This window comes from Desulfamplus magnetovallimortis (assembly GCF_900170035.1).
Classification (GTDB): Bacteria; Desulfobacterota; Desulfobacteria; order Desulfobacterales; family Desulfobacteraceae; genus Desulfamplus; species Desulfamplus magnetovallimortis.
Genome location: NZ_LT828555.1, coordinates 18,110 through 75,780, shown reverse-complemented (window position 1 = coordinate 75,780; position 57,671 = coordinate 18,110). Strand labels below are relative to the sequence as shown.

The window sequence follows — 57,671 nt, the reverse complement described above, 5'->3', positions numbered from 1 at the left end:
CCGTCAAAAGTTTCTTTATCAGTGTTTCATTGGCAAATTTTCTGAAATCCGCCATCTCTCTGGCAGATCTTTTTTTATAATTTTCAAACTCTGCTGAAATCCGCAATACACGATCTTTCTCTGCATTCAATGCTGCCGTGAGTTCCTCGGTTGAATGAATGGGAGAAGGGATCTCTTCTTCACTTAACGAGGCACACTCGTCAGAAAGAGATTGTTCCGTACCTGACTCAGCAATAGTTTCATTTTCCTGACACGCATCGCTATTGCCTGCAGGGGTCTCTTCTTTTTTCTCTGCCAAAGTCTCTTCAGACTGTTTATCTTTTATGGATTGTTCGTTTGCAGCCAATATTCTCTCCTGAAGCAATATCATTAAACTGTATAAAATTTAAAATTATGAAAAACATCCGATTTATTTTGCAAAGAAAAATAAGACCGTTTAAAGTCATGTCAAGCTAAAAATCAGGGGTATAATGTGGGGGGCGGGAAGTTGTTTTGCAGAATCAAAATGATTTTGGGAAACAAAACCTGACATCTTTCATGTGCCGGTTTACATTTTTCGGGATACCATATCTATTTTTCTGGACTCTTAAGCCAGAAAGTGTAAAGGGCTTTTGCAGAAACAAAAAAACCGGCTGGCCGGCAGATAATCAGAATATTGCATAACCGGGATCGATCCACGACACAGATGATATCACTTATCGCTGCTTCCTTCCGGACCTGACGAGGTTCATGACCTTCTGTTACGCGGCGACCGGTCAGAATATCCATACAAGGACTATCATGCCAGCACAGCCGGAAGTGATTCTTATACTTGAAGCAAGGTACCATTTCAAGAAAAATTTTGATTATTTGCAAAAAAACCATTAGAATACGGATTCCTGTTCACCAGGCAGCCAAATATTACCCCATAACTATAACTTGATGAACTGCTATTTAACTATAACGTGATGAACTGCTATTGAATTTCTTGGATCACAGGAGGATATGAATGGTTGTAAGCAGTGATTTTGAGGATCTTTTTGCAAATGAGAATCCCGAACATTTACAACATGACACCACTCACTCAAACGACAACGAAAAAAAACCGGATATCTGGAAGATTCTCGTTGTTGATGATGAAGCTGATATACATATGGTCACAAGACTTGCACTGAGTAATTTTGAGTTTGAAAACCATACCATTGAAATCCTGAGTGCCTACTCTGAAGCAGAAGCAAAAGAGATACTCCATCAACATCCTGATATTGCAATGGTTTTTATGGATGTAGTCATGGAGAGCCATGATTCCGGATTTCAACTTGTCAACTACATCCGTGACGACCTTGACAACCAGAATATCCGGATTGTCATAAGAACCGGCCAGCCAGGCAATGCCAAAGAACAGGAACTCTTCCGACGCTACAGAATTGATGACTATAAGATAAAGACAGAGCTCACATCTGAAAGACTGTTAAGCACAGCAGTTTCATGTCTTAAAACATATGACATGCTTATTAAAAAAGAATTCAGTCAGAACAAACTGGAACAGACATTGGAAGAGCAAAACGCTTTGCTCCAGAATGTTAATGCCAGGCTGATTGATGAAATAAGAAAAAGAGAAACAACAGAGCAAAAGCTAAAAAACAGTGAAAAAAAATTTCGTATGCTCTACGAAAATCTTGATGTCACTTTAAAATCCATTACAGACGGAGTTATAAGCACAGACAGGCATGACCGGATTATTCTGATGAACAAAATGGCTGAGACACTCACAGGCTGGGAAGTCAAAGATGCTTTAAATAGAGATCTGTACAAGGTTTTTAATATAACACGCAAGCCTGGCTCTTCTCTTGCAAAAGCTGAAATGGAATCAGAAGATCAGATATTGTTGACATCAAGGGAAGGCACCCAGAAAATAATTGAATTCAGCAGTTCTCCCATTAAAAATGATACAGGAGAAGCCAGCGGCAATGCAATTATTTTCAGGGATATAACTGAAAAGATACAGATGGGGGGACAGCTTGCCCGCGCCCAGAGAATGGAATCACTTGGTCTTCTTGCAGGTGGGATCGCCCATGATTTTAATAACATCCTTGCCTCCATACTCGGTTTTACAGAGCTTTTAATGTTTGATGCACCAAAAGGCTCCCGCATGGAAGAGTACCTGACTGAAATATTTACAGCAGGAAAAAGGGCAAAAGAGCTTGTAAAGCAAATACTTGCATTTGCCCGCCAGACAGGTGACACTCTTCAGCCGGTACAAATACACCTTATCGCCAAGGAGACCCTGAAGCTCATCAGATCCTCCATTCCAACAACAATTGCCATTCAATCCAATATTAAAAGCTCTGGCCTTGCAATGGCAAATCCCACGCAGATCCACCAGATTTTCATGAACCTTTTTACCAATGCAGCCCACGCAATGGACGAACATGGCGGCGTACTTACCGTTACCATGATGGATGAAAACATTGCTCCCGGCACAAAAGGAGCTCCAATCAAGCTCAAGCCAGGCCAGTATATAAAAATTACTGTGGAAGATACAGGCACAGGAATCCCCCCTGAAATCATTCACTCCATTTTTGAACCATATTTTACAACCAAACAGATCGGCGAAGGGACAGGCATGGGTCTTGCCCTTGTGCATGGGATTATAGAGAATTACAAAGGCAGTATAACTGTTGAAAGTGAAATGGGGAAAGGGACAGTTTTTACAGTTTATATTCCAGCAACAACTTTTGATTCAAAACAAAACACAGAATTATCTGAGAAGAAAACCTATTCTGGAAGTGGCAGAGTCCTTTTTGTGGATGATGAGGCAGCCATTGTCAAGGTGGGAAAACTTCTCCTTGAAAAAAACGGCTATCATGTATCTTCAACAACAAGCAGCTTAGATGCTTTGGAGATGTTTACAAAAAAACCAGATGCCTTTGATCTAATTATCACGGACATGACCATGCCCCATATGACAGGAGATGTTCTTGCTGAAAAAATCATGAAAATAAGACCAGAGCTTCCCATTATACTCTGCACGGGCTACAATAAAAGACTATCCAAGGAACAGGCATTTAAAATTGGTTTTAAGGAGTATATCAAAAAACCTTTTGACAAAGATATACTCCTTAAAACTGTTAAATCTGTACTTAACTCAAAAAACAAATAAAGGTATCAGGCAAATGTAGGAGCAATAACCCGTGCCTGACCTTTACAAAGGCAACAGCAGGGGATTGCCCATAAAAAAAATGGCCGTGAATTGAATCAAACCCGACTTATAATAAACCCCAATGTTTGCTGACGCATCACAACGAAACATGAAAGTCGTTGCATATCAGCATGTTATGGAGACTCTCTAACAAACGCCTTAAGTAAGGTGCTATCTGTCTCAATCAGACATCCTGAAGCTCTTTCAGCTTTTTTTCCAAAGGTTCAACCTTTTCAGGTTCGCCTTTCTCCTTAAATTTTTTCTTAAGCTCTTCTATCTGCTTTTCAAGTTTTGGGATGATATTATTCCTTATATTATCCTGGATCTCCTTTCCGGAATTTTTCATCTCCTGCCTCAATTCGTCAATTTTATCTTCAACTGCCCTGAAGGATTCACTTTCTGGAATACCTTTAAGATTATTGACAAAATTATCAAAACTGTTTTCAATTTTTTTAAACAAAGGAGTTACTCTGTCTAAGGAGACCATCGAAGCCGGTTTTTCAGCTTTGACAGCAACACCTCTCTCAAGTGGGGTGCCCCCTTTTTCTTCAAGTGTCATAACAATTGCCATTGAAGAGTCATTGAGTGGAGAGTTCACAATCTCGAACCTTGAAAATTCTGTCAAAGCAGCATCAAAATTCTTCTCCACATCAATTGATACAAGATATTCTCCCTGCTCTGTGTAAATAACTTCTGTTACTTTGCCAATGCTGTTTTTTTCAAAAATCAGAAAATCACCTTTTTTCAGTCCATCAATGGCAGGAAAAAGCAACTGATAATCCTTTACAATACACCCTGGAAAAAGCAGAAAAGAGAACACAAACAACATAACAACAATACTTTCAATAGATCGGAATGCCTTGAATTCATATGTAACCATTTTGATTTCTCCCTTAAATTTTTAATCCTGCAAGCCATGCCTTATGGTTTAGTACAAAATTGTACCTGCCAAGTTATGGCCGTTATATGTCCGCCAACTCGCCATGTCAACAACAGGCTGTAGAAGAATATTCAGTATAAGAGAAAAATTCAATAGAAGATAAGGGATGTTTCTTTTTTCGCTTTACACTTTCTTGGAAAATCTCCCCGTTTTTCGGTAGTGTCATAAAAGTGTTGATATCTTTTTGTGAAAGCCCTGCTGAATCAAGGTTTGTGAAGAGCTCATCAACATATTTGGGACACCACCCGTTTTTCGGAATTCTATGAAGTTGTAATTGGGTTTAATTAACTTACCCAAGCTCCCCATGGCAAGCCTGTAAGAGGTGGCTGGGGGTGAGATGAATGGGCAAGTTATTAAAAATAAATTCCTTATGAACCTTGATTTTCAAAAAAGCAGATTGGGAAGCCACATGACAACATCAGGATAGAGAAGAATAAATATAACAACAGCAAGCTGCATCAAGACAAACGGCAGAATTGATCTGTATATATCCCCCATTGAGACTTCAGGAGGGGCAACGCCCTTCATGTAAAACAGGGTAAAGCCAAATGGCGGTGTAAGATAATCCATCTGCACCTGGGTCATAAAAAGCACTCCAAACCAGACAGGATCATAGCCCAATTCAACAATAATGGGCAGAAATACAGGAACGGTGATCATAACCTGGGTTATCTCATCAAGAAAAAAGCCAAGCACGATAAGGGTTACCAGAATAAAGCCAAAAATAAGCACAGGATTGTTAAACCCGAGCAAAAGATCGGAGATAAGATCCTGGCCGCCGGTTCTGAAAAATATGCTGGTAAAACATGTAGCCCCAAAAAGGATCCACATGATCATACCGGTGATTCCCATTGTACGGACAGAAGCTTCACTTAGCATTTTCAAGGAAAGCCTTTTGTTGATTACAGCACTTATCAGAGCACCTGCAACGCCAACAGCAGCAGCTTCAGTCGGGGAGGCTATCCCCGCGAAAATTGTGCCAAGAACCACCATCACAATACCTATGGGAAGTATCAATCCTTTAGTAAGTAGAAGCAGTTCCCGAAAAGATACCCGCTCCTCTGGCGGCAGAGCCGGAGCATAAGCGGGCTGCAGAAAACTTCGGATTCCTATATATGCCAGAAAAACAGCAACAAGAATAAGTCCTGGCACAATGCCTCCAGCAAAAAGTTTTCCAATTGATACCCTGGCAACCATACCATAAACAATAAGGGAGATGCTCGGAGGGATAAGAAGCCCCAAAGCCCCACCTGCCAGAATCGGGCCAATGGCAATACTTTTATGATATCCCTGTTTTAGCATTATGGGCAGGGCGATAATCCCCATGGTTACAACAGCAGTGGTACTTACACCTGACATGGCGGCGATAATGGCGCAAATGAGAACCGTCCCCATGGATAAGCCACCCCTTACCGGCCCAAGTGCCTGATACATAAAAGCGTAAAGATCTTCTGCAACACCTGATTTTTCAAGAACACATGCCATGAAGACAAAAAGAGGCATTGCAATTAGAACCATGCTGGACATCATGCCGAAAATATTAGTTGCAATAAAAGGAAGAGTATGTGGTCCAAAGAAAATCAAAGCAGTAACAATTGAACTTCCGGCCAGGGTAAAAGCCATTGGAAATCCTGAAAGAAGACCAAAGCCCAAGCCCCCTGTTAGGGTTAAAATTGGCATTAACTCTGAAATTGTCATGACAGCTCCTTCCCTGTAATAGCAAAATTGAGGACTCTTATGTAGTGAGCAAGGCCCTGGGCAAGCATGAGAAATGCAGCAACCGGAACGGTCATCTTAACAGGCCAAAGAGGTGATGCCCATGGAGACGGCGAGACAGTCTGTTTCAGCTCAAAGGAGCGCATCGCAATGCTTGAACCATGCCATAGAAGCAAACCTATAAACATGAAAAAAATCGGATATGTTAATGCATCAATAATTGCTCTGCCCCTTGGAGAAAAACGGTTGTAAAAAATATCTATTTTAACATGTTCATTGTGCAGAAGAACATATGGCCCCGCAAGCACTGAATAGGCGCCAAAAAAATGGAGTGCAAGTTCATGACACCATATGGTGGGAGAGTTGAAAGCAAATCGCATGATGACATCATACAACAAAAAAAAGGCGAGGAAAAAGATGAAAACACTGATAAGTTTTCCACTCCACTCGCTCACGGAATCAATAATAAAAAGGAGACGCTTCATTCTATTTCCTTTTTGATAGTGTCCCAAATCTGTTGATCCGGAAGTTATTAAAAATCCAAAAACCTAACCCAGACAAAAAAAATCCTTACAGGAAGGGGGGGACAGAGTTCTAATCTATCCCCAAAGCAAATAAATGTAAAAATTTCTAATTTTGATGGTTAAATTACTTTTTATCCCAATAACCCTTCTCAACAGCCCATTTCTCAGTTATGGTAAAAATCTCTTTGAATGCTTCATCTTTCATATATTTTTCAGGCACAACCTCGCGTGCAGTTCCTGCAAGAATTCTTGCATCTTCCTCTGACCACTCAACGATTTCAATACCTTTACCTTTTACTAACTCCCAGGCTTTGGAGATATTAAGCTCAGCCTGAAAGATATTACGTGCGGTTCCGATTTCGCATGCTGCCTCCAGAATGGCTTTAAGATCGTCAGAAAGCCCTTCCCAGGTTTTCAGATTTACGATAAAGGCGTCAGATGCAGGGCCAACTGCTGTGGGATATTTGACCCAGTATTTGGTCACTTCATGGAATCCCATATCAACCATGTCAGCGGCATGGGAAAAGGTGATAGCATCCACACCACCGGTTGAAAGCATTGTGTAGATCTCGTCAGCCGGTGTCCATATGGTTCCAGCACCAAGTTTTGCCAACTGAAGTGCAATCAGTTCAGAAGATCTGAATTTAAGCCCATCTATATCCTTGACTCCATTAAGTGGTTTTTTGGAAATCATGAGATTATCAAGCAGCCAATAGACATTACCCACAAGATGAACACCGTGCTTTGCATATTCCTGTCTAAGAATTTTCATGATGCGTCCATCTTCATACTGCTCATAAAGTTCACGCATCTCAGCAACTGTCTTAGGAGCTGCCATGCAGTCACCATGTGTAAAGGCCACAGGAAGTTGTCCAGGAAAGTACCCGGGCCAGATAAAACAGGCCTGCAGTACGCCCATGCTGACTGCCTCAAGCTGTTCTGCCACAGGCACAATGGCTCCGGGAGCACTTGGCTTCATTATTATTCGTCCATCTGACATCTTTTTAACATACTCTGACATGTATGCTATGGAATCCCAGCTTATTCCCGAGGGCAGCCATGATGACGGCTGCCAGCGATAGGTCTTTGAAAATGCCGGAAAGGAAAAACATGCTATAAAACATGCAATTGACAGCACAATGACAAGAGTTCTTTTAATTTTGCTTTGAATCTTCATTTTATCCTCCTTTAAATGTTGATGCGATAGTACTCCAGATTAATAAACCCTCATGATTGCAAGGGTATGACAACTATGCATGAAAGTTGTTACATATTAACACATTACAGAAATTTTCCAATATATTTTCGGCATGTTTGATGACCACTTTACACTTTAAGAAGCCAGGCTCAGTTTTTCTGGGTCTTTCCCCAAAAAAGTTTAAAGTACTTTTGTGGAGATATGAAGGATGACATATTTTCAAGTGTTAATTTACCCAAGATAAGAATCTAAAACAGTCCGGTACGACGCTGGGCCATATGGTAAATCCTTGCTCCTGCCTCATAATAGAGTCCACGCATATCTCTCATGAAAACCTTTGCAGGTTCAGACACAGGCAAAGGGATATTGACGCTTGAAGGGTTCTTAATATATGCAGCAAGAAGCTTTCCAAATACACTTCCAGGCCCTATCCCACGGCCGTTATAACTTGTAACCGATACAAAATCAGGCCCGAGTATATGGAATCTCGGGATATGGTTGGGGGTCATGGCAATACGGCCATACCAACCATGCTCAAGAGGGACTTTCCCTATCTGGGGGAAAACCCGCTCAAGGGTTCTTTCTGCCCAGTTTTTATGAAGCGTATATCCCCAGCTATCCACCTGACCAACGCTTCCGAGAATCAGACGTCCCGCAAGGTCAAGGCGATAGGATGAAAGAACCAGGTTTGTATCCCAGGCACCCTGTTTCCCTGGAAGAACTGTCTTGCGTATATCTTCAGGCAATGGAGGAGTTGCAAATTGAAAATAGTTGAAGGGAATCAAATTATCTTCCATGTTCTTGAAAGCATGGTCAGCATAACCCTGCACAGCAAGTATGACGGCCTTTGCATGAACAGTTCCATCCGGAGTTTTGAGCTTCCAGCCACTTCGGTCACGATTAATGGAAACAACAGGGGAATCTGTATAGATATGAGCACCAGCATCACTTGCCGCCTTTGCAAGGCCGTAGGCATATGCAAGGGGCTGAACTGTTCCGGCTCTTTTGTCCAGAAGTGCACCATGATAGGCATTGCTTCCAAGAAGGGGAGCTGCCTTTTCCCTGTCAAGAAGTGTCACAGGTGCTCCACGTTCCTGCCACTGGGCTTCACGCTGTTCAAGAGCACGATATCCACCTTTGGAGTGGGCACAATGAAGTGTCCCTGTACGTACTGCTTCGCACTTGATATTGTGCTTTTCTATAAGATGAAAAACAAGATCCGGGGAAGCCCCGAGAACCTTAATCAGCTCTTCCCCCACATCACTTCCAAGCTTGTCAACAACTTCACTTGGCATAAGCCACAGTCCCGCATTAACAAGGCCCACATTTCGCCCTGCCCCTCCAAAGCCTATATGCTTTGCTTCAAGAAGAAGTGCATCTGCTCCTTTTTCTGCAAGATGAAGGGCAGCAGAAAGCCCTGTATATCCACCGCCTATGATGGCAACATCTGTCTTTTTTTCACCTTTAATTGATTCAAAAGATTTTAATTCCGCTGCTGTTATATCCCACAGCCCATGACTTAAGGCTCTGTTATCCATTTTCTCTTCTCCTTAAATATTTTATGGGTAGTGTCCCAAATCTGTTGATGACTTTTCTACAAACCCTTATCCAGTAAGGCCTTCAGAGGAAGAGATCAACACGTTTATGACACTACCATTTTATGAACATCCTAAAAGTTTCATTTTTATCTTTTTCTTCTACATAAATCCGCTAAAAGGTTTGCGAACAAGTGTGGTATGCACGTAATTTATCATTGTAAAAAAATCAAAAACCGGAAGGGATGTGGCTGCCTGCACAGCATGGGCATATGGTGGCAGATCACTGCATTCAAGAAGAATGCTGCCTGTATCGGGGTAGTTACTGACAAGCTTTCTTGCAACCTCAACCACTTCATCCTGGATTCTGTCAGAATCAAGAGTTCCCTTTTCCTTTAAAACAGCTTCCCTGAATTCCGTCTGGTTTTCCATGCCGGCAATGGCAAGGGGAATATCCCCTGAAACACCGGTTGCCTCAAAATGTCTGGGTTTAAGACATCCTGCATCTGCTGTTATTATTCCAACCATCTTTCCGGTAATTTGATATATAAAGGGAATCTGCAGAAGAGTTGAAAGAAAGACAGGAATTTCCACATGCTGTGCCACTTCTTGCTGAAAAAGCGCCATAAATCCACATGCACCTGTAATGGCCTTTACACCACATTTCTGAAGCCTCAGAGCTGCCTCAATAAAAGGGACTGCAAGAGCTGGGTCCTGCTGGTTCAGTAGGCGGTCAATGGATGCACCTTCAATCTTTTCGTACCGGACAGGGAAAGGGAATGTGGTTGCATTACCGACATTTCCAGGCACGCAGGGATAGGATGCATCCAGGATCAAAATGCCAACAGACTCACCATACCAGGCCTGCTCTGGTCTGGAGACAGAAAATATCGTCATTTTATCACCCATTATCTTAATAGGTTTATCAAAAAAATATCATGAATTGATTTTAAAAACTTCAATAATACTATTAGTGAAATATCATTGCAATGCCAATGGTAATATCAATGGTCTTTCAAGGTGTCAAGTTTTATTTTCAGGAATAATGAACGATTATGAAAATGATGAGGGGTATGTTATGTTCACGGAAAACGGTCATGGCTGACATTCAGCGACCCCCAAACATAGAAATTTGTATCGTTTTCCACGGTAAAAAGCCTTGAATTAATTCATAGCCTGGGTTAGTTAAGAACAATTTGGAAAATCTACTGTTCCAGATAATTAAATTGGCAGGCAGTGTAGGGGCAATCCCTTGTGGTTGCCCTTCAGAATTGATAATGCCAAAATATTTTTCTGGAAATCTATCTTTTGAAATTGAGACCATGCCCTGACAGGCGAAACCAATATTATACTCCGGTTGAGTGCGGAAATGAAAAATACGATTTACAAGACAATACGCGAGCGGATTCTATATTTAGAGTATAAACCCGGACAGATTTTGAACGAGAAAGTTCTTGCAGAAGAGTTTAAAGTGAGCAGATCTCCCATCAAGGAAGTTTTAAGCAGGCTGGAGTGGGATCAGTTTATAAGGGTTATTCCCCGCACAGGAAGCATGGTCACTGAAATTGAATTCAGTCGCATCATGAATGTGTATCAGGTAAGATTTGAGATTGAATCCTTTGAAACCAATCTTGCAAAGGAAAAGCTATCCTCCGCCCACGGCAATCAACTGAAAACCCTTTATAAAGATTGCGAAAGCCTGCTTGATAACAAAGACCCCAAAGCACTGACACAGATAGATATTGCCCTGAGAAACATCCTCCATGACGCTGCCGGAAATCCGGTGCTTGCAGATCTTTCAGATGGCCTTTATTCCCAGACATTCCGTGTCTGGTTCAGTGTACTTGCCCAAAGTGAATACAGGGATGAAGTGCTGGCGGTACTGACAGAGCTTAAAAAAATCATGGAATGTATAATTTCAGGGGACAAAAACGAGCTTGTCACAATAAGAAGAAATCAACTCTTAAACCATTTTGAGAGACTTCGCAGCAAATTCCTCGGCACAATAGGTGCTTCAACAGGTCAGTTTTTTTGAAAAAAGGCCTTGTTAAAACACCTCCCCCCACTGATGCTTTAGGTTCGGGGACAGATTATAAATGAGTCCCCTTCCTAACACTGCCCTCATCCTCACCATACTCTTCTCTTCCCCACAGCAGAACATGACATCCCTGATGCAAAAAATATTAATACGAAAAAGACCTAAAATTTTTATCTTTCCCCCCAAAAAAAGTTTTTTTCTTGATCCAGATCAAGTTTTTTATTTTCAGGATGATTTATATTAAGCACCATGATGTTCAAAAAAACTTTGAAGGTCTGCGATCTTTTTTAATAACACAAAAATATAAGGAGGCTTACCATGTTCTGTTTTCAATGTCAGGAGACAGCCAAAGGAACCGGCTGTACAGTTAAAGGCGTTTGCGGAAAAAACGACACAACTTCCAATCTTCAGGATCTGCTTATTTTCAATCTAAAGGGCATAGGCGTTCTTGCACAAAAAGCAAAGGAAGGCGGCGTTGATGTTACAAGGGAAGCTGGCTCCTTTGTAATCAAGGCACTTTTCACAACCATTACAAACGTAAATTTTGACGATGACAATCTTGTGCAGTGGATAAATCAGGCACAGCAATATAAAAAGGAACTGAAAGCAAGACTTGATGCCAACATTAAAGGCTTTGGAGAAGAGAAACTTGCGGAGGCTGCTCTTTGGACATCTGATAATGAAGCTGATTTTCAGAAAAAAGCAGCAACTGTTGGTGTTCTTGCCACGGAAAATGAAGATGTCCGCTCATTAAGAGAGCTTCTGATACTTGGACTTAAAGGCATTGCAGCATATGCGGATCACGCAGCTATCCTTGGAGTGGAAAATGATGAGATATATGACTTTATCCTTAAAGGGCTTGCATCTACCACACAGGATCTGAGCGTTGATGAGATGGTCGGACTTGTGCTAAAGGCAGGAGAGTGCGCTGTTACAACCATGGCAGCCCTTGACCAGGCAAACACCACAGCATACGGCAACCCCGAAATTACAGAAGTAAATATTGGAGTTGGTGACAAGCCAGGGATACTTATAAGCGGCCACGACCTTAAGGATATGGAGGAGCTTCTTGAACAGACAAAAGATAGTGGCGTGGATATCTATACACATGGCGAGATGCTTCCTGCCCACTACTATCCTGCTTTCAAGAAATTCCCACACCTTAAAGGTAATTACGGCAGCTCATGGTGGAAACAGAATGAAGATTTTGAGACATTCAACGGCGTCATCCTCATGACCACCAACTGCATCATTCCCATCAAGAGCAAAAACACATACCAGGAGAGAATCTTTACAACAGGGGTTGCAGCATATCCTGGTGTAAAACACATTGCAGACAGAGAAGAGGGAAAAAGCAAAGATTTCTCCGCGATAATCGAGAAAGCAAAAACATGTGCGCCACCCCAGGAGATTGAGACCGGTAAAATTGTTGGAGGTTTTGCACACAATCAGGTACTTGCACTGGCAGACAAGGTTATTGAAGCAGTTAAATCAGGTGCAATAAAACGCTTTGTTGTCATGGCAGGATGCGATGGAAGACAGAAAGGAAGGGGATATTTTACTGAAGTTGCTGAGAAATTACCAAAAGATGCTGTGATTCTCACCGCTGGATGTGCAAAATACCGTTATAACAAGCTCAACCTTGGAGATATCGGCGGCATTCCAAGGGTTCTTGATGCCGGACAGTGCAATGACTGCTACTCACTTGCTGTAATTGCCATAAAGCTCAAGGAGGCATTCGGACTTGCCCACATCAACGACCTGCCGATATCCTTTGATATTGGATGGTACGAACAAAAAGCTGTTGCGGTTCTTCTGGCACTTCTGCACCTTGAAGTAAAAGGAATCCGCCTTGGGCCATCTCTGCCGGCTTTTGTATCACCTGCTGTACTGAAAGTCCTTGTTGAAAACTTTGATATCAAACCCATTGGTGATGTTGAAAAAGATATTGAAGCCATGATGCAGGGAAAATAATAATACTTCGGGATAAAGCAACAACGACGTCACTTATTTTTCTCCCCCCTTTTCAATATTTGAAGAGGGGGAGTACAAAAAAAAGCTGATACGATATTATTCGTTGATAAAAAAGGAGGGTTCCCATGAAATGTCCAGGCCAGGAGACACAATATTGGAACAAGGATGCAATATTTGACAGCAAATGCCCTGAATGCGGTGCTGCCATTGAGTTTTTCAAGGATGACACTTCCAGAAGATGTTCTATATGCGGTAAAAGGATTGTTAATCCCAAAATGGATTTTGGCTGTGCCTCCTACTGCCAGTTTGCTGAACAATGTATTGGAACCCTTCCTGAAGAGTTTTTAAAGCAGAGAGAAGATCTTCTGAAGGACAGAGTGGCTGTTGAGATGAAGCGCTATTTCAAGACAGATTTCAGGCGAATCGGCCATGCCACAAGAGTTGCACGATATGCTGAAGATATTGGAAAAGCAGAGATGGGCAAACTCACACTTATTGCAAAAGAAGAACCGGAAAAGCCCTCAGTTATTGAAAAAGAAGCGCCGGAGAACCCCTCAGTTATTAAAGAGCCGGAGAACCCCTCAGTTATTGGAAAATCAGACCATGGCAACCTATCTGTGATTCTCTGTGCCGCATATCTGCACGATATCGGGATAAAGGAGGCAGAGAGAAAATATAACTCCAACGCACCAAAATATCAGGAACTTGAAGGCCCGCCCATTGCAAAGGAGATCCTTGAAAAACTTGGGGCAAAAGAGGAAATTGTCAGTGAGGTGTGCGATATTGTCGGACACCATCATCACCCAAGGGAAAATGAGACCCTTAACTTCAAAGTTCTTTACGATGCTGATCTCATAACAAATCTTGAAGAGGAAAAAAAGGCAAAGGCAGAGAGAGAAGAGCTAAAAACAAAATACGGGCAGCAGGAAAATACCTTGCCTGATAATGAAAGAATAAGGCGAATAATTGAGAAATCATTTTTAACGCAATCAGGCCGGCAAAAGGCAAACAAAATACTTTTATAGGAATTGATTTTTAACAACTTGCCCTTTCAGATTAACCCCAGAGCCCTCTCCACTACTGGAGAGGGGGAGTTTGGCTAAGTTAATCAAAAACTCTTACATAGCTTTTCGCAAATCATGGAGGATACAAGTATGAAAATTAAAAGAAAAATAATTGAAATTGATGAAGAGCTTTGCGACGGATGCGGCAACTGTGTCCCTTCATGTGCCGAAGGTGCCATTCAGATCATTGATGGCAAGGCAAAAGTTGTAAAGGATCAATATTGTGACGGCCTTGGAGCTTGTCTTGGAGAGTGCCCGCAAAATGCCCTGAAACTTGTGGAGCGTGAAGCTGAAGAGTTTGACGAAGAGGCTGTGGAGAGATATCTGAAATCAATTGAACAGGGTCATAATTCCTTAGAGCAAACCGGTAGCCCCCTGGAACAGGGCCATAAATCCTTAGAGCTAAAAAACGATAAAGCACCGGAGCAGAAAAACATAGCCAATAAGCCAGGCATAATGGGGTGCGGATGCCCTTCAACCCAAATCCAGACTTTTACACCTGCCCGAAAACAGGGTGGTGATGCTCACAATAATGAAGCAAATTACAATAAAAGCAATAATCCGTCAGGCAATTGTAATGGAGAGAAGAAAAAAATTGTAGGGTCAGCTCTTGGTCACTGGCCTGTGCAGATACGCCTTGTTCCAGCCACAGCCCCATTTCTGAAAGGAGCTGATCTTCTGGTAACTGCCGACTGCGTGCCTGTTGCCTACCCCTCCCTTCACAGTGATTTTCTGGAAGGAAAAGTTGTCATGATGGGTTGTCCCAAATTTGACGATGTAAACTCATATGCTGAAAAATTCACACAGATTTTCCAGACAGCAGGAATAAAAAGCATAACGGTGCTTATAATGGAAGTTCCCTGCTGCTCCGGTATGCCTTTGATCATAAAAAAGGCAATGGAAGATGCAGGAGTAGATCTCCCCGTGCAAACTTTGACAGTAAGCACCAGAGGTGAAATCCTTAGCTGACAAGATGAAAAGGGGGCAAACTCTCGGTTATGCCCCCTTGTGATCGGGAAAATGCTTTTGACATCATTGACAAATGAATGACATGAATTATTTATTATCTTTGTTAACTTTAATATCGCCTTCTGTAAAAAGAAGGGATTTTAGCCATTCAAAACCAAACTGAAGCAGTTTAACATCATCAGCTTTAATCTCTTCAACCCTTGCTGGGTCAACTGTAAACTTTTCAAAGAACGAACTTTCAAACACAAATCGCCTGAACTTATCAATGTCGTAACAGGCAGTAAAGAACATCTTCTTGCTCTGTTCAGCAAGCTTTATACTTGCAGGAACTGTCTTTTTTCTCACTATAAGATCAGTCCAGCCAGCATTTACTTCATCCCTTATGTTAACACCCTGATCCTCTCTCCACTCTGCAACACTCCACTCTTTAGGCTCTTCAAATCCAAGGCAGTGTGACTCTTTTACCATAAAAAAGAATGCATCACTTGAATTCATTTCACTTGCATAACTCAAAGAACCCATACCAAGTGGATAGTACCGACAGGTTGAAGGGCGATCTTCATATATGGTGCACCCCTCTGCATCCTCTACAAAGGGACACGATTTCTGATCATCATCAAGAAGTTTCAGGGTGACCACAGGAAGATCAGCCTTTTCAAGAATATGAATATCAGCATAGATTGCAAGAAACTCTTCAGAAGTGATTCCCAGACGTTTCTTCATGGTAATAATATCATATGGGGTAAGCATGATATCAATACCTCTGCAACATTTTGTAAAGCACTTCACACCTTTATGGCATTTAAATTTAAATTTTGTGTCATATCCCATCTGCTCCGGAATCACTTCGGACTTTATCTCTTTATCACTGGATGTGTTCATACTCTTACCTGCATCTCCTTTAATATAACGGCCATGGCAGACTTATCTGCCACAACGAAGCATGAAAGTCCCTAAGCTCCCTAAAAAAACAGGAACTTTCTTATAGCGGCCATGGCGGCATTACCGCCACAATCGAATGGATGAAAATCCCCAAACTACGGGGACTTTCATATAAAAAAAATCTTCAACAAGCCGTGACTCATTGTATTATCAACAAATTTTTTTTGACACTTCATCTGCTAATGTCCAGCAGAAATTAATCAATTAAGATAATGACAAATCAAAATATGTCAATCCATCTCTGATTCCACAGATATTTATGTCGATTTTGAGTACAAAAATCGCCCTTGGATCATATCTGTCATAAGAGAAACAGAGATGGATAGGATGTTCAGTATAGATAATCCTGCCTTATCCTGTTAATCTTGGGAATCCTGATTCAGACTGTGTTGATAAGGTTTAAAAGATCATAGGTGTCGATTTTGAGTATTGAACAGAAGAGATGAATTGACGATCAAGTGACATGAAATTTTCATTTGTCCATTTTATTTTTTTAAAGTAATGCCAGACCACGCATAATTTCAGCAAATTCAGGATTTTTGCCGGCAAATTGTCTCAATGCCTGAAGCTGCCTTCGCAAAAGAGAACCATCTGAATGATTCAAATCAAGATCAATAACAACCTCACGTTCAAGACGATTGAGCTGATCAGCAACAGGTTTCAGCATAGTGCGGCGATCCCAGGTTATATAAGCAAAAAGCGCTACAATTAAAGTGATAATCGATCCGAAAAAGACAAGCATAGTATTGTAGGAATCATCCAATCTATTATTAATAGCTTCATTGCTTGACCTCATTTCATCTCTCAAATCAGATATTCTTAACGAAAGAGCATCATAACCGGCTTTCATCTCTGACCTAATAGCCTCATCGCTGGATTTCATCTCTGCCCTTAAAGCTTCATTGCTGGCTTTCATTTCTGCCCTTAAAGCCTCATTGCTGGCTTTCATCTCTGCCCTTAAAGCCTCATTGCTGGCTTTCATTTCTGCTCTAAGAGATTGAATGTTTGATTTCATCTCATCTCTCAAGTCAACTATCCTTGATGAAAGGGCTTCCTGGCCAGCCTCTAATCTTGCAAGCTTTTCGATAATCTCACGATCAGTTATATGGGGTGTGGGTTCCACTGCAAATGATAAAAACGGAAATAAAACATTAAAAATCATTACAACAACTATCAACAGCCTCTTCATAAACATGAACCTCCTTTTAGCATTCATAATATTTCAAGTATCAACTCTAAGCCCTGTTATAAGTATAAATATTCAGAAAAAAAATACAACAAAAAATGGGAAGATCTGTAATTCCCCCTTTCAGAATCTCCCCTCACCCACCCTCAATACCGTTTTTATCTTCCTGACCACATTTTCATAAAGAGCAGATGCTTAAATAACTCTTGACATAATGAGATATTGCTATATATTATTCCCAAACCTTTTAAGCATATGCTCGTTCATTTCTGGAGGATAACAAAATGATAGTGACAATTGCAAGTGGTAAGGGGGGTACAGGCAAAACAACTGTAACAGTCAACCTGGCTGCCATAGCGCCTGTAAGTGATATTCAGGTTTTTGACTGTGATGTTGAAGAACCCAACTCCCATATCTATTTAAAGCCTGAAAACATCACCACACAGGAGATATCCACCATGATTCCGGTTGTGGATAAAGAGCTGTGCAACCTTTGTGGAGAGTGTGAAAAGCTTTGTCAATTCAGTGCCATCGCCCTGATTGCAGGAAAAATAATGACCTTTCCGGAAATGTGCCATTCATGCAGAGGATGTGCAATGGTATGCCCTGAAGGAGCCATAAATGAAGGGAAAAGAGTGCTTGGCTCCCTTCTTGAGGGTAAAAACCAGCGGGGGATTGAGCTTATCTGGGGTGAATTAAGGGTTGGAGAGGCAATGTCTCCTCCTCTTATAAAGCAGGTAAAGCAGAGGATAAATCCAGAAAAATTTTCGTTTGTGGATGCTCCGCCCGGTACTTCCTGCCCTGCAATTGAAACCCTTCGGGATTCAGACTTTGCAATACTTGTGTCAGAGCCAACCCCGTTTGGCCTCAATGATCTTGCCCTTACTGTTGAGGTACTAAAAAAACTCAATGTTCCCACGGGCATTGTCATAAACAGAGCAGATACTTCTGAGCCAACATCATCAGTTCAAGGTAGCATGCCGGATACTATTATTGATGAATATGCAGAAAAGGAAGGCATTGAAATTCTTCAGAAGTTTCCTTTCAGCCGCGAAGCTGCACGGGTATCTTCCAAGGGTCTGCTACTTGTTGATGAAATGCCTGAAATGAAAAAGCTCTTCCAGGAGCTTTATGATAAAATTATGTCCAGGTTAGATGCCATAAAAGAGAAAAATCCAGCAAAACAGGCGGAGGGTACAATGTCATGAAAGAGCTTACCGTGATAAGCGGGAAAGGGGGAACCGGAAAGACCAGTGTGACAGCTTCCCTTGCCACCCTTGCCCCTAATAGAATCGTAATTGATGCTGATGTTGATGCAGCCAACCTTTTTCTTACACTTGAACATGAAGTGCTGGAAAAGGAGTCCTTTGAAGGCGGCCATAAAGCCATGATTGATGAAGCACTCTGTACCAGATGCGGTGAGTGCCTTGAACGCTGCCAGTTTGATGCTGTTTCAGAAGTGCCTGACAATCATGATGCTGTTTCAAATATTTCTGGCGAGGCCGATACTGCATCAAAAGGATCTGGAACGGTTCATACTGTGTCAGACAAATCGGGCAAATTTGTGATTGACCCTGTCTCATGCGAAGGATGCGGAGTCTGCGTTCATTTTTGTCCAGCAGACGCAATATCTTTTGAAAGGCAGATATGCGGAGAAAAATATATATCTAAAACTGCAAACGGCCCAATGATTCATGCCCGTCTTGGAATTGCTGAAGAGAACTCCGGCCTTCTCGTTAGCCAGTTGAGACAAAAAGCCAAAGAGATGGCCATTAAAGAAAAAATCCCCATGATAATAACAGACGGGCCTCCCGGCATTGGATGCCCTGTTATTGCATCTGTGAGCAATGCTGATGCTGTCTTGATTGTGACAGAGCCCACACAATCTGGAATGCATGACATGGCAAGGGTCAAAAAGCTGGCAGATCAGATGAATGCCGCTGTATATCTTTGTGTCAACAAGGCAGATCTCAATCCTGAAGCAACAGATGAAATCAAAAAATTCTGCCATGAAAACGGAATTAGCTTTGCAGGTGAAATTCCATTTGACAGGGATGTAATAGAGTCAATGAAAGCAGGTAAAAGCCTTGTGACATTTTCCCAGGGACCTGCTTCTGTTGCAGTGAAAAATGTATGGCAGAATGTTTTGTCATTCATGGAAAAGAGAATGGATCGCCTTACATGAACCCAACTCCCCCCAAAAAAGAAGCAGACACGAGATGAAACTACAGACACACCCACATAAAGGAGATAAAAAATGAAAGTTGCAATATCATCAAGCGGAACAACCCTTGACTCGGCTCTTGATCCAAGATTTGGAAGAGCTGCCAACTTTTTAATTGTTGATACAGATACAATGGAAGTTGAAGTAAAAGAGAATACCCAGAACCTCAATCTCCCCCAGGGAGCAGGTATCCAGGCTGGAAAAACCGTTGCAGAGAGCGGCGCTCAGGCTGTCATTACAGGAAACTGCGGACCAAAGGCATTTAATGTGCTTCAGATGGCAGGTATTAAAGTTGTGACCGGCATTCAGGGAACTGTAAAAGAGGCCATTGAAAAATTCAAACAAGATGAACTTGAATTTTCACAGGCTCCAAATGTTGAGGGACACTGGGTATAAAAAGAATCTTAATAAAAAAGGAAACAAACCATGAAATTTGCAATCCCCATGGCAATGGGAAAACTTACCGCCCATTTTGGCCACTGCAAGGAATTTTGTTTTGTAACTGTGGAAGAGAATAAAATAACCGGAAAAGAGGTTCTTGAGCCACCTCCCCATGAGCCGGGAGTGCTTCCGCGCTGGCTTCATGAAAAGGGTATCAATGTGGTGCTTGCAGGTGGCATGGGACACAAAGCACAGGAGCTTTTTTCCCAGGCTGGAATAAAGGTTATAACAGGAGCGCCTGTTGAAGAGCCTGAAAATCTTGTCAATGCATATCTTACAAATTCCCTTGTGACCGGACAAAATGTGTGCGGTCATGAACCTGGGTCTCCATGCAGCCACTAAGTTGAATTATCCAGAAAGAGCTGTGAAATAGCTTATCCTGACTCCCCCTCTCCATTCATGGAGAGAGGGGAAGGATTCTTGAAAGGATATTGAAACAGACTTATAACTGATCTCTCCGTTCATGGGAAGGATGGAATGAATCAGGCAAGACTTTCAAATATATGGTACTCTTCAATGTGATAATGCGGCTCAGGATAGATGGCAATGGGGGTGCCAAAACGATTTTCAAGGGAAGAGACAAGGTGTTTTTCCTCTCCATGTAAAAGCTGGGCGATTTCAGGGTGTACCTTTACAGTGAAACGGTTACCCATCATGTCGGTTGCCTCGTTTATAAGATCCCTGTAAATTTTGTGGCATATTGATTTTCCGGATAAAAGCATGCCGTCTCCACCGCAGTAGAAACATGGCTCGCACAGGGTACGTGTCAGATTACGCCTGACCCTCTTGCGTGTCATCTGAACAAGCCCAAGCTCGGAAAGAGGCAGCACATTGGTCTGGCTTTTATCTTTTTTAAGGGCCTCGTTAAGTTGGGTCATCACCTTTTCCTTGTGCTGGCTCTTTTTCATGTCAATGAAATCAATAATAATGATACCGCCTATGTTTCTCAGGCGAATCTGATATGCGATCTCCTTGACAGCCTCAAGGTTGGTTTTTAAAATGGTCTCCTCAAAGTTGTGCTTTCCAACATATCTTCCTGTATTGACATCAATTGCCACAAGAGCCTCTGTCTGCTCTATCACAATATACCCGCCTGATTTCAGCCAGACCTTTTTTTTAAGTGCCCGTGCAATGTCGCCTTCAATGTTGTAGGCATCAAAAATCGGTTCCATGCCTGTATAAAGCTCAACAGAGACCTTAAGATCTGGCATAAGTTTTTCGAGAAATTCCAGAACGTTTTCATATCCTGCCCTGGAGTCAATTATGAGCTTGTCTGCCTCATCTGTGAGAAGATCTCTAACTGCTCTAAACGTTACAGTAAGATCCCTGTAAACAAGTGAGGGGGCTGAAGCCTTTTTGTTTTTTTTCTGGATATCCTCCCAGGTTTTGTTTAAAAACTCAATCTCCCTTCTGAGCCTCTCTTCCTGGATACCTTCGGCAGCGGTTCTCAATATATAGCCGTAATTATCGCGTCTAACAGAGAGAAGAAGCTCCTTCAGGCGCCCTCTTTCTCGATCGTTGTCAATTCGCCTTGAGATACCGATGTGGTCAACTGTTGGCATAAGCACCATGAACCTGCCGGGAAGCGATATGTGTGTTGTCACCCTTGGGCCTTTGGAACCAATGGGAGATTTTGCCACCTGGACAAGTATCTCCTGTCCCTCGGTGATAAGATCCTCAATGGGGCATTCGCTTGTGGCACATGATTTCCAGTTGGAACCTGTAGTTATTTCCCCCTCATTTATATCCTGCTCCGTTGCTTCCTGATTTTCATCTCCATCAAGCTCAAGTTCCATCTCAAGCTCGCTTTCCTGTTCAAAACGCTTGGCAATCTCATCACTTGTATCATCTAAAATATCATCCACATAAAGGAAAGCTGCCTGGTTAAGTCCAATATCAACAAATGCAGCCTGCATTCCGGGCAACACCCTCTGTACCCTTCCTTTGTAGATATTTCCTGTTATATTGGTTTCGTCACCCCGTTCAATGAAAAGTTCGGCAATATTTCCATTTTCAAGTACCGCCACCCTTGTTTCGTGGGGAGCGGCATTTACAACAAGTTCTTTCAGCATGATGTAGCACCCCTTTTCAGTTTTACAATATTTGAAGAACGCAGCACATGGTCAGGAATTTCAAGAACTTCCGTGAGAATTTCCCCGGGTCTTATGGTTCTTTCCCCATCTTTTGCAAGTGTCATTTCAATAAGGGAAGAGTTCAAAGGATCAGGAAAGTCTATTGCTCTTGTTATTTTCCTTAAATCGCAGCTTCTTTTTATACCCTTAAAATTTACCTGTTCCACAACATATTCAGAAAGTGCCATGAATTGATCAACATCTTCATGGGCAACTTCATAGTTTTTCAAATTAATTCTGTAACTTGTATCAATATTTTCCACAATTCTATCTTTTGCACCCCTACTTTTGCTTCCGGCTCTGTTCATGGAAGAAAGCGCTGCTCCTGTCAGACATCGGGTAATTACAATACTTCGGGGTATCACAGCATTGATTTTCTTCACAAGAGTGTCAGGATTGGTGGATATATGTGCGTATATATTGAAAAACTCCTCTTCGCTCTCCATACCAACAGGCAGGGGATTGTCAAATGATATTTTCATGGAAGGGCTAAATCCCCCTGAATACTTTACCTTTATGCCTGTTCTTCTGATTGCTCTTCTTATTATTTTAGCAAGCTCAAGATGTCCAAAATGTCTGGCATCACCCATTTTGGAGTAAAAAAGCCTGAATTTGGCAAAATATTCATCCCTTTCACAAGGAACCTTTTTTGTTGAAGAGTGTTTGCCGCAAATCCCTTCTCCGTCAGACTGGAAGTTATTGGCATGGGGTGGAAAAAGTACAGGTTTTACGGTTTGAAAATCACATATACCGCAGCCATTACACTCGTTCTCCCGACAATCCGGGGTGGCTATTCCCTCTATGGCCTTCTCAAACTCTTTTTCCATAAACTGCTTTGGTAGTCCACAGTCAATGTGATCCCAGGGCAGAGGCTCATCCCTGTGCCGCTCCCTTGCTGTATAAAAAAGAGGGTCAATGTTGTTTTCTTCAAAGGCGCTTTTCCAAAGTTCCATCCTGAACATATCTGACCAGCCATCAAGACGGCACCCCTTTTCCCATGCAGAGACAAGAACCTTTGACAATCTTCTGTCTCCCCTTGCCCATACACCTTCAAGAAGACTCATTGAGGGGTTCTGCCACTTAAGGTTTATTCCAGGATGTCGCAACTTCTGCTTTAAAAGATCAAGATTTTCCATTGCTTTTTCAGGTGTAATCTGGGCACATCTTTGAAAAGGTGTGTGAGCTTTGGGAATAAAGGTTGCAAAACTTACATTAATTTTAAGTTTTCCCTTGGCTTTTTTATGTTGTATATGACTCTGTTTTTTATCTGTTTTATCACCAAAATTGCCAGTCTCACCAGAAATATCAGCACAAATTTTTTGGCGAATATTTTTTTGCTGTTTCTCCTTCCAACTGCTGATATTAAAGGATGCAAGCCTTCTTGTAATATCAACAATGCCGTCAATGTCATCCCCTGTCTCTGTTGGAAGACCGTTCATGAAATAGAGTTTTATTGTTCGCCACCCCAGCTCAAAGGCACTGTTGACAGTATTAAAAATATCTTCTTCTGTAATATTTTTGTTTATGACATCCCTTAGCCTCTGGGTTCCTGCTTCCGGCGCAATTGTAAAACCTGTTTTTTTAACTGATTTTATGATCTTCATCAATGGCGCATCAAGTTTGCCGGCCCTTACTGAAGGCAGTGACAAGGCTGTGCAGTGTCCAGGATTTACGGCCAGAAGAGACTCCATAAGCGGGGCAAGGTTTTCATAATCTCCGGTACTCAATGAAAGAAGAGATATATCGCTGTAACCGGTATTTTTGACAGACTCTTCGGCAATGGCAACAAGGTCGTCAACAGATCTTTCCCTGACAGGACGGTATATCATTCCTGCCTGGCAGAAACGGCATCCCCTGGAGCAACCCCTTGCAACTTCAAGGCGAAGGCGGTCATGAACAGGTTTTCCAAAGGGAACAACAGGAGCTGTGGGAAAAAGTGTGGTTGATATATCAGGAAGAATGGCACGCCTGACTTTTTCATGGTTAGGTTCAAGGGGTTCAAGATATTGAATAACAGGCATATCAAAGGATGGCATGGCAGGTTTACTATCAGGCAAAGGCAAGGATGTACTCCCGCCTGACAGTGACGATGAAGATTCGGCACTTTCTCCTGTGTCAAATGGCTTAAAGGTTGCCCTGAAAAATGATGGTATATATACCCCCTGAATGCTGGAAAGTCGTTTAAGAAGGCTTTTTTTTACGCCATCTCCACTTTTTTTCCACTCAATAAAGGCATTGGATATCCCTATAACCACCTCTTCACCATCGCCTATGACAAAGGCATCAAAAAAATCAGCCAGGGGTTCGGGATTGAATGTACATGGCCCCCCTCCAATGATAAGGGGAAAATTTTCATCTCTCTCAGCGGCATAAAAAGGAATACCGGAAAGATGCATCATTGTCAGAATGTTGGTAAAGTTAAGTTCATAAAGGAGACTGAAGCCTATAATATCAAAGGCTTTCATGGGAAGGGAGGATTCTAAGGAAAACAGAGGTAAGTTTTTCTCCTGAAGGATTTTCTCCATATCTGGTGCAGGCGTAAAAAATCTTTCAGCCGCAATATGTTTCTCACCATTTAAAATAGTATATAGAATCTGCATTCCAAAATGGGATGTCCCGATTTCGTACAGATCCGGAAAGGCCAGGGCAAACTTGATATCAACATCTTCAAGTTTTTTTTTTACACTGTTTGCCTCACATCCCAGATAGCGGCTCGGCATCTCCACAAAGGGCAGGATTTCCTGAATATTTATTTTGTCCATAATAGAAAAGTATTTATAATTCCATGTTATTGTTGTTATTTTAGATAAACTGTTACTATCTCATTTTACCCTGTTTTTTGCAATGGGAATTTCAAATAAACAATATAGCGCCGGAATATGGTGCAATAGATTTTGCAAGCAGTAAAAACAAAAAAAATCAGCCTGTATCTTTTCATTCCTAAATTGTATGGAATAATGAGATACAGGCTGTGTGGTAAATCCGATCAGTTTTTTATTTCTGGTTTATTTCTGGTTTATTTCTGGTTTATTTCTGGTTTATTTCTGGTTTATTTCTGGTTTATTTCTGGTTTATTTCTGGTTTATTTCCGGTTACTTTATGATTTATTTTACGGTGTAAAGATACACCATTATTTTCACCGTTGGAGTGGCCGTTGAATTTGGCCGTTCATGGGTTATCTGATTGAATCAAAATCAAGCTCAAGGTAAAGCCCTTCAGGGTCGTCGGGATGGATAAACCTGATCATTTTGAAACCAAAGGTGATTCCTGCAAATTCCGCACATGGTACAGTCAGGATATTTTCCATTTCCAGCTCGCTGTTTTCATTAAGACAGCCACTCTGCTCTTCTCCACTTAATACCCAGAGCAGGTCAGATACCGGAAAGGGAAGCAGTTCAAGGGCTTCATGGGGGTTGGGAATCTCCACTTTCCAGACTGGAAGGAATGCATTCACAGGATTCTCAACCGTAAACAGGGTGGTTTCAAAACTTTGGTTTTCATAGTTAAGGCATGGAATTTCAATGGTTAAATCCTGGTTTACTTTTACACAGACATCATTACCGGTTCTTTCAGCAGCATCCTTTATGCAGTAGAAACCAAATGGAGTGTTGTGCCACCAGGTAACGCCTGCCATTGCATCCCTGCCGCCAAAGAGATAGCCTTCAAACTTCTGATCATCGTCATAACCTGGAGTGTCATAGAAATCCACATAGAACTCAATCTTGTGATCAGGGCCAAACTCTTCGGAAAGAGGATAATTGTCAGTTCTTACAAAGCCTCTTACGCTGTGCTCTTCTCCGGTTTCAGAAGTATAGGTACCAACGATATTTGGCATCTGCTCGATATAGTCACCAGTACCTGCCTCAAGCTCCAGGGTGCCAATCCAGCCGTCATGATTCATTGCGTAGGTACCGGTAAAATCTGACAGATCAAGGGGAGAATCATTGGCAGATGTAAAATCAGATACCACAAGCTCTCCTCTGTTCATATAAAATCCAAACGGAACCTCATGCCACCATGTAATTCCTGCCATGGTATCTTTTGAGCCAAAAAGATATCCCTCAAACTCCTGGTCATCTTCTGAATCAAACATGGTATCCACAAAGTCAACATAAAACACGATCTTATGGTCAGGGCCCCAGCTTTCAGGCATCATATATTTTGGAGTTCTGATATAACCATGCACATAGTGCTCCTGATTGTCTTCCCCTGTATATGTTCCGGAAACAGGTGGAATCTGCTCTATGGAGTCACCAGTATCAGCTTCAAGTTCCAGAACGCCTTCCCATCCATCGTGGTTCATGCCATATGTCCCGCCAAAATCTGTGTAAGATACTGTTGCTGCAAAACTGCTCTGTGCAATAAAAGCTACAGATACGATTACCGAAATAACGAATGTGTTGAGATACTTTTTCATGGCTTTCTCCTTTCTCTATTGTTATTGTCAACTTCTTTTAATTGTTATTGTCAACTTCCTGGCAAAAACATCAGAACTGACAAACAATTATAGCAGGATATGTGCCACAATCTTTTACAATATCAAATTTAAAAAATAACTATCTGTATTTAAACAATATTTAATTATACATTTCCATTTCAGATTAAAAACAGAAAGAAAAAAAATTCCATGAATGTCAATATATATTGTCAAACAACACAAACCAAAGTAAAGCAAACTTTACATAATCAAAATAAAACAACAACAATTATCTATAGAAATTTGCCTGAATATAGCACTTTGCCTGAAAAGAGTTCACAGAAAATCAAGCTTAATTCCCTTCCCTGCCCCCATAACCCTGAATCCAAGGGGATGGAGCAATTCAAAAATGGGACGGCCAAAATAGAAAAGCTCCTTTGCCACAGTAAGCTCCAGCTTATTGACAATTTTCATGCGATGGTCAATCTCCCTGTTACAGATCTTTTCAAGTTTTTTAACCATCTTGCTGGACGGGCTGGAAAGTCCCATTAAATCAGGCACAGGAAAGAGCATTTCATGCTTTTTGATATGTTTTCTCATGGGATCATCTGCCTTTATAATGTCAAGCCTTGATAAAAGATCCCTGCCTGCAAGCTTAAGTGTCTCTTCTGTATCCCAACATTTCAGAACAGAACAGGCAAGCGGACGGTTTTCGTATATTGTGCATCCATTAAGTACTTTTTCATAAAACAGGCATTCCCATGTTCCCTTTTTGCCAGCAATCTTTAAAAACTCTTTTTTTACAGGCTTAAGGCTATCGGTTACAGGGTCATGGGCAAGTTCTCCCTTTCTTATTGCTATAAGGCTTTCAATTGAGATCAGACAGTTTTCAATCAAGGTCATATCACTGCCATGCAGAGCAGGCCCACCATTTTCGCAACATGTTCCGCACCTTTTACATTCATTTTGAAGACTCATTAAAATTCCTGTTGGTTCTAAAATTGTATTCATAATAAAGGGGATCTTTCATTTATCGGTTTACACTTATAATTTTATTATAATTACAGTCAAGATGTCCGGCTCTTCCTGTTATATAGAAAAGATACTCATCATCCAGAGAAGATACTCACTCAAAGGCGACACATATGATCTTGTAAGCCTTGTCAACACTGTCTAAATCAGGATTTCCAGGATTAATGTTAATGGCCATTGACAATTAACAAGATAAGGCAGGATTATCTATCCTCAACATCCTATCCATCCTGGTTATCCTGGTTCAGACAAATGCAAGAACTTCTGAAAAAGCAATAAGATGTCGATTTTGAGTACTCAGGATACTATCATCCTACCTTATCCTGTCAATCCAGATTATCTTGATTCAGATAATTGCAAAAAAACCCAAGAAGATAAATGCATAGTATAGTATAGCTTGACATAAACTTTTGTCGATCTATACTTATTAATATACTCAAAGTCGACACCTATGATCTTGTAAGCCTTGTCAACACTGTCTGAATCAGGATTCCCAAGATTAACAGGATAAGGCAGGATTATCTATCCTGAGCATCCTATCCATCCTGGTTATCCTGGTTCAGACAACTGCAATAACTTCTGAAAAAGCAATAAGATGTCGATTTTGAGTATTTAATGGACACAAAAAAAATCAGATGCCCAAAAGGGGATTTTATGAATTTTCCATATGGATACAGTGATTTTAAAAAGATCATACTGAATCATTATTTTTATTGTGATCGCACAAGCAGAATTGCCATTCTTGAAACAAATGACATCCAGCTTTTTCTACGCCCCCGACGATTTGGTAAATCCCTGCTTCTATCCATGCTGGAAAACTACTATGATGTGGCAAAAAAAGAGCTCTTTGATAAGCTTTTCGGCCACCTTGAAATCGGAAAAAAACCAACGCCTCTTCATAACTCCTACTTTATCCTGAAATGGGATTTTTCATGTATTGACGCATCAGGTTCTGTTGATCAGATCAGGCAATCCCTTTATGACCATATTAATAACTGCATCAAAAGGTTTTTAATATGCTATCAAAATTACAATATCCCTCCAATTAATATTGATCCTGCCAATGCACTTAGCTCCATTCAATCCCTTGCAAATGCTGTGGAATTCATGGATACCTCTATATATCTTCTAATAGATGAGTATGATAATTTTGCCAATGAAGTTATGATGTCCGGAGACCGCCATATTGAAAGATATGAATCCCTTGTGAGAAAAGAGGGTATATTGAAAACCATCTTCAAAAACATCAAATCCCTGGCATCAAGCGATGTTTTTGACAGGATATTTATCACCGGAGTTTCTCCTGTGGTCATGAGCGATATAACAAGCGGCTTTAATATCGGGGAGAATATCTATTTTGAAGATGACTACAATGACCTTTGCGGATTTACAGAAAGCGAGATTCAAGCTGTTTTGTCAAAAATGAAAGCCAATGAAGTTCATTCCAATAATGCCCTTGAAATAATGAAACTCTACTACAACGGTTACCTCTTCTCACAGGATGTAACCGAACCAGTTTATAACCCCACACTTGTACTCTACTTCCTGAAGCGATTCCAGAAATCAGGGCGATTTCCGGAAAACATGTTTGACGAAAACCTTGCAATGGATATTTCCGAAATAAAAGGGGGAAATCAGCTAATTATTGATCTGATGCAGCAGAGCCACCAGAGTCACAAAATTGAAATCCAGCAGATAAGCCAGAAGTTCGGCATAAGAAGGATGCTCTCCGATGCAACCCATGACAGATCTTTTTTAATCTCTTTTTTATATTACTTTGGAATCCTTACCCTTGATGGCCGTTCAGAAAATGGTGACCAGGTTTTGAAACTGCCCAACCTTCTTACAAAAAGGCTCTATGTTGACAGAATTAACGAAATGCTTCTGCCGGAACCTGTTGAACGGGACAAAGGAAAGGATGCTGCCAAAAAAGTCTATCAGAAAGGAGATATGGAAGCTCTTTGCAGATTTGTTGAAGAGTACTACTTCATGGTATTTCGTAACCGAGATTACCGTTGGGCAAATGAACTTACTGTCAAGACTGCTTTTCTGACACTTCTTTACAACGATATACTTTTTATTATGGATTCGGAAAGGGAGATTGAAAGGCAATTTGCCGACCTTACCATGATAATAAGGCCGGATATGCGAAACTTTCGCCTTTTTGATATTCTCATTGAGTTTAAATATGTAAGCCTTGCAGATGCAGGTTTGACAGGTGAGGAGGCAAGGAGCTTGTCAGCATCAGCAATTGCAAGCCGGCCTTCTGTCATGCGTGCAATGGAGGAAGGGAAAGAGCAGGCAAGAAAATACAGCAAAAGCCTTATGAAAAAATATCCGGAGCTTCGGCTCAAAAGCTTTGTGGTTACGGCATTGGGTTTTGACAGGGTTTGCTGGAGTGAAGTTGTTGTTCCCCTATCCAGTCATGGAGAAGGGGGTGGGATGAGGGAGTAAATGAGAAAGCCATTAAAAATAGATTCCATAGTAAAATTTTGAACCATGATTAAAGGATTTAAGGATTAACATGATGAGCAATCAGGATAATCCCTTAATCATGAAAATCATGGTTCAAAAAAAATGAAACCCTATAAATGACACATGCAACTTAAAAGTTGCCAGAGTCAGAAACAACCTCTGGCAAAACATTAGTACATTGATGAAAGATCAAGTGTAAAAAAACGAATCTCAAAGGTCGGCATTCCATCAGGCTCTGCTGTTACAAGGGAGTAAAAGGTGTATTTACCCTTTGGCAGCAACTCCACAGGAATCGACATAAACTCTCCATCCTGCTGCCACTGACAAGCCTCTTTGACCTCGCGCCAGGCAACAGGCGTTCCTGCCATGGGAGCATAAGCATCATCACTATCAAACAGCAACAGATAAGGGGAAAGCTCCGGAGCATCGCTTGTCATTCCAAGGTAGATATTGACTTTTTCATCATAAGGAGGAAACAGAGCGAAAAAGACAAGATCTGAATCCTCAACCCTTACAGCAAATGGCTGGAAGGAAGCATCAGGTTCCATCCCTGGTGATACTATCTCCTCGACAACCGGCATGTCAGGAGCTTCAATGCAGGATGACTCCACAGGCGCAACAAAAACCAATATCTTTTTTGTCTCTCCGGAACCAAGCTGAACCTTAGCTTTAAGATTTGTCTGGTAATTTGCAAGAGATGTTGTAACAAGTCCCTCCCCTGCCACAACAATGGTTGAAAAGTACCCATTTTCAGAGGAAAATGTCTCTCCTCCAAGATTCCATTGCACCCTTGCATTTGAAACGCTGATACCGCTCTCTGCATCCTTTACACTACCTGTCAAAACTGCTGTATCAGCTCCCCTTGTCTCAATCTCAACATCGAGAGAAGATGCGCAATGGCTTGTGGTTTCATATGTCCACTCTCCTGATTTAGCGTTTTCTATGGTTATGTTTTCGGAATCACACACAATATAAGGCTCAATGTTATAAGGGCTCTTATCAGGTCGATAGATCATAACTTCAACATAGCAATCACCGCACTTTTCAGCTCCAGGAGTTACAGGAGTGTCAGTTTTAAGGGAAGAGCTACCTGAATTCAGAGAGTTAAAGCTTCCTAATGATTTTGTTGATGTTGATGAGCCAAGACCGAACAAACCCTGCCCAACATTAAAGTATATCTCAAGGGTTTGATTCTCAAATGTATTTTGTACCTTTTCGGAAAATGATTCCTTATTTTCGATGGTTACCCTTCGTTTCTGTATTACACTGAATTGGATAGTATCAAAAGCCGAAACCCAGAAATGTCCCGAGCCACAACATCAACAATATAATTCTGGGGAGACAAACCGGAAAAAAGAGATGTCTTAAACTGATAGTTTGCAATATAGGGGTTCTCACTAAAAGCCGTTTCAACAAGGCTCATTTCAACACCATCTGACCCAAATATGCTGTTGAGAAGATCGTGCTTAAGAACAACGCTTTCAATATCACCTGCGCCATCAGGGTCATATACACTAACAAGAAAGGTTACTTTCTCCCCTGCTCCGGCTACTATGAGTGACGGAGTTACCGTCACAGGTTCCCTTATCTCCGGAGCATTGGCTGAAATCTCCACATTCAAGAACGGACTTGCACCTGCAACAAGATTAAATGGGGCAACAGTTGTTGTTGCATAATTTGGAGCTGATACCTCTGCCGAATATACTCCGGTAGATAAAGAGTCAAAATCAAAATAACCACTTGAAGAAGTCAGGCCTTCAGCAACAACTTCACCCCCTGAAAATAGCTTGATTGTGGCGTTGGCAATCGGTTCGTTTCCTGCTGTGGAGACAATCTTGCCCTTTACAGAAGAGGATTGCGCACCCTGAACTTCAATGCTAACGGACTCTGTATCTCTCTGTCCGGTGCTGTCCGTCACAGTACAGGAGACTACATATACACCTGGAGTATCATATAGGTGAGAAGTTTCCTGATCTCCTTCTTGAACGCTGCCATCTCCGAAATCCCACTCATATTCATATGGTGCGGTTCCCGAAGAGATTGCACAGGAAAAAGAAATTTCAAATGGAGCATAATCGCTAATTTCACTGGCTGCGATTGAAAAAACTAAAGGCTCATTTGTACTTTCATTTTCTTCTGGACATTGCTCTAAAACCGGATCGTGATAGTCACTTACCCAGACATCGTCTATCTCAGCTATCAAAGTTTTTGGCTCATTATTATCTCTGACGTAGGCATCAAGTCTAAGCCCTGTCGCCTGACAGCTACTTAGAGGATAAATATCATAAGACTCATCAAATGTATATTCCCTTAATATTCCATTACACCCAAGAGTGATTGTTCGGGTCGTGTCATCAAAACTGACACTCACTTCATAGTCAGTGTTTAGCTGTAAGTTATTGACTACAGTTTGCCAGGGAATTAATTCTTTTTCTGCGAACCCATTTGCGTTGTTTATTTCAGCAACCATAGCAACTCTATAAAAATTTCCATTCGTATTCTCAACATATACGCCAACCCAAACGTTCCCATCGCTGTTATAAAGATTCTCTGGTGAGTGTCTTATGTTTAACAAATATCCACATAGCCTGATACCGGCCCTTGAATCTGCTGAGATCAATCGTATCTTGGCCCGCATGGATTTTTTAAGTTTGATTTCATATGGAACTCTTAATCTCAGATATGAAGCATCAGAATCACCTGTTGCTGAAATGCGAAGTCTGCCATTGACAATCTCAGTATTCCATGAGTCAAATTTATTTCCATATTCCTCTATCCACCACTGTCCATTGTTGCTAAAATTAACATCTGAAAAATCATCATAAAGAATTTCTGCAGCGCCACACACATTATAATATATACAAAACAAAATGATAATTATAAAAGCTATTTTCGTATTTCCTTGTTGCTCAATTTTCATCCGGTTCATTTTTTCTACATGCCTCCTTGAATGCTTGCTGAATAATGTTCGTTTAAAAGAACTTAGGGCACATTGGGTAGATCTTTCCATAACCGTCTGCTTTTGCAGGATAAAAATGAGAATTCCTATACCATTAAAACAAGCGCATTATGATACATAAAAATCTATATGATTTCATATTTTACCGTGGAAATGAATACAATTTCCATGGACGGGGGTGGCTGAGCATCAGCCATGATCGTTTATTTAACAAATAAAGTCCAGCCTTTTAAAATGGTGACCAGGTTTTGAAGCTGCCCAACCCTCTTACAAAAAGGCTCTATGTTGACAGAATTAACGAAATGCTTCTGCCGGAACCTGTTGAACGGGACAAAGGAAAGGATGCTGCCAAAAAAGTCTATCAGAAAGGAGATATGGAAGATCTTTGCAGATTTGTTGAAGAGCACTACTTCATGGTATTTCGTAACCGAGATTACCGTTGGGCAAATGAGCTTACTGTCAAGACTGCCTTTCTGACACTTTGAATACACTACCCACTAAAATTTAAATCCATCAATAACCTCATTAAGCCTTGCTGCAAGATCTTTCAGCTCTTGTGCATTGGCTTCAACAGTGTTGCTATTTTGCGAGATTTGACCAGATGCTTCATTTACTAAGGAAATATCCTTTGTAATGTCGCGAATCACCACCGTACCTTGAGCAATATTTTCATTTACATGCTGGATTCCTTGTGAAGTCTGGATAATGTTGCTGGATATCTCTTTTGTTGTAATGGATTGTTCTTCAATTGTTTGGCTAATTGTAGATATAATCTCATTAATACTTTTTATAATATCAACAATGGATTCAATTTCTGCAATGGTCTCCATGGTTATTGATTGCACTCCGCTTATTTTCTGCTGAATCTCCAATGTTGCTTCAGAAGTTTGATTTGCAAGTGCTTTAATCTCATTTGCAACAACTGCAAATCCTTTACCGGATTCTCCAGCTCTTGCCGCTTCAATCGTTGCGTTTAATGCCAAAAGATTTGTCTGTTCAGAAATATTTGTAATGGTTTCAACCACCATATTTATTGAATTAGCGGCATCACCCAGCTCATTAATCTTACTTGAGGCTTGTGATGACTGCTGTACTGCATCTTTAGAGATGTCAATTGCATGTTCTGAATTTTTTGATATCAGGATAATTGTCTCAGTCATTTTCTCAACAGCAGATGATATTACAGCAGTGTTATTAGCTGTCTGAGACATTGACGCCGAGATAGTCTGCATATTTACACTCATCTCTTCAGATGCTGAAGCAACGGTATTTGCCATTGCAGATGTTGATTCTGCATTTGATGCAAGGTTAGATGCAACACCAAATATCTTACCTGATGATTGATCTACATACAGGGCGTTTTGTGCAATAACTTTAATAATTGATTGTAAGTTATCCAAAAAGGTATTGAACCATCCTGAAAGCTCTCCAATTTCATCTTTTGTCCTGATTGAAAGTCGCTTTGTAAGATCTCCTTCACCCTGGGCTATATCTTTTATCATCTCCACTGTCTGCCTTACAGGACGCATAATACTCAATGCAATGAGAGAACCAGATATGAGTAATAGAACTATTACAGCTATCATGGAAACAGTTGAGTTTGTCATTGTAGATGAAAGTTGGCTTGTCATTGAATCTGTAGTGGATTTGAGAAGAAAATTTTCCTTTTCTTGTATCAACATGCTGTTTTTAAAAAGCTCTCTTTTCTGCTCTTCACGTTTCTGCCAATGATCATAAATATTATTTAAAAGCGGGGTAATCTCATCAAGCTCTTTCTCAATTTGCGACCACCAATCTGTATATATCTTTTCATTTACAACACTTATCTGTGCTTTGGTATTGACTCGTTTCTCATTGAGTATCTCAATAAGGGCATCTCTTTTTTGTATAAACTGTTCTCCATCATTATTAAGAAACAGTGTTTTTAGGGCAACAACTACACTTTGGAAAATACCTAAAAACTGGCTTGTCTGATCCCTGAGTGATGCTTTGATCTGAGGTAACTCATCTACTGTTAAAGCAAGCTCTGCCTCGTCATCATTTAACTTATTGATAATCATCATTAAAACATCTGTGCTAATATCAAAATGCTTGCATATATCAATTGACAACTCTGTTAATGTCAGAACTTCATAAATCAGATCTTTTAAAACAGATTTATGAGCGTCAGTAAGAGCTCTTATCTCCAGCAGAATCTTATTGATACTATTTGACTTGTCAATATTTTGAGATTTATCAAGCAATTGCTCCAAACCATCCAGTTTTGACATAATTTCTTGGGCAACTGCTTCATCACTATTATTGATAAATTTTTCTTCAAGTAAAAAGATCTGCAATACATTTTGCATAATTTCATTGCCAGATTGACTATATTGGGCAGTTTTGCCTGTGGTTGAAGCAACCTTAAAATTTATCATCGCAAGAATTATAACCCCGATGATGCCAAGAAGTGAAATTGTAGAAATTTTAAAAAAAAGGCTTCTGATATTGAAACTCATAACATTGACTCCGTATACAATACATAATTTTCAATAGACACTTTATAAACTTTCATGCCCGTAGAGACAAAGAATGCCTTATCTCTACGGCGCCACCCCCGATTATGAAAATGATGAGGGGGATTTTTTACGGTAAAAGTCTTCATAAATTGCCTCCGTTAAAATTAAAAAATAATAATTATTTGGAATCCTTCATATCATGCAGTAAGTACTTTACACTTTTCGGAACAGGCCACCAGAAAAACCGGAATTGTGTTCAGGCAAATGTAAACTGGCAAATGAAAGATGCCAATTATTCAAGTTAAAATATCACATTGCGCCTTTAATATAAATATTATGAACTATATCCCTATTGAATTTTTAAAAGTAGTGCAAGTAATATTTTTTGCTGACCTTGGGGTTGAAAATGCTGAAGAGTTACAAGCTCGAGGTTTAGTGGGATTACATGTTGTGAAGTTATTGAAAAAGAAAGAAAGGATACAAGAAGAAGCACCAGAACTGTTAAGAATTAAGCAAGCCGAAGTTTAGCATCTGTTAATGGCCATTTGCTCAAAATCGACATCTTATTGCTTTTTCAGAAGTTATTGAAGTTGTCTGAACCAGGATAACCAGGATGGATAGGATGCTCAGGATAGATAACCCTTCCTTATCTTTGTTAATCTTGGGAATCCTGATTCAGACAGTGTTGACAAGGCTTACAAGAGATCATAGGTGTTAACTTTGATCATTTAAGCAGATTCAATGTTGAAAAATTCCCAGTGAATAATCTATCCGCGAGAATCAAAAGGAATCCCAAGACTAAGATAGAGATTCTCCATCAAATCTTGTTCCTCATTTGTCAAAGGGGCAAGGAATCCATATATTATCAAGGCATTAAGGGCTTGTTTATAGTCATTGCGGTCAAGATAGATATGTAATAGAGTTCTCCACCACATTGGTTCCACAGGATTGTCACGGGTAAGAGTTTTTGCATATGCAAGAGAACGCTTTTCCATTTTATGCTCCAGGTATTGGTACAAAAGCATCTCCTGCCACTGTCTCTGTCTTTTTCCGGATGTTTTTTGTGCAAGGGTTTCAAGGTATTTAATCGCTTTTTTCTTTTCACCTGTAGCAAACAGTATGCTGACATAACTTTCAATCCATTCCAGCGTTATATCGCTGGGATGTCTGCTTAAAAGCTTTCCGAACACTTCGGAAGCCTTTTTCTGGTTTTTGCTGTCTCCACACTGAAAAAAACAGATTGCACCATAATAGAGATGCATGGCTTTCCTATCTGCCTTTGCGCTTGCCTCATACCCCTTTATAAAAGCTTTGCCTGCATTTTCCATATCACCAAGGGTATATTGACAACGGGCAAGGTTCAGCCATGCGGGAGCAAGGTCAGCCCTTTTTTTAACTGCGTTATTATAATATTGTGATGCTTTTTTTAAAAATGGTGTAAAATCATCTTTTGAATTTTTTTTATAGGCTTGACCTGAACTTTTTTTTAACGTCTTGTTTTCGCCGTGCCCTGAACCTGATTTAGATGAACTATTCTCTTCAAGCATCATCAGAGCATTTCCCAGCATATAATCAATGTAGTAATGGGAATAACCTTTCTGTATGGCTTTTTCACCGGAAACATCTTTCGCCTTTGAGCTAAAGGACTCAAGAAGCTCAATGGCTTCTGATATCCTGCCTGCCTTAATCATTTTTCCGGCTTCATTAACGCATACTCCGGCTGCATATGGTAGTTTCTCTTCCTCAGCATATGCTTCATACACAAGAGAACCCATTTCAAAATCGATAACTTCCAGGGGGAATGATTGATAAATATTTAAACACAATATCCATATCACTATCATAAGAGACTTAGGAGAGACATAATCCTTTTGTAATGATATAAAATATTTTTGTGAGGCCTTAATTATGCACATAATCTCTTTTCCAGTTAAGATAACTATTTTCCCAGTCAAAACAACTATTTATCCAGTCAAAACAACTATTTATCCAGTTAAAGCAACTATTTTTCCAGTTGAAACAACTATTTTTCCAGTTGAAACCTGATGGTTGTCTCCACAAGAGTATTAACTGCCACCCCCTGAACAGTTCCAGGTTTGAATCTCCACTGCATGACACATTTAAGTACACTTGCATCAAATATCTTTGCCGGGTTTGCCTCTACTATCTCGGGTTCATTTACCCTGCCCTGTGTGTCAACCTTGAATCTTATCCTGACTGCCCCCTCAATTCCCCTGCGCATGGCCCGCATGGGATAAACCGGAGGAGTTTTTACAAGAGGCGTCAATGGAGCATCAAGTTCACCCATGCCATACTGACTTTTAAGGGGAGGAATTTCCAGAGAAGGCAACGATTGAGACGGTACAAAATCGGGTTCCGGCAGTGATTGAGGTTCCACAACAACAGGTGCATCCATATCCATACTGAAATGCTCAAGAGGAGGCATGGCAAGGGAGTTGGAAAATGAAGGAAGTGAGGGGTTGAGTTCAAAGGGAAGCCTCTGTTTTACCTTTATTGTCCTTGGTGGCTCGGGCTTTTTAACTTTTTCCGGAGGTAACTTTCGGGGTTTAACCACTTCTGGTTCCACTCTCTTAATCTCTTTTTTCTCAGGGAGGTACTCCGATTGCTTTATCCTGACAACCTGAAAAATATCACTGGAAAAAGAGTCGGACAACTCCTTTTTCCCGGGCATCTGTTTTATCAATTCCGGCATAAGTCCGAACAATGTAATATTGAGCAGGGCAGCAAAAATAATTGATAGAATCCAGATAGCGTAAGTAGCAGAAACTGAATAATTGCTCTGCATCCCTCCCTTGGGTGAGAAAGTATGGCAGGCAGCTGAATCAACATATGCAAGAGCTGTTGAATCAACATGTGAAAGATCAGTTGAATCAACATGTGAAAGATCAGTTGAATCAACATTTGAAAGGGCAGTTGAATCAACATTTGAAAGGGCAGTTGAATCAACATTTGAAAGGGCAGTCGAATCGACATGTGAAAGGGCAGTGGAATCGACATGTGAAAGGGCAGTGGAATCGACATTTGAAAGGACAACTACAGAGTCTGAGTCTGTGTTAAAATTGACAAAAGTCATGATCACCCCATTTTAATTGTTAATACTTGCTGCAATAGAGACTATTTCAGCACCTGCCAGTTTGCAGTAGTCCATCACACTGATTACAAGGCCGGTGGTACTCTCTCTGTCTGCCACAATCACAACAGAAGAATCTGGATTTTCTGCAAGGGCACGTTCCACATTTGCCCTGACAGCACGTATGTCAATTTCATGTCGATCAATATGAATGGTATTGTTCTTTGTGACACCGATCAGTATGGTGCTACCGTTTTTGGGTATTGCGGTTGTTGCTGCCGGCCTTGATATATCCACCCCTGTCTCCTTGACAAAACTTGTGGTAACAAGAAAAAAGATCAGCAGGATAAAGACCATATCAATCAATGGTGCAATGTTGAGTTCCAGATTTTTTTTACCGGATCTTCGGGCTGCTGTAATATTAAGCATTTTTTATTTTTCCATTTTTTTTGTTATTCAAGGAATCGTTTCAAATAAAAGCCTGTTGCTGCAATCCGGTGCTTCAGATTTGTTGCCCTTCTTGTCAGAAATCCACTCATGTAGAGTCCCGGAATGGAGACAAGAAGCCCTGTCTGGGTGGTAATAAGGGCAACGGAAATTCCTCCGGCCATTGCCCTGGCATTACCTGTGCCAAATATGGTAATGACCTCAAATGTGGTCATCATACCCACCACAGTGCCAAGAAGCCCAAGAAGTGGTGCAACACCTGAAAGAACAGCAATAATGGCAAGATATTTGTCCATCTCCCCTATAAGTCTTACCACTATCTCATCAAGAATAAATGCATCAAGTGCAGGCTCTCCACTTCTTCTTGACAGAAATTCACGAACAAGAAGAGAGTTTGCGCCCTTATATTTTTCATCAGGCATACGGTTCTGCCTCACAAGCTCACCTGCTTCACGGCGGGGGATATTCTTTATAAACAGACGCCGCATCACAACTACACGATTGAAGATCAATACCCACATCACAAAAGAGAGAGATAAAATGGGAATCATGACCACTCCACCGGAACCAAGGTAAGAGGTAATATTAAACCAGTATGTACTACAAAAAAAATTTATGGATTCAAAAAGCGCCATCTTCACACATCCTGTCCATCCTGTTTTTTCTTTCCATGTACAACAAAACTATTTTTATTTTTGAATATCATATTCACAAAAGAGACAGACTTTTCCTCAATTTTCCCGATTTCCGTCTCAACATGACGGCTTAAAATGGTATGAACAAGCATAACAGGAATTGCAACTGAAAGTCCCAGCATGGTTGTAACCAGCGCTTCTGAAATACCGCCTGACATCATTCTGGGATCTCCGGTACCACAGGATGTTATGGCATGAAATGTATTGATCATACCGGTTACAGTGCCAAGAAGACCTAAAAGCGGTGCAATGGCAGCAAGCATTCCAAGGGTTGAAAGAAATCGTTCAATTCTTGGGATCTCGTTGAGAATTGCCTCCTGAAGGGCATTCTCCATATCAGCGCGATCCTGATCCCTGAAATCCATTGCTGTCAACAACACCTTGGGTATCAATCGTTTTCTGGAAGATTCAAGAAGGCGTCTGCAATCATCCCAACGATTTGCCCTTACAAGAGGTTCAAGGCGTTTCATGAATTTGTCAGCATTTATCTGTTTTCTTAAAAAGAAGATGATTCTCTCCACCAAAATAACAAGTGCAATCCCAAGGATAGCAACTATTGGCCACACAATGGGACCGCCCTTTGGAATCTGCTCTCTGAGGCTTAACTGATGGGTAAGCTGCCTTATGGCTGCACCCTTTGATATATCCATATAGACATCGTCCTGCTCTCCCTTCATGTAGGCCACAAGATTCCTGACAATATTTTTTTCAGGTAGTTTTGAAAGGGCAAAGAGACGCTGGCTCTGATCTGAGTAAAGCAAAAAACCGGTTTCCCGACCAGAGTTATTTTCTTTACTGTTTTGAGAGGCTTTATCTATCTCTGTACTGTTTTGAGAGCCTTTATCCATGTCAATGGAGTATATTGCCGTAAAGTTACCAATGATAAGAAGATCAGCGACCCTTTCAACACCCTGGCGATCCACGATCATTCCCCTATCAAGCCTAACCTCGCCGGATGCACTTATTTCGTCAAAAAGAATGGATGCCATTTTACGGATATCAGCCATTGACGGAAATTTTTCCTGGTCAATCATGGGTTTGAGAAAATCATGGCGATTTATATCTACACTCAAGGCGCTTTGCAGGCTCTGAACAAGAATGTTTTCAAGATCCTTTGCATTGCTTCTTAGCAATCCTGCAAGTTCCCTGTTGACGGCAATGCTCTCTTCAAGAGATTGGGATAATGCTGTCTCTTCTTCCTTTAATATTGTAATCTCTTTTTCCATCTCCTGATTATTATGTGCAAGCTCTTCGTTCTCCTGCTTGAGTTTTTCAACAGCATTTTTCAATGCATTGCGGTCATTGCGGATCTCTTCAGCTTTCAATCTCGCCTCTTCTCGTGCTTTTTCAAGCTCCTCAATGGCTTTTGCCCTAAGACGGCTTTTTTGTTCCTCAAGGGCAAGGTGGGTTCCTCTCATGTCTCCGGCAAAGACCGACGGCAGAAAGAAAAACATATTAATCAACATAGCAAACAGCATAATATAAACAGACAATATAAAATGAATAGACACTGATCTTTCAGGCATTGGTCGCATGTGCAAATATTCCTTTTTCACTGAACCTTAAGAGAACCCAGGGGCATGGCAAGTATCTCGACACTACGCTGTTTTTGAGCAATCTCCACTGCCGATTGAATTGCCGGAATATGTATGGGATTCAGCGGAAGCCATTTATGTTGTGCCACATTAAAGGAGGCAGCCTCATTTCTGTCCAGGGTCAGGGCAAAAAGAGATATGCGTCCAAGCCGAAAAATATCGGCCACAATCTCTTCGCCATTTCCGCCAATGTCAATCTTTTCACGGGTAACTTCTATGGTATTGCCATATTCTGCTTCAATAAAAAGCGCCTCCATCAACTTTCTGTATTTTTCCGCAATGGTCAAATCAATCTGTTCCATAACACGGGCAAGCCCTGCCATGCGCCCTCTTCGCTCTTCCCTGAGAAACAGCGTATCCTGAAGCACAAATTCATTCAATTCTGCATATAATGATTCAAGAAAAGGAAGAAGCTCCCTTTCGATCTCTTCATTTTCATTTTGTTGCACCTTCAATGATTCAACATTCTCCCGACGCTGGGCAACTTCCAAGGAAAGCACCTTTTGGGTTGCAGCAAGAAGCTCATTCTCCTGCATAAGATTGTCATACTCGGCTTGAAGTTGCAGTTTTTCCTCTTCCCATTTATCTATCTCCTGCTGTGTTGCCTGACGGGTCTCAATGGACTTTGTAACCGATGATTCAGCAATTTCCGCAGTTGTATCGCCCGCATAGGCACAGGTGATGAAAAAAGGCACCAAAATGAACATCAAAAAATATCTACCAATCACTTTTTTCCCCTCTGAGATTTAAAATAGTGCCCTTATGGCATACTTTTCCATAACTTATTGCTTTTACAGGCAATAAAATGGAAACACCTATACTTTTAAAATAAAAAAGGCCATGAAAATCCAACCCCCATCAGGGCTACGGACCTTCATGGCCTTTTGTTTTATCTTTTTTGCTCTTTACCGATTATTCTTTTGTTCTTTAGCGATTCTTCGGCAAATAAACTTGAACAGTCACAAGGCTCTGCCTTGAAATATCTTTAAATCTGTCCTTTCAGAACCCAAATGCTTCGGGTTACAAAAAACGGCTTCAGCCGCAAAATTAAAGATTATCTATTACTTGACACCACAAGTGAAGTCAAGAAAATTAAATTTTTTCATTTTGCTGACTAAAACCTGAAACTTACTCCGCCTGTGTATGAGACACCCATATCAAAGTACCTTGAAGTTTCCGGTGCTGTGACTTCATCAAAAACATTATCCACCCCTGCAAACATGTTGATATGATCAGATAACGTCTTTGTTACTTTAAAGTTCAACAGAAAAAAATCGTCTGACTCTGTTGTGAGTGCTTTGTCTGTGTACATCTTGCCAATATACTCCAGCTCAGAAGAAACAGTGTATCCATAGGATTCATTATCATACCTCAAACGTAATTTTCCTGTATGCTTGGGCATATTCCTGATCTGCTTTTTAACTGCCTTATCTTCTGTTTCAGAATAGGTATAAGCAGCAGACATAAACAACGATTTTATGGGTGCATACTGAGCCTCCAGCTCAAATCCCTGAGCACATGCTTCATCAATATTATATGACTGCATAATACTCTCTCCAGTTTCATATGTGCCTATTTCCCTTGAACTAATCATATTATCAATATCGTTCCTGAAAAATGAGATACGTCCAAGCAGAGAATTTGCCCACACATGCTCGAGATCAATGCTGTATCCCACAGATGTTTCAGGTTCAATATCAGGATTTCCCACTATCCAGTATGATACATGATGGTGGGGATGAAGTTTGTAAAGATCATCAAGCTGAGGAGCAAGAAAAGCACGCCCTGCGTTCAACCGCACTTTGGTCTCCGGATTAATCATGTATAAAAGACTTCCCTTGGGGTTAAACTCGGTACCCCACTGATCGTGATGGTCAATTCTCCCCCCAATAACAAGAACCAGTGAGGAGTTGAAAAGCTCAATCTCATCCTGCAAAAAACTACTGACAATATTTTCGTCCTGATCTCCAACCTCTGTTGATTCAAGATTGTTTTGGCGGTATTCAGCACCAATGGTAACGAGTTGAATATCACCGAACATCTGATTGTATTGGAGCAATGCCTGACGATTATCATAATCCCAATCCCTTGGAGACTGGTTTGGACGAATGTCCCTACGGGTAGCAAAATGCTCTGAAATATTTAATTTAAGATTTGAGGTTTCACTAAATTTTGTATCTATCCCAATGGTACCATTGAATTTTGTATCATCAAGATAATCGCTGTTTTCATTATAAATATTAAGGTTAAGAGAGAGACTGTTATCCTGATTAATCTGGTATTGAAAATTCCCAACAGCATTGTCGGCATCATATTCATATCCGTCACCCATATGGTTGCTACTCTGATGCCCTGCACCAAGGGTATAAGAGAATTTGCCAAGGGTTTCACCAAAATTGAACTGAGTCTCCACTGCATCTCCTGTCCCGTAGGAGCCTTTACCTGCAACATACCTTTTTTCCGGAACCTTTCTGGTTATCACATTAACTACTCCTGCAACTGCATCACTGCCATAGAGAAGGGCAGAAGGACCTTTGATAACCTCTATTCTCTCAATCATGTCTGACGGGATATTTGCAAGATCAACTGCATTTGCATGTCTTCCAGTCTGCCGTATTCCATCAATCAGCACAAGGGTATATTCATTGGGCAGGCCGTTTATGTTGACTGACTGCCGTGCAAAGCCGTTTGATTTGATATACACACCAGGAATCCATTTCAGGGCATCTCCTGCAGTTTTTGCATTTGATTTCTCGATTTCCTCCTTGGTAACCAGATATGTTGTAACCGGGGTATCTTCCAGAGTGTGTTGACTCTTAGTTCCAGTAACAACGATTTCTTCAAGAGTTAGAGCACCTGTGCCACTCGCCTTATCGTCACCAATTGCAGGCAGACACAAAAAAAAGAAACAAATTATTCCATAAAAATAAATTTTTTTCACAAAAATCTCCTTACATTTTAGATATTGACTATTAATTGCTAATAACGTACATGGCGGATTACCGCATACGCATCAAGCTAAGAATATAAGACTTTGTTTTTATTATAAATATAAAATCAAACATCTTAACAACAAAAATTAGAAAAACCCGTCTGATAAGGCTTTGAAAACCTTAGCTTGATGCGTATGCGGATTACCGCCACAATCGAAGGGATGAAAGTCGTTTTTAAAACAGGCTGTTACGGAGACTTTCATATAAATTACAAATAAAAACATCATGTATCGTGCAAAATATCATGTTCAGATAAAAATTGATTTTCATGTACATCCAAACTTCGTGTGTCATGCATGATATTTATTCCAAAAACAAAAAAAGCCACAAAGACACAATCGGGATTTCCGATTTATTGCCTTCGTGGCTTTTTAATTATAACTTTCGTTAATAAATCAATTCACATTTATTAACACATTACTGCAACACATTCTATTTATACATCGTAACATTATACTGCATCCATACTCTCTTCATCTTCTTGATGAAAAATATTTGCATCTTCTATTCGATCGAATTTTGTTTGTCAAGGGAATGATAAAAAAAATTTTATGATAAGCCAACGCTGCACTCTTCAGGAAAAAGTCCTATATGGATGACTCACTGCATATAAAATAGAGACAAAAAATATCACTATTTGAATACCATGATGAATTTATTCTTGACAAAGATTCAACTCTTGCGCTAAAAGTTGCTTCCAAAATTGCAATTGAAATTGCATTGTTTTCAATATAGCTGCATAAAAATACAATAAAGCCAGGAAGGCCTGATATGAAAGATTACTTTCAGGACTCCTGGCTTTTTTTATTTTAAACGCCGTATTTATATATGGTTAACTAATTTACCATGAAAAATGAGCATCCTTCATATGACTCCAAAAGTACTTTACACTTTTTTTGAGATATTCCCGCCACACAGACTTTTCTCTCCGAAAAGTGTAAACCGAGAAATGAAGCATGCCGAAAAATGTATTCAAATTTCCATCTTTAAGGTGGACTGAAGAGCAAATAAGTCAATAAGCCTGTGTATTTAAGTATTTATTATGCTGGTGTTCTTTAACAAAAGAAATCAGAAAAACATCCTGGCATTGATCTGCCAAATTAAGGAGAAAGCAATGAAGAAAAAAAAATGTATAGTGCTATTCATAATTTTGTTGTGTGCAATATTGTCAAGTCCGGTTTTTGCACATTATGCTTCAATTACAATGGAAAATTATAATCCCATGCCAGGTGAAGAAACTACAATTTTCATTGGATGGGGTCATAAATTCCCAGGAGATGGTGCAATGAGACGGGAGGCATACGACAATACAAAACTTGAGATCATTGACCCTGACGGAATAAAGAGTGCCATTGATGTTATACCAGAAGAGGAAAAAGGAAATAAACCCATAAAGATCAAATTTTCCAAAGCAGGAATTCATACGGTTGTCCTGACCCAAAAAAATTTTTCAACTAAAACAACCAAAGGATACAAATACTTACCAAAAAACAAACTAGAAAATGTTATACATTCCAGATGGAGCGAAACAGTTTCTAAAGCCTTTGTCAATGTCAGCAATGACCAAAAAGAACTCACCGAAAAAGATATAAAAGATAGATTTCAAATCATTCCCATGATTAACCCTTCACAAGTTGATAAAGGTGAAATGTTGCCTGTCAAGGTAACTTTGGATGGAAAACCCTGGAGAGGAATGGTCTTCGCAACATACAGCGGATTTTCAGACATGGCAGATACATTTGCATATACCACAAAAACTGATAAGGATGGGATAGCAAAAATACAGCTTGTTGAGAAAGGTGTGTGGCTTGTAAAAGCAGATCATTCCTATCCATATGAAAATCAAGATGAGGCAGATGAATACGCTTTTAAAGCAACGATGACTTTTAAAAATTAAACGGACATGATTGCGTATCAATCACCCCCAAACATAAAAATGATAGTCATTTTCACGGTAAATAATATTGTATTCGTCAAGACTTCACCCTATCCCCCTCCAAGTGATTGGAGAGGGGTGGGTAAAAACATGAGGAAATATTTTGAAAGTAAATATCTTTGTCCTGTTGATTCTCTGCTGTCTTTTTCCATCTTTAACTATTGCCCACGGGGTAACAGGCAATATTGATGCCGGCGGAGTTGTTATCACAGCTCTATTCAGTGATGGAGAACCTATGAGTTACGCTGAAACCGAAATTATGGCTCCAGATTCGAAGTTGCCATTCTCATCAGGATGGACAGACAGAAATGGCCGATTCTGCTTCTATCCAGATGTTCAAGGCAGCTACAAAGTAACAGTAAAGGATGAAATGGGGCATAGGCTTGAACTTAACGTACCCATCACTGACACTTTAAAATATAAAAAAGACATAAAAAAAACCTCTGAAAGTTCCAATGTCTCATATTTGGAAAAGGCATTTTTGGGATTATCTGCCATCTTCTTTGTTTTTGGTTTTGCCTTCTGGAAAAGCGCCACAAAAGCTAAAAATCCCGGGCACAAAGTGTAAACTATTTTGATGGAGATATGAAAGATGCCAATAATTTTAATAGATTATATGAAAACAAACGAATCAAGGTTTCTATAAGCTTTTATATGAAAGTCTCAGTAAGTGGCTGTTTTTAAAACGACTTTCATCTCTTCGATTGTGGCGGCTATCCGCCATGTACGTTTATATGAAAGTCTCAGTAAGTGGCTGTTTTTAAAACGACTTTCATCTCTTCGATTGTGGCGGCTATCCGCCATGTACGTTATATGAAAGTCCCCGCAAATGGCTGTTTTTATATAGACTTTCAACACTTCCATTGTGACGGTGAACCGCCATGTTGGTTATAAGAAAGTCCCTGTAGTTCAAGGTTTTTTAAGGACTTTCATGCTTCATTGTGGCAGAGGGGTCTGCCATGGCAGTTTTAAATATCAGCTACCCTTGAATGGCTTTTCTGTGCCCCCCTCTTCCTCACAAAAATATAAATAGTCATCAACTGCTTCCTCGAATGCGCTTTTAAGACCTTTTACATCATCACCTTCATAATTAACCAAAGCAGAAATGAACTCTAATTTACCGTGAAAGACCTCGTCATCATTGCTGTAATGAACAGAGCCATAATATCCTTTGTATTCCATCATGTCTTTCATATCAATTCCTCACTTTTTAATTTGTCCACTATATCGTCAATGACGTATCGTTTCAGCGTGTTTTGTGGATGAGGCTTATGCAAACTTATTGGTGATGCAGTGGGATGATAAAATCGTACTCTGGAAACACTTGTTTTGACACTCAAAAAAATCCAAAGGGAACAAGATCACTGTCTGTATCAGAACCTACCATTACAAAGGAATCACATCCAGTGCATCCTTAATATGCCTGACAAAGATAGTACTGATACCATCAAGCATTCCAAGGCCGTCACCTATGGCTGAAACCTCAATCCCTTGCTTTTCAAATGCTGCCTGCCATGAATCTTCATCCCCTGTCAGGTCTTCCTGAAAATGGACTCCAGCAACAAGCATAAAAGGAACAAGCAACACCTTTGAAAAACCTGCCTGTTTTACCCTTTGTACTGTAACTTCCATCTCCGGAAAACCTTCTACAACTCCTGTAAATATACTGTCTGTAGAATAAACATCTCTCATTATTGCCTCAAGAGCAAAATATGATGTCCATGTGGGATGGTCTGTTCCATGTCCCACAAGAACCACAGCGCTTCGTGCTTTGGGCTTTGCAGATGCTCCGGAAGTATGAGTAGCTGGATTTATTCCACAGAAAATTGATTCCATTGCACGGGCTGTTTCCATGTAATCTTCAGGTGAAGAGAGAAGAGGAAGCCCAAGTGAAAGTCGGATATCCACCCTGTTTCCTTCTGAAGCAAGCCTGTGGAGCTCATGACCACCAATGAGATGCAGGGATTGCAGTACAGCCCATGAATAGCCCTTTTCCTTTAGCATCAACAAAACTTCAGCCGGATCCTTGATATCAATATTGCTGTTTCGTTTCATGGCATGTTTCACCATCCTTGATGAATATGCCCAGAAAACAGGCTGTTCCGGCAATTCCCTTTTAAATATGGCATCCATTTTTTCATATGTTTTAAAGGCTTTGGCAGTTGTTCCAAAAGCTGTAACAACAACGGGTATATCCTCTCTTTTTTTTATTATATTCATTTTATTATCCTTCCGCCATATACGTTTATATAAGGTAACACAATATAATTATGATCGTGAAATAAACACAAAAGGGCGTCCGCTCTCTGGATGCTTTTTCACAATAACACGGGTTACATACACATCTTCAATGGCCTTTTTTGTCACTGTGCATTCCGGTATTCCAAAGGAATGGAGGGTACCTGTTCCGACATTGACAAATACTATATTATCCGAGTACTCACAGGCAAGGTTCAGATCGTGAATTACAATAAGGACTGCAAGCCCCAGATCACTTTTCATCTCATCAATATCATTGCCGCAGCCGTAAATAACCTGGGGATTAAATTTGATCCACTCGTCTTTTGTTACTTCAATCACTGAACCTGATCTGCCGAAATCCGGCGGAATTCCTCCACTTAGAGAAATTAGTTCATTTTGAAAGGAATCATTACCAGGAGTCATAACACTCTTTCTACCCATGATGCGGATAACACGTTTTTCCATGAAGAGTCCAGTAGTTCACATTTTTTTGCAATAAGACCAAGCTGTGAATAATTTTTTGATATAATCCTTTCGGCTTCTACCTCTTTCATTTCCCAGTTTACACTTTCCCGAAAAGAATGCCCGTTTTTCGGGGATACTGTTCTGGAAAGTGTAAAGTACTTTCTGTATGATATGAAGGATGCCGATTTTTACTGTATTTTTTTCCTATTTTTCATATTGATCTTTTCCATGTCACGTGTTTGAATTTAGCGCTATGTAGGTGGGCTTTTTTTGTTCCCTAAAAAAGGTAATTCCTATAGTATTAAATTAATGAATTTTATTATCTGGAGTACTATATACTCAAAATAGACATCTTATTGCTTTTTCCGAAGTTATTGCAGTTGTCTGAACCAGGATAACCAGGATGGATAGGATGCTCAGGATAGATAATCTTGCCTTATCTTGTTAATCTTGGGAATCCTGATTCAGACAGTGTTGACAAGGCTTACAAGATCATAGGTGTCGATTTTCAATATATAAGGGCCATGGCAAAGCAATTTGTCACAACGAAGTATGAAAGCCCTTAAAAATCGGGAACTTTCTTATAACCCCCCATGTTTGCTGTCGCATCACAACGAAGCATGCAAGTCGTTGTATATCAGCATGTTATGGAGATTTTCTAATACAAAACCACACAAGAGATTAGATATGACAAAAAAAACCTTTGGGAAACAACTTATTGAAGCGCTGACAATAGATGAGATGGCCCGGCTTCTGGATGGTCTTTTATCTTCAATGGACAAAAAACATATAAAACAGGTACTTTCAGACCTGAACAATGAGAATATTGAAGAGATCGCCTCTCAATTACTCTTCTCTGACAAAACAACCAAAGTTGTGTCAGATAATAAATTTATCCAGGAATGGGATGAATTATGGAGATCCTGGAATAGATGTGTCTCAAAATTAGGGGATGAAGATGGGGAATATGTATGTCAAGACAATCATTGGGAAACACCGTATTTTGGCAGCAACGATTTTGCTGAAGACCTGGAAAAGATAGCTGTAAAAATGTTACCTTATTTAGATAGAATCAGTCAAATGCAGGAGGATGAGCCAGAGCTCTTTCAAGTAGCTCTGCAAGAGGTTGAATCAGGTATTATGGAGTATCCGGAATGGATGGGGGCAGAATACTCCGACGCCTACTTTAGTGTATCTGCAACTGAATGTATGGTTAAATGGGCATGGCTTAATGCTGATTCAGTGGAGACTTTTTTAAACAGTTTAATTGAAACCGAAGATAATTTAAAGATTATCAGCATGGATAACCAGGGGTATTTTAATTGCATTGATGCCCTTTCTGAAGATGATCAAAAAGAAATTTATGATTACATAAATGAAAATAAAGATACCCCTGTCTGGAAAAAACGCCTGAACGATAAGTATTGCATATGGCATCAGGTGTATCATACTTTTTCAAGTCAATTTGATCAGACCTCTTATCTTGAGACCTGCCGTAACATGTTTCATGAAAACTGGGAATACGGAATCCCGCTAATTGAGGATAGTTTGAAAAATGACAGGCTTGCAGAAGCCGAAGAACTATCCAGGCAAACGATTAACAGCTTTCTTGACAGAGAAGAGAAAAACCTGTGGAATCCGGAAAAATCGCTTTTAATTTCTGATCGAAAATATTTTTATAGTTCACCAAATCGTAGCATCATTGAGTTGATGAAAAACTGGATGGACATTGCAGATAAAATCAATATGCCATCAAGGGTCAATGCTCTTAAATTCCAGATTGTAACCTACGAAACCACTTATGAGTGGGATAAGGTTGTCAGCGTCATTGAAATAATTGACACGTCAGCGGTGTCTGGATTGATCGAAGAATGGAAAGAATGTTGTGCTCACAGGGCAAGTTACCAATCAAAAAACCCCTGGATTAAATGGTTGATGGACGCAACCCTTGATAAAGACAAAGATTCATCCTGGTTTTTTAAAAAAATCAAGGAATGGTTGAAAACATTGTCTGATAACCCAAAAGAGTTAATTGACCAAAAAACAAATCTGTTTACACTGACCTTTGCTCTTGCTGAACTTTCCGATTTAAGGAAAAAATACCCTTCACTATTTAAGGCCATATATCATCCCCGGGAAGGAGACCCACAAAATCCTTCCATATTGAAAGGACTTAAAAAGGTAAATGGAGTTGCCCTTGCGCCTTTATTAGAAGAGTTTTGGGTAAAACATCTGCTTGATTTTTTACCGGATCCTGTACATGCCCATAAATCAAATTATGATTCACATGCCATGTGGTTAGCCGCTCTTCGGGAAGTTAATCCCAAAGAATATCAAACAATTCTAAGCCGGTGGAAGCAAAAGCACCACAGGAGACGAAATCTTTGGAAAGCCATTCAAGAAGCAGGCTTATAAAGATAACAAATGAACGGATAAATCTACACGTGTTGATCTGGAATAACATACTGATATTTTGACAATTCTTGTTGAATTCCTGGATCTTGATATGGTAAAGGAATGTATTGAACATTTCATCTGCATTCCTAAACTTTCTACGCTCAAACACACCCCTTTGAATCGTTAAAATTTTGAAAATAATGAATAGCATAATTTCTTTTGTAAATTTTGTGCGAGGTAATATGTCTAAATCGTATTCAACCCCTATTCTTATTTTGGCGATATTTTTTATCAGTATTTATCAATCCTCGTCTTATGCAGATAACAATATCCCATTGAGTCTATCTGATCCAATTATTAAGTCTGCAAGTGAATTGGATTACCCTCCCTTTGCACTGGTGCTTGACAATGGTTCTGCAGACGGTTTTTCTGTTGACTTGTTAAAAGCAGTTGTTACAACAATGGGCAGGAAAATTAATTTTAAGGTTGGTCCATGGCATAAAATCAAGCAGCAGTTGATTGACGGGGAACTGGATGTCCTGCCTCTTGTGGCATACTCTGAAGAACGAAATAAACTGCTGGATTTTACGGCACCTTTCATGCGGCTGCACGGCACTGTTTTTGTCCGAAAAGGAGACAATTCCATATTCAGAGTTAGTGATTTAAAAGGAAAAGAAGTGCTGGTAATGCAAGGGGACAATGCCCATGAATATGCAGTTCAAAACCAATTAACCGACAAATTGATTTTAACGGACAATTATGAGCAGGCGATGCAGCTGCTCTCATCGGGCAAACATGATGCTGTGCTCATGCTGCAACTGGTCGGCTTTCAGCTGCTGAACAAACTGAAGATTACCAATGTCGTCAGCATTCATTCACATCAGGAAACCAATATCAGACCAGGTTCCAGACCGTTATCCGGATATGAGCAGAAGTTCTGTTTTGCCGTACATGAAGGCGACAAGGAGCTACTATCACTTTTGAATGAGGGCCTAGCTATCGTTATTGCCAACGGCAGTTACAATGAATTGTACGATAAATGGTTCGGCCCGATCCTGCCCCAACCACGAGTCAGTTGGAAACAAATACTGAAATATCTTTTTTTCATACTCGTTCCGTTATTATTCCTGGCAGCGGCTATGGGAATCTGGTACCTGCGAAGGGAAGTGGCAAGTAAAACTAACTATCTTCAGGAAGAGATTCGTGAGCGAAAACAGACGGAAAAAACCCTGCATGACAGTGAAAACAAGTTCAGAACACTTTTCGATGTTGCAGCCATCCCGTTGTGCTATGTTAATAATAAAGGGGTCATTCTTGATTTTAATCTCAAATTTACTGAAGTTTTCGGGTATACCAAATCTGATGTTCCAACACTTGAAGAGTGGTGGGTATTGGCCTACCCTGATCCGAAATACAGAAAGTGGGTCATAAAGACCTGGGAAACCGCTGTTGAAAAAGCACAAAAAGAGAATACCGATATCCAATCCGTAGAATACCGGGTCACATGCAAAAATGGCGATCTTAGAGATATCATTATTTCGGGTTCCACATTCCAGGAATATTTTCTGGCAACATTCATTGATTTAACAGAGCTAAAGCAGGCAGAAGAGCGATTTGAAAAATTTTTTACATTGATATCAGATCTTTTCTGTATTGCGGATATCAATGGATATTTCCGACTGATTAATCCCGCAGCCGAACAGATACTCGGATACACCCAGGAAGAATTGCTCCAAAGACCTTATATGAATTTTGTCCATCCGGACGACAGGGAAAAAACCGAAAAGGTGATCCATGAACAATTACAACAAGGGAAAAAAGTTATCAACTTTTCAAACCGTTACGTCTGCAAGGATGGTTCTGTTAAATGGCTTGAATGGACATTTCATCCAATGCCGAATCAGGGTGTCACCTATGCTGTGGGCAGGGACTGCACCCAGAGACGGGATATGGAGGCATCATTAAAAGCATCTGAACTCTGGATGAGAAGTATCTATAATGCTCTTGAAGAAGCTGTTTTGGTCGTTTCTCCCCAAAGGGAATTGATCAGTGTAAACAAGGCCACAAAAAAAATATTCGGATATACGGAAAAAGAGATCCATGATCAATCCACAAGTATCCTGCATGTGGATCAGGATCATTTTGTTGAATTCGGCAAAAAAATAGAGGATGCCTTTGGTCAGGGGAAATCTGCAGAATTTGAATTCAGAGCCAAAAGAAAAAATGGAGAGATTTTCCAAAGCGAACACACGGTATCCATGCTTAAGGATGAAGCAGGAAATCCTTTGGGCATTGTCAGTGTTATCCGTGATATCTCAAAGCGCAAGCAAGCTGAAATAATTTTGGAAGAAACACTTGCTGACCTGGAAAAATCAAATGCCGAACTTGAGCAGTTTGCCTACGTGGCATCACATGATCTCCAGGAGCCGCTGCGGGCAGTCATCGGATTTTTACAACTGCTCCAGTCAAAATACAAAAATCAACTGGATGAAAAAGGGAGGCATTATATTGAACGGGTCGTAAAAGCCGGTCACCGAATGCAGAGTCTAATCAGCGATTTGTTAAAAGTATCAAGGGTGAACACACTCAATACATCATTTGAACCAACGGATCTTACAAAAGTATTAGAAGAAGTCCTGGAACATATGCAATCAACAATCACAGAGGAAAACGGTGTCGTCACCTATTCGAGATTACCAACTCTGATGGTTGACAAAAGTCAAATTCAGGGTCTATTCCAGAATCTCATTGTCAACGCCTTGAAATACAATGAGGCTTTAAAACCGACAATTGAAATCGGCTATGAGGATAAAGGTCATGAATGCCGCTTTTTTGTCAAGGACAACGGCATTGGCATTTCAAAAGAGTTCCGTGATAAGATTTTTATGATATTTCAACGCCTCCACCCAAGAAAAGATTATTCTGGTAGCGGAATTGGCTTGGCATTGTGCAAAAAAATTGTTGAACGGCATCGTGGAAACATCTGGGTTGAATCAGAGTCCGGAAAAGGCTCAATATTTTATTTTACCCTGCCTCAAGGAGAAAAATAGATGCGCCAAAACCACAAGCTTCCATATCAGCATCCGACTGAACAATCGACATGGATTTTTCCGGCAGTTATCGGAATCGTTGGACTGGTAGGTCTTGTCATTATAAGTCGTTACAATTTCTTACTGTTTCATAGTTTTGCTGAATTGTTTTCAATTGCGGTTGCCTGGGCTCTCTTTTTTCTGGTGTGGAACACACGGTATATTACGGATGCCGATTCCCTCGTGTTTGTTGGCATTGCCTATTTTTTTATAGGAATCGTCGATCTGCTGCATACGTTGGCATATAAAGGAATGGGGGTGTTTAGCACCCATTGGGGGGCAAACCTTCCCACCCAGCTTTGGATACTGGCCCGCTACATGGAAAGCGTCTCTTTTTTAATGCTCCCTCTGCTTTTCAGAAGAAAAATCCAGCCGGTTTTACTTTTTGGATGCTGGACAGGGGCAACGATGCTGCTATTGGGGACAATTTTTTTCTGGCAGGTGTTTCCGGACTGCTATATGGAAGGAGTCGGTCTCACCCGGTTTAAAATCTTCAGTGAATATGCCATATGCATGCTTCTCGGTTCAGCCTATAGGCTACTCTATATGAAAAAAGGTATGCTTGATCCGTTGGTTTTCCGATTACTTGCGCTTTCCATTGCGATGACGATCTGTGCAGAACTGGCATTTACTTTTTATGTCAGCGTTTACGATTTTTCCAATCTACTTGGCCATTACTTTAAAATTATTTCATTTTACCTGCTGTATATAGCATTGGTCCACTCCGGCTTAACGCGTCCTTATCAAGTTCTTTTCAAATCTTTAAAAGACAGTGAAAATAAATATCAGAATGCATATGCCCAAACTGAGAAAATGGTCAGGGAGCGTACCAGAGAATTGGAACGATCTAATGATGAGTTGGCTCAGTTTGCCTATGTCGCGTCCCATGATCTTCAGGAACCGTTAAGGGCCATTGTTGGTTTTTTGCAGCTTCTTGAATCCAGGTATACAGGTCAGCTGGATGAGAAAGGCCGGCAGTATATCAAACGTTCGGTCAATGCCGGACACAGGATGCAGTCTCTGATACAGGATTTGCTCGCTCTGTCGAGGATCAATACCAAGGACAATCCCTTTGAATCAATGGATTTGAATGACGTCGTTACCATGGTGCTGAACCGCCTTGAGAAGCAGATTCAAGAAAAAGCGGGAATAATCACTGCTGACAGGTTGCCGAATTTAGAGGCAGATGCAACTCAGATCCACACCCTATTTCAAAATCTGATATCCAATGCACTGAAGTATAATGAGCGTTCAGAACCTGCCATTTCAATCGGTTGCAAAGAGCAGGAAAATGATTACTGTTTTTTTATAAAAGATAATGGCATTGGCATTGAGTCGAAATTTTATGAAAGAATTTTTGTTGTGTTTCAACGGCTGCACAGCCGCCAGGAATATTCCGGAACGGGTGTAGGACTTACCCTGTGCAAAAAAATTGTTGAACGTCATGGCGGTTACATATGGGTTGAATCTGAAAAAGATCATGGATCAACTTTTTTTTTCACACTTCCAAAAGAAAGGATTAAAAAATGACAACTATTGACAATATACAAACTGCTCAAGTGCTTCTGGTCGAGGACAATGAAGATGATGTGGAATTGACATTGGAGGCTTTGGAAGATTCAAAGGTACGGATGGATGTCCATGTGGTCCCAGACGGTGTTGAAGCCATGAAATTCCTGCGTTGCCAGGGTGAATATGAAGGAAAATCCAGGCCGGATCTTGTCCTTCTTGATTTAAATTTACCGAAGATGGACGGACGTGAAGTGTTAAAGGAGATACGAGAAGACCCGTACCTGACGGATTTGCCGGTTGTGGTATTGACAACTTCCCAGAATGAAGAAGATATCAGTAAAGTATATAAAATGCACGCCAACTGTTACATTTCAAAACCGGTTGATTTTCTTCAATTTACAAAAATTATCAAACAGATTGAGGGGTTCTGGCTCCAACTGGTCAAGTTGCCCCGAAGGAATTAGTGCCTATGAAAACAAATATTAACATTTTAATCCTTGAAGATAATCCAGATGATCTTTTTCTATTACAAGAAGCCATTGAATCATCTAAGGAGATAAAGAGCACAATTTTAAATGCAGACCGGCTCGATAAAGCCATTGAAACGGCAAAAAAACAGACCATTGATATAGCGATTCTTGATCTTAACATTCCTGATAGTTTCGGCCTGGATACATTCTTGGATTTTCATAAACAATTTCCACTTACACCAATAGTGATCATGACGGGCAATAAAGATCACAATATTGCAGTTGAAGCGGTACAGCAAGGTGCCCAGGACTATCTGAATAAGGGAGAACCTTCCGCATCGGCTATTGTGCGGACCCTTCGGTATGCAATTGAACGACAGCGGTTGATGAACGAATTGAAAAATGCTCTGGCCGAAATCAAAGTATTAAAAGGGATACTCCCAATTTGTTCGCAATGTAAAAAAATTAGAGACGATAAAGGATACTGGAACATTCTTGAAGCATATATTCAAAAACATTCTAATGCGTCATTCACCCATGGCATATGCACAGAATGCTCAGATAAGCTATATGGTGATGAGGATTGGTATATTGATATGAAAAAAAATAATGAGGCATAAATGTTAATCGTCTTTTCAGCAATTTGAAGTTTCATCCATCAAAGTGAACAATTTATCTATAATTCCGGGAATTGAGACCGGCATGAGATGGTAAGAACTGGAAAAATAATGAAGGCCATCACCATAAGCCGCAACATTTGCTATCCCTTTTATAATAAGGGGACGCCGCTTTAGGGTGGTAGCCCGGATTGAAGAATAATGGACGATATTCCCCGAGTTTTCTTCCATAAATAAAAAGTACAAAATCGAGTTTGAGCTCTTTCCCCTAAGATAGTGAGTTGACCGACGCCAACAAGACTCTGGTTCAAAATTTCGTGCAGAATATCCTGGTCTCTGATAGTTCCTTTAGAGCAAAGCTGATTTGGCAAAAAACAGTAAGGGCCGTATTGGATGGTGAGTATGGATAATATCCCCCAAATTCCCTTTCATAAATCAAAAAAAGACAAGTTGGAGTTTGAGGTATTCCCCCTTAAACATCTTTTTTCAAGGAACGAACAACTTTCCCATTCCATAGAAGAGCCCCATCGTTTAGCATTCTATGTTGCGTTGTACATTACAAAGGGAGAGGGCAGGCATTACATTGATTTCAAGCCATATGAATTTTCTCGGGGTAGCCTGTTGTTTATCTCACCGGGACAAGTCCATGCCTTTGAAATAAACCCGAAAGCAGACGGA

General features: G+C 40.5%; 48 protein-coding genes and 1 other RNA gene (1 of these 49 cut by a window edge). 21 read left to right on the top strand and 28 right to left on the bottom strand.

Features of this window, described 5'->3' with window-relative positions; translation table 11 throughout:
* Positions 1 to 346, bottom strand: partial view of a nucleotide exchange factor GrpE gene (grpE, locus tag MTBBW1_RS21110; protein WP_245809504.1) — the 5' portion only. It extends 317 nt beyond the left edge of the window; only the first 346 of its 663 coding nucleotides appear in the window; it begins with the start codon at positions 344 to 346; its stop codon lies beyond the left edge, outside the window.
* 314 nt (positions 347 to 660) lie between these two features.
* Positions 661 to 757, bottom strand: an RNA gene (ffs, locus tag MTBBW1_RS21105) — signal recognition particle sRNA small type.
* 231 nt (positions 758 to 988) lie between these two features.
* On the opposite strand from ffs, the gene MTBBW1_RS21100 reads away from it, so the two are divergent.
* A complete protein-coding gene (locus MTBBW1_RS21100) occupies positions 989 to 3,142 on the top strand; it encodes a response regulator (protein ID WP_080806858.1) in 2,154 nt (717 codons plus the stop codon).
* 223 nt (positions 3,143 to 3,365) lie between these two features.
* Here MTBBW1_RS21100 and MTBBW1_RS21095 read toward each other — a convergent pair whose 3' ends face one another.
* The 6 genes from MTBBW1_RS21095 to MTBBW1_RS21070 all read right to left on the bottom strand — a co-directional run bounded on the left by MTBBW1_RS21095 (position 3,366) and on the right by MTBBW1_RS21070 (position 9,991).
* On the bottom strand, positions 3,366 to 4,061 hold the full coding sequence (locus tag MTBBW1_RS21095) for a hypothetical protein (protein WP_080806856.1): 696 nt from the start codon (positions 4,059 to 4,061) through the stop codon (positions 3,366 to 3,368).
* 444 nt (positions 4,062 to 4,505) lie between these two features.
* Positions 4,506 to 5,819, bottom strand: coding sequence for a TRAP transporter large permease (locus tag MTBBW1_RS21090; protein WP_186441595.1), 1,314 nt, complete (start codon positions 5,817 to 5,819; stop codon positions 4,506 to 4,508).
* Complete coding sequence (locus MTBBW1_RS21085) at positions 5,816 to 6,322, bottom strand: TRAP transporter small permease subunit (RefSeq protein ID WP_080806854.1); 507 nt, start codon at positions 6,320 to 6,322, stop codon at positions 5,816 to 5,818. The genes MTBBW1_RS21090 and MTBBW1_RS21085 overlap by 4 nt, the downstream gene beginning before the upstream one ends.
* A gap of 163 nt (positions 6,323 to 6,485) precedes the next feature.
* Entirely contained in the window at positions 6,486 to 7,538 is a 1,053-nt protein-coding gene (locus tag MTBBW1_RS21080) for a TRAP transporter substrate-binding protein (RefSeq protein ID WP_080806852.1), read from the bottom strand.
* Positions 7,539 to 7,807: 269 nt separating this feature from the next.
* The gene (locus MTBBW1_RS21075) at positions 7,808 to 9,097 is read right to left on the bottom strand and encodes an NAD(P)/FAD-dependent oxidoreductase (protein ID WP_080806850.1); all 1,290 of its coding nucleotides are present in this window, start codon (positions 9,095 to 9,097) and stop codon (positions 7,808 to 7,810) included.
* Positions 9,098 to 9,256: 159 nt separating this feature from the next.
* On the bottom strand, positions 9,257 to 9,991 hold the full coding sequence (locus MTBBW1_RS21070) for an aspartate/glutamate racemase family protein (protein ID WP_080806847.1): 735 nt from the start codon (positions 9,989 to 9,991) through the stop codon (positions 9,257 to 9,259).
* A gap of 472 nt (positions 9,992 to 10,463) precedes the next feature.
* On the opposite strand from MTBBW1_RS21070, the gene MTBBW1_RS21060 reads away from it, so the two are divergent.
* From MTBBW1_RS21060 to MTBBW1_RS21040, 4 genes are all read left to right on the top strand, one after another.
* On the top strand, positions 10,464 to 11,129 hold the full coding sequence (locus tag MTBBW1_RS21060) for a GntR family transcriptional regulator (protein WP_080806842.1): 666 nt from the start codon (positions 10,464 to 10,466) through the stop codon (positions 11,127 to 11,129).
* Positions 11,130 to 11,450: 321 nt separating this feature from the next.
* A complete protein-coding gene (gene hcp / locus MTBBW1_RS21050; protein ID WP_080806838.1) occupies positions 11,451 to 13,106 on the top strand; it encodes a hydroxylamine reductase in 1,656 nt (551 codons plus the stop codon).
* A 125-nt stretch (positions 13,107 to 13,231) separates the two neighbouring features.
* Positions 13,232 to 14,131, top strand: coding sequence for an HD domain-containing protein (locus MTBBW1_RS21045; RefSeq protein ID WP_080806836.1), 900 nt, complete (start codon positions 13,232 to 13,234; stop codon positions 14,129 to 14,131).
* A 129-nt stretch (positions 14,132 to 14,260) separates the two neighbouring features.
* Positions 14,261 to 15,139, top strand: a complete 879-nt coding sequence (locus MTBBW1_RS21040; RefSeq protein ID WP_080806834.1) for an ATP-binding protein — start codon at positions 14,261 to 14,263, stop codon at positions 15,137 to 15,139.
* 87 nt (positions 15,140 to 15,226) lie between these two features.
* On the opposite strand, the gene MTBBW1_RS21035 is transcribed toward MTBBW1_RS21040, so the two are convergent.
* Both MTBBW1_RS21035 and MTBBW1_RS21030 read right to left on the bottom strand, forming a co-directional pair.
* Complete coding sequence (locus tag MTBBW1_RS21035) at positions 15,227 to 16,021, bottom strand: YkgJ family cysteine cluster protein (protein WP_080806832.1); 795 nt, start codon at positions 16,019 to 16,021, stop codon at positions 15,227 to 15,229.
* Positions 16,022 to 16,574: 553 nt separating this feature from the next.
* Complete coding sequence (locus tag MTBBW1_RS21030) at positions 16,575 to 17,270, bottom strand: hypothetical protein (RefSeq protein ID WP_139786846.1); 696 nt, start codon at positions 17,268 to 17,270, stop codon at positions 16,575 to 16,577.
* A gap of 281 nt (positions 17,271 to 17,551) precedes the next feature.
* Here MTBBW1_RS21030 and MTBBW1_RS21025 point away from each other — a divergent pair, with 281 nt between their 5' ends.
* The 4 genes from MTBBW1_RS21025 to MTBBW1_RS21010 all read left to right on the top strand — a co-directional run bounded on the left by MTBBW1_RS21025 (position 17,552) and on the right by MTBBW1_RS21010 (position 20,274).
* Entirely contained in the window at positions 17,552 to 18,475 is a 924-nt protein-coding gene (locus MTBBW1_RS21025; RefSeq protein WP_080806829.1) for a P-loop NTPase, read from the top strand.
* Positions 18,472 to 19,452 carry an ATP-binding protein gene (locus MTBBW1_RS21020; protein ID WP_080806827.1) on the top strand — a complete coding sequence of 327 codons (981 nt, stop codon included), beginning with the start codon at positions 18,472 to 18,474 and terminating at the stop codon, positions 19,450 to 19,452. The genes MTBBW1_RS21025 and MTBBW1_RS21020 overlap by 4 nt, the downstream gene beginning before the upstream one ends.
* Before the next feature lie 72 nt (positions 19,453 to 19,524).
* On the top strand, positions 19,525 to 19,887 hold the full coding sequence (locus MTBBW1_RS21015; RefSeq protein WP_080806826.1) for a NifB/NifX family molybdenum-iron cluster-binding protein: 363 nt from the start codon (positions 19,525 to 19,527) through the stop codon (positions 19,885 to 19,887).
* Positions 19,888 to 19,917: 30 nt separating this feature from the next.
* Entirely contained in the window at positions 19,918 to 20,274 is a 357-nt protein-coding gene (locus tag MTBBW1_RS21010) for a NifB/NifX family molybdenum-iron cluster-binding protein (protein WP_080806824.1), read from the top strand.
* Between the two features lie 140 nt (positions 20,275 to 20,414).
* Here the strand turns inward: MTBBW1_RS21010 and MTBBW1_RS21005 are convergent, their stop codons facing one another.
* From MTBBW1_RS21005 to MTBBW1_RS20985, 4 genes are all read right to left on the bottom strand, one after another.
* A complete protein-coding gene (locus MTBBW1_RS21005; RefSeq protein ID WP_080806822.1) occupies positions 20,415 to 22,004 on the bottom strand; it encodes an Rne/Rng family ribonuclease in 1,590 nt (529 codons plus the stop codon).
* Positions 21,998 to 24,826 (bottom strand): TIGR03936 family radical SAM-associated protein, encoded by a 2,829-nt coding sequence (locus MTBBW1_RS21000; protein WP_222424132.1) that lies wholly within the window; start codon positions 24,824 to 24,826, stop codon positions 21,998 to 22,000. Before MTBBW1_RS21000 ends, MTBBW1_RS21005 begins: the two co-directional genes overlap by 7 nt.
* 413 nt (positions 24,827 to 25,239) lie before the next feature.
* The gene (locus tag MTBBW1_RS20990) at positions 25,240 to 26,481 is read right to left on the bottom strand and encodes a hypothetical protein (RefSeq protein ID WP_080806819.1); all 1,242 of its coding nucleotides are present in this window, start codon (positions 26,479 to 26,481) and stop codon (positions 25,240 to 25,242) included.
* Between the two features lie 336 nt (positions 26,482 to 26,817).
* Positions 26,818 to 27,459 (bottom strand): YkgJ family cysteine cluster protein, encoded by a 642-nt coding sequence (locus MTBBW1_RS20985; protein ID WP_186441593.1) that lies wholly within the window; start codon positions 27,457 to 27,459, stop codon positions 26,818 to 26,820.
* Positions 27,460 to 28,167: 708 nt separating this feature from the next.
* Here MTBBW1_RS20985 and MTBBW1_RS20980 point away from each other — a divergent pair.
* The gene (locus MTBBW1_RS20980) at positions 28,168 to 29,967 is read left to right on the top strand and encodes an AAA family ATPase (RefSeq protein ID WP_186441591.1); all 1,800 of its coding nucleotides are present in this window, start codon (positions 28,168 to 28,170) and stop codon (positions 29,965 to 29,967) included.
* Between the two features lie 191 nt (positions 29,968 to 30,158).
* On the opposite strand, the gene MTBBW1_RS20975 is transcribed toward MTBBW1_RS20980, so the two are convergent.
* Positions 30,159 to 31,142, bottom strand: coding sequence for a hypothetical protein (locus MTBBW1_RS20975; RefSeq protein ID WP_080806813.1), 984 nt, complete (start codon positions 31,140 to 31,142; stop codon positions 30,159 to 30,161).
* A 107-nt stretch (positions 31,143 to 31,249) separates the two neighbouring features.
* Positions 31,250 to 32,917 (bottom strand): PKD domain-containing protein, encoded by a 1,668-nt coding sequence (locus MTBBW1_RS20970; protein ID WP_186441589.1) that lies wholly within the window; start codon positions 32,915 to 32,917, stop codon positions 31,250 to 31,252.
* Between the two features lie 278 nt (positions 32,918 to 33,195).
* Between MTBBW1_RS20970 and MTBBW1_RS20965 the strand changes: the two genes are divergently transcribed.
* Positions 33,196 to 33,432, top strand: coding sequence for a hypothetical protein (locus MTBBW1_RS20965; RefSeq protein WP_080806809.1), 237 nt, complete (start codon positions 33,196 to 33,198; stop codon positions 33,430 to 33,432).
* A gap of 12 nt (positions 33,433 to 33,444) precedes the next feature.
* On the opposite strand, the gene MTBBW1_RS20960 is transcribed toward MTBBW1_RS20965, so the two are convergent.
* Positions 33,445 to 35,445 carry a methyl-accepting chemotaxis protein gene (locus tag MTBBW1_RS20960; RefSeq protein WP_080806807.1) on the bottom strand — a complete coding sequence of 667 codons (2,001 nt, stop codon included), beginning with the start codon at positions 35,443 to 35,445 and terminating at the stop codon, positions 33,445 to 33,447.
* A gap of 285 nt (positions 35,446 to 35,730) precedes the next feature.
* Between MTBBW1_RS20960 and MTBBW1_RS20955 the strand changes: the two genes are divergently transcribed.
* On the top strand, positions 35,731 to 35,973 hold the full coding sequence (locus MTBBW1_RS20955; protein ID WP_080806804.1) for a helix-turn-helix domain-containing protein: 243 nt from the start codon (positions 35,731 to 35,733) through the stop codon (positions 35,971 to 35,973).
* Between the two features lie 239 nt (positions 35,974 to 36,212).
* Here the strand turns inward: MTBBW1_RS20955 and MTBBW1_RS20950 are convergent, their stop codons facing one another.
* From MTBBW1_RS20950 to MTBBW1_RS20920, 7 genes are all read right to left on the bottom strand, one after another.
* Positions 36,213 to 37,220, bottom strand: a complete 1,008-nt coding sequence (locus tag MTBBW1_RS20950; RefSeq protein ID WP_186441587.1) for a tetratricopeptide repeat protein — start codon at positions 37,218 to 37,220, stop codon at positions 36,213 to 36,215.
* 248 nt (positions 37,221 to 37,468) lie between these two features.
* The gene (locus MTBBW1_RS20945; RefSeq protein ID WP_080806801.1) at positions 37,469 to 38,539 is read right to left on the bottom strand and encodes an energy transducer TonB; all 1,071 of its coding nucleotides are present in this window, start codon (positions 38,537 to 38,539) and stop codon (positions 37,469 to 37,471) included.
* A 12-nt stretch (positions 38,540 to 38,551) separates the two neighbouring features.
* The gene (locus MTBBW1_RS20940) at positions 38,552 to 38,965 is read right to left on the bottom strand and encodes an ExbD/TolR family protein (protein WP_080806799.1); all 414 of its coding nucleotides are present in this window, start codon (positions 38,963 to 38,965) and stop codon (positions 38,552 to 38,554) included.
* Positions 38,966 to 38,988: 23 nt separating this feature from the next.
* Positions 38,989 to 39,618, bottom strand: coding sequence for a MotA/TolQ/ExbB proton channel family protein (locus MTBBW1_RS20935; protein WP_080806797.1), 630 nt, complete (start codon positions 39,616 to 39,618; stop codon positions 38,989 to 38,991).
* Positions 39,619 to 39,620: 2 nt separating this feature from the next.
* Positions 39,621 to 41,096 carry a MotA/TolQ/ExbB proton channel family protein gene (locus MTBBW1_RS20930; protein ID WP_245809503.1) on the bottom strand — a complete coding sequence of 492 codons (1,476 nt, stop codon included), beginning with the start codon at positions 41,094 to 41,096 and terminating at the stop codon, positions 39,621 to 39,623.
* A gap of 134 nt (positions 41,097 to 41,230) precedes the next feature.
* A complete protein-coding gene (locus MTBBW1_RS20925) occupies positions 41,231 to 42,001 on the bottom strand; it encodes a DUF3450 domain-containing protein (RefSeq protein ID WP_139786843.1) in 771 nt (256 codons plus the stop codon).
* 386 nt (positions 42,002 to 42,387) lie between these two features.
* The gene (locus MTBBW1_RS20920) at positions 42,388 to 44,214 is read right to left on the bottom strand and encodes a TonB-dependent receptor plug domain-containing protein (protein WP_080806792.1); all 1,827 of its coding nucleotides are present in this window, start codon (positions 44,212 to 44,214) and stop codon (positions 42,388 to 42,390) included.
* A 1,166-nt stretch (positions 44,215 to 45,380) separates the two neighbouring features.
* Here MTBBW1_RS20920 and MTBBW1_RS20915 point away from each other — a divergent pair.
* Together MTBBW1_RS20915 and MTBBW1_RS20910 are read left to right on the top strand one after the other, a co-directional pair.
* Positions 45,381 to 46,163: a DUF4198 domain-containing protein gene (locus MTBBW1_RS20915; RefSeq protein ID WP_186441585.1), complete on the top strand. Its 783-nt coding sequence runs from the start codon at positions 45,381 to 45,383 to the stop codon at positions 46,161 to 46,163.
* 142 nt (positions 46,164 to 46,305) lie between these two features.
* Positions 46,306 to 46,770 carry a hypothetical protein gene (locus MTBBW1_RS20910; RefSeq protein WP_080806790.1) on the top strand — a complete coding sequence of 155 codons (465 nt, stop codon included), beginning with the start codon at positions 46,306 to 46,308 and terminating at the stop codon, positions 46,768 to 46,770.
* 95 nt (positions 46,771 to 46,865) lie between these two features.
* On the opposite strand, the gene MTBBW1_RS27950 is transcribed toward MTBBW1_RS20910, so the two are convergent.
* The 4 genes from MTBBW1_RS27950 to MTBBW1_RS28625 form a co-directional block, all read right to left on the bottom strand.
* On the bottom strand, positions 46,866 to 47,066 hold the full coding sequence (locus tag MTBBW1_RS27950) for a hypothetical protein (protein WP_139786842.1): 201 nt from the start codon (positions 47,064 to 47,066) through the stop codon (positions 46,866 to 46,868).
* A 111-nt stretch (positions 47,067 to 47,177) separates the two neighbouring features.
* Positions 47,178 to 47,396 (bottom strand): type II toxin-antitoxin system HicB family antitoxin, encoded by a 219-nt coding sequence (locus MTBBW1_RS20905; protein ID WP_080806788.1) that lies wholly within the window; start codon positions 47,394 to 47,396, stop codon positions 47,178 to 47,180.
* Positions 47,397 to 47,588: 192 nt separating this feature from the next.
* Positions 47,589 to 48,422, bottom strand: a complete 834-nt coding sequence (locus MTBBW1_RS20900) for a sirohydrochlorin cobaltochelatase (protein WP_080806785.1) — start codon at positions 48,420 to 48,422, stop codon at positions 47,589 to 47,591.
* A gap of 48 nt (positions 48,423 to 48,470) precedes the next feature.
* A complete protein-coding gene (locus MTBBW1_RS28625; protein ID WP_080806783.1) occupies positions 48,471 to 48,908 on the bottom strand; it encodes a hypothetical protein in 438 nt (145 codons plus the stop codon).
* Positions 48,909 to 49,339: 431 nt separating this feature from the next.
* Here MTBBW1_RS28625 and MTBBW1_RS30075 point away from each other — a divergent pair, with 431 nt between their 5' ends.
* The 7 genes from MTBBW1_RS30075 to MTBBW1_RS20860 form a co-directional block, all read left to right on the top strand.
* Positions 49,340 to 49,474: a hypothetical protein gene (locus MTBBW1_RS30075; RefSeq protein ID WP_281255666.1), complete on the top strand. Its 135-nt coding sequence runs from the start codon at positions 49,340 to 49,342 to the stop codon at positions 49,472 to 49,474.
* Positions 49,475 to 49,595: 121 nt separating this feature from the next.
* Complete coding sequence (locus MTBBW1_RS20890; protein WP_080806781.1) at positions 49,596 to 51,323, top strand: hypothetical protein; 1,728 nt, start codon at positions 49,596 to 49,598, stop codon at positions 51,321 to 51,323.
* 224 nt (positions 51,324 to 51,547) lie between these two features.
* Positions 51,548 to 54,355, top strand: a complete 2,808-nt coding sequence (locus MTBBW1_RS20885; RefSeq protein ID WP_186441583.1) for a PAS domain S-box protein — start codon at positions 51,548 to 51,550, stop codon at positions 54,353 to 54,355.
* Positions 54,356 to 55,924, top strand: coding sequence for an MASE3 domain-containing protein (locus MTBBW1_RS20880; RefSeq protein ID WP_080806777.1), 1,569 nt, complete (start codon positions 54,356 to 54,358; stop codon positions 55,922 to 55,924).
* Positions 55,921 to 56,370, top strand: a complete 450-nt coding sequence (locus MTBBW1_RS20875; RefSeq protein ID WP_080806775.1) for a response regulator — start codon at positions 55,921 to 55,923, stop codon at positions 56,368 to 56,370. Before MTBBW1_RS20880 ends, MTBBW1_RS20875 begins: the two co-directional genes overlap by 4 nt.
* Positions 56,371 to 56,375: 5 nt before the next feature.
* Entirely contained in the window at positions 56,376 to 56,996 is a 621-nt protein-coding gene (locus MTBBW1_RS20870; RefSeq protein ID WP_080806773.1) for a response regulator, read from the top strand.
* 399 nt (positions 56,997 to 57,395) lie between these two features.
* On the top strand, positions 57,396 to 57,671 hold a 276-nt coding region (locus MTBBW1_RS20860; protein ID WP_222424131.1), incomplete at its 3' end, for a cupin domain-containing protein.

Coding starts and splice junctions, on each gene's coding strand:
- MTBBW1_RS21100 (WP_080806858.1), top strand. CDS start 989: ATGGTTGTAAGCAGTGATTTTGAGGATCTTTTTGCAAATGAGAATCCC.
- MTBBW1_RS21095 (WP_080806856.1), bottom strand. CDS start 4,061: ATGGTTACATATGAATTCAAGGCATTCCGATCTATTGAAAGTATTGTT.
- MTBBW1_RS21090 (WP_186441595.1), bottom strand. CDS start 5,819: ATGACAATTTCAGAGTTAATGCCAATTTTAACCCTAACAGGGGGCTTG.
- MTBBW1_RS21085 (WP_080806854.1), bottom strand. CDS start 6,322: ATGAAGCGTCTCCTTTTTATTATTGATTCCGTGAGCGAGTGGAGTGGA.
- MTBBW1_RS21080 (WP_080806852.1), bottom strand. CDS start 7,538: ATGAAGATTCAAAGCAAAATTAAAAGAACTCTTGTCATTGTGCTGTCA.
- MTBBW1_RS21075 (WP_080806850.1), bottom strand. CDS start 9,097: ATGGATAACAGAGCCTTAAGTCATGGGCTGTGGGATATAACAGCAGCG.
- MTBBW1_RS21070 (WP_080806847.1), bottom strand. CDS start 9,991: ATGACGATATTTTCTGTCTCCAGACCAGAGCAGGCCTGGTATGGTGAG.
- MTBBW1_RS21060 (WP_080806842.1), top strand. CDS start 10,464: ATGAAAAATACGATTTACAAGACAATACGCGAGCGGATTCTATATTTA.
- hcp (WP_080806838.1), top strand. CDS start 11,451: ATGTTCTGTTTTCAATGTCAGGAGACAGCCAAAGGAACCGGCTGTACA.
- MTBBW1_RS21045 (WP_080806836.1), top strand. CDS start 13,232: ATGAAATGTCCAGGCCAGGAGACACAATATTGGAACAAGGATGCAATA.
- MTBBW1_RS21040 (WP_080806834.1), top strand. CDS start 14,261: ATGAAAATTAAAAGAAAAATAATTGAAATTGATGAAGAGCTTTGCGAC.
- MTBBW1_RS21035 (WP_080806832.1), bottom strand. CDS start 16,021: ATGAACACATCCAGTGATAAAGAGATAAAGTCCGAAGTGATTCCGGAG.
- MTBBW1_RS21030 (WP_139786846.1), bottom strand. CDS start 17,270: ATGAAGAGGCTGTTGATAGTTGTTGTAATGATTTTTAATGTTTTATTT.
- MTBBW1_RS21025 (WP_080806829.1), top strand. CDS start 17,552: ATGATAGTGACAATTGCAAGTGGTAAGGGGGGTACAGGCAAAACAACT.
- MTBBW1_RS21020 (WP_080806827.1), top strand. CDS start 18,472: ATGAAAGAGCTTACCGTGATAAGCGGGAAAGGGGGAACCGGAAAGACC.
- MTBBW1_RS21015 (WP_080806826.1), top strand. CDS start 19,525: ATGAAAGTTGCAATATCATCAAGCGGAACAACCCTTGACTCGGCTCTT.
- MTBBW1_RS21010 (WP_080806824.1), top strand. CDS start 19,918: ATGAAATTTGCAATCCCCATGGCAATGGGAAAACTTACCGCCCATTTT.
- MTBBW1_RS21005 (WP_080806822.1), bottom strand. CDS start 22,004: ATGCTGAAAGAACTTGTTGTAAATGCCGCTCCCCACGAAACAAGGGTG.
- MTBBW1_RS21000 (WP_222424132.1), bottom strand. CDS start 24,826: ATGGACAAAATAAATATTCAGGAAATCCTGCCCTTTGTGGAGATGCCG.
- MTBBW1_RS20990 (WP_080806819.1), bottom strand. CDS start 26,481: ATGAAAAAGTATCTCAACACATTCGTTATTTCGGTAATCGTATCTGTA.
- MTBBW1_RS20985 (WP_186441593.1), bottom strand. CDS start 27,459: ATGAGTCTTCAAAATGAATGTAAAAGGTGCGGAACATGTTGCGAAAAT.
- MTBBW1_RS20980 (WP_186441591.1), top strand. CDS start 28,168: ATGAATTTTCCATATGGATACAGTGATTTTAAAAAGATCATACTGAAT.
- MTBBW1_RS20970 (WP_186441589.1), bottom strand. CDS start 32,917: ATGAACCGGATGAAAATTGAGCAACAAGGAAATACGAAAATAGCTTTT.
- MTBBW1_RS20960 (WP_080806807.1), bottom strand. CDS start 35,445: ATGAGTTTCAATATCAGAAGCCTTTTTTTTAAAATTTCTACAATTTCA.
- MTBBW1_RS20955 (WP_080806804.1), top strand. CDS start 35,731: ATGCCAATTATTCAAGTTAAAATATCACATTGCGCCTTTAATATAAAT.
- MTBBW1_RS20950 (WP_186441587.1), bottom strand. CDS start 37,220: ATGGGTTCTCTTGTGTATGAAGCATATGCTGAGGAAGAGAAACTACCA.
- MTBBW1_RS20945 (WP_080806801.1), bottom strand. CDS start 38,539: ATGACTTTTGTCAATTTTAACACAGACTCAGACTCTGTAGTTGTCCTT.
- MTBBW1_RS20940 (WP_080806799.1), bottom strand. CDS start 38,965: ATGCTTAATATTACAGCAGCCCGAAGATCCGGTAAAAAAAATCTGGAA.
- MTBBW1_RS20935 (WP_080806797.1), bottom strand. CDS start 39,618: ATGGCGCTTTTTGAATCCATAAATTTTTTTTGTAGTACATACTGGTTT.
- MTBBW1_RS20930 (WP_245809503.1), bottom strand. CDS start 41,096: ATGAGAGGAACCCACCTTGCCCTTGAGGAACAAAAAAGCCGTCTTAGG.
- MTBBW1_RS20915 (WP_186441585.1), top strand. CDS start 45,381: ATGAAGAAAAAAAAATGTATAGTGCTATTCATAATTTTGTTGTGTGCA.
- MTBBW1_RS27950 (WP_139786842.1), bottom strand. CDS start 47,066: ATGGAAGTGTTGAAAGTCTATATAAAAACAGCCATTTGCGGGGACTTT.
- MTBBW1_RS20905 (WP_080806788.1), bottom strand. CDS start 47,396: ATGAAAGACATGATGGAATACAAAGGATATTATGGCTCTGTTCATTAC.
- MTBBW1_RS20900 (WP_080806785.1), bottom strand. CDS start 48,422: ATGAATATAATAAAAAAAAGAGAGGATATACCCGTTGTTGTTACAGCT.
- MTBBW1_RS28625 (WP_080806783.1), bottom strand. CDS start 48,908: ATGGAAAAACGTGTTATCCGCATCATGGGTAGAAAGAGTGTTATGACT.
- MTBBW1_RS20890 (WP_080806781.1), top strand. CDS start 49,596: ATGACAAAAAAAACCTTTGGGAAACAACTTATTGAAGCGCTGACAATA.
- MTBBW1_RS20885 (WP_186441583.1), top strand. CDS start 51,548: ATGTCTAAATCGTATTCAACCCCTATTCTTATTTTGGCGATATTTTTT.
- MTBBW1_RS20880 (WP_080806777.1), top strand. CDS start 54,356: ATGCGCCAAAACCACAAGCTTCCATATCAGCATCCGACTGAACAATCG.
- MTBBW1_RS20875 (WP_080806775.1), top strand. CDS start 55,921: ATGACAACTATTGACAATATACAAACTGCTCAAGTGCTTCTGGTCGAG.
- MTBBW1_RS20870 (WP_080806773.1), top strand. CDS start 56,376: ATGAAAACAAATATTAACATTTTAATCCTTGAAGATAATCCAGATGAT.